The organism is Roseateles sp. (assembly GCF_039595595.1).
Taxonomy (GTDB): domain Bacteria; phylum Pseudomonadota; class Gammaproteobacteria; order Burkholderiales; family Burkholderiaceae_C; genus Roseateles.
Genome location: NZ_JBCNLG010000001.1, coordinates 57,672 through 113,581, shown reverse-complemented (window position 1 = coordinate 113,581; position 55,910 = coordinate 57,672). Strand labels below are relative to the sequence as shown.

Annotated in this window: 50 protein-coding genes and 1 riboswitch (2 of these 51 cut by a window edge); of the genes, 28 read left to right on the top strand and 22 right to left on the bottom strand. The window is 69.7% G+C overall.

What is annotated here, in order from left to right; genetic code table 11:
• The 3 genes from gyrB to dnaA all read right to left on the bottom strand — a co-directional run.
• A protein-coding gene (gyrB, locus tag ABDW61_RS00465) for a DNA topoisomerase (ATP-hydrolyzing) subunit B (RefSeq protein WP_343635093.1) crosses the window boundary here: on the bottom strand, positions 1–1,767 show its 5' portion. It extends 762 nt beyond the left edge of the window; only the first 1,767 of its 2,529 coding nucleotides appear in the window; the start codon lies at positions 1,765–1,767; the stop codon falls past the left edge of the window.
• 119 nt (positions 1,768–1,886) lie between these two features.
• Positions 1,887–3,011, bottom strand: a complete 1,125-nt coding sequence (dnaN, locus tag ABDW61_RS00460) for a DNA polymerase III subunit beta (protein ID WP_343635091.1) — start codon at positions 3,009–3,011, stop codon at positions 1,887–1,889.
• Between the two features lie 70 nt (positions 3,012–3,081).
• Positions 3,082–4,605, bottom strand: a complete 1,524-nt coding sequence (gene dnaA / locus ABDW61_RS00455; protein ID WP_343635089.1) for a chromosomal replication initiator protein DnaA — start codon at positions 4,603–4,605, stop codon at positions 3,082–3,084.
• A gap of 296 nt (positions 4,606–4,901) precedes the next feature.
• Here dnaA and rpmH point away from each other — a divergent pair, with 296 nt between their 5' ends.
• The 5 genes from rpmH (at position 4,902) to mnmE (ending at position 9,248) form a co-directional block, all read left to right on the top strand.
• Positions 4,902–5,036, top strand: coding sequence for a 50S ribosomal protein L34 (gene rpmH / locus ABDW61_RS00450; protein ID WP_067065970.1), 135 nt, complete (start codon positions 4,902–4,904; stop codon positions 5,034–5,036).
• 29 nt (positions 5,037–5,065) lie between these two features.
• Positions 5,066–5,569: a ribonuclease P protein component gene (locus ABDW61_RS00445; protein ID WP_343635087.1), complete on the top strand. Its 504-nt coding sequence runs from the start codon at positions 5,066–5,068 to the stop codon at positions 5,567–5,569.
• A 26-nt stretch (positions 5,570–5,595) separates the two neighbouring features.
• Entirely contained in the window at positions 5,596–5,925 is a 330-nt protein-coding gene (yidD, locus tag ABDW61_RS00440; RefSeq protein WP_343635085.1) for a membrane protein insertion efficiency factor YidD, read from the top strand.
• Positions 5,918–7,600: a membrane protein insertase YidC gene (gene yidC / locus ABDW61_RS00435; protein ID WP_343635083.1), complete on the top strand. Its 1,683-nt coding sequence runs from the start codon at positions 5,918–5,920 to the stop codon at positions 7,598–7,600. Before yidD ends, yidC begins: the two co-directional genes overlap by 8 nt.
• 271 nt (positions 7,601–7,871) lie before the next feature.
• Positions 7,872–9,248, top strand: a complete 1,377-nt coding sequence (gene mnmE / locus ABDW61_RS00430) for a tRNA uridine-5-carboxymethylaminomethyl(34) synthesis GTPase MnmE (protein ID WP_343635081.1) — start codon at positions 7,872–7,874, stop codon at positions 9,246–9,248.
• Positions 9,249–9,264: 16 nt separating this feature from the next.
• Here mnmE and ABDW61_RS00425 read toward each other — a convergent pair whose 3' ends face one another.
• The 4 genes from ABDW61_RS00425 to ABDW61_RS00410 all read right to left on the bottom strand — a co-directional run bounded on the left by ABDW61_RS00425 (position 9,265) and on the right by ABDW61_RS00410 (position 13,626).
• Complete coding sequence (locus ABDW61_RS00425) at positions 9,265–9,825, bottom strand: adenine phosphoribosyltransferase (RefSeq protein WP_343635079.1); 561 nt, start codon at positions 9,823–9,825, stop codon at positions 9,265–9,267.
• 59 nt (positions 9,826–9,884) lie between these two features.
• Complete coding sequence (locus tag ABDW61_RS00420) at positions 9,885–11,408, bottom strand: diguanylate cyclase (protein WP_343635077.1); 1,524 nt, start codon at positions 11,406–11,408, stop codon at positions 9,885–9,887.
• A gap of 158 nt (positions 11,409–11,566) precedes the next feature.
• A complete protein-coding gene (locus ABDW61_RS00415; protein WP_343635075.1) occupies positions 11,567–12,826 on the bottom strand; it encodes an acyl-CoA dehydrogenase family protein in 1,260 nt (419 codons plus the stop codon).
• 53 nt (positions 12,827–12,879) lie between these two features.
• On the bottom strand, positions 12,880–13,626 hold the full coding sequence (locus tag ABDW61_RS00410; protein WP_343635073.1) for a histidine phosphatase family protein: 747 nt from the start codon (positions 13,624–13,626) through the stop codon (positions 12,880–12,882).
• A gap of 120 nt (positions 13,627–13,746) precedes the next feature.
• Here ABDW61_RS00410 and ABDW61_RS00405 point away from each other — a divergent pair, with 120 nt between their 5' ends.
• Positions 13,747–15,807: an acyltransferase family protein gene (locus ABDW61_RS00405; RefSeq protein WP_343635071.1), complete on the top strand. Its 2,061-nt coding sequence runs from the start codon at positions 13,747–13,749 to the stop codon at positions 15,805–15,807.
• 7 nt (positions 15,808–15,814) lie between these two features.
• Here the strand turns inward: ABDW61_RS00405 and ABDW61_RS00400 are convergent, their stop codons facing one another.
• Positions 15,815–17,812, bottom strand: coding sequence for a cation:proton antiporter (locus ABDW61_RS00400; protein ID WP_343635068.1), 1,998 nt, complete (start codon positions 17,810–17,812; stop codon positions 15,815–15,817).
• A gap of 134 nt (positions 17,813–17,946) precedes the next feature.
• Between ABDW61_RS00400 and ABDW61_RS00395 the strand changes: the two genes are divergently transcribed.
• The 3 genes from ABDW61_RS00395 to ABDW61_RS00385 all read left to right on the top strand — a co-directional run bounded on the left by ABDW61_RS00395 (position 17,947) and on the right by ABDW61_RS00385 (position 20,746).
• Positions 17,947–18,558: a hypothetical protein gene (locus tag ABDW61_RS00395; protein ID WP_343635066.1), complete on the top strand. Its 612-nt coding sequence runs from the start codon at positions 17,947–17,949 to the stop codon at positions 18,556–18,558.
• Positions 18,559–18,604: 46 nt separating this feature from the next.
• Positions 18,605–19,189, top strand: a complete 585-nt coding sequence (locus ABDW61_RS00390) for a hypothetical protein (RefSeq protein ID WP_343635064.1) — start codon at positions 18,605–18,607, stop codon at positions 19,187–19,189.
• 285 nt (positions 19,190–19,474) lie between these two features.
• Positions 19,475–20,746 carry a Glu/Leu/Phe/Val dehydrogenase gene (locus ABDW61_RS00385; RefSeq protein ID WP_343635062.1) on the top strand — a complete coding sequence of 424 codons (1,272 nt, stop codon included), beginning with the start codon at positions 19,475–19,477 and terminating at the stop codon, positions 20,744–20,746.
• A 98-nt stretch (positions 20,747–20,844) separates the two neighbouring features.
• On the opposite strand, the gene ABDW61_RS00380 is transcribed toward ABDW61_RS00385, so the two are convergent.
• Both ABDW61_RS00380 and ABDW61_RS00375 read right to left on the bottom strand, forming a co-directional pair.
• Entirely contained in the window at positions 20,845–21,423 is a 579-nt protein-coding gene (locus tag ABDW61_RS00380; RefSeq protein ID WP_343635060.1) for a DJ-1/PfpI family protein, read from the bottom strand.
• Positions 21,424–21,493: 70 nt separating this feature from the next.
• Positions 21,494–22,255, bottom strand: coding sequence for a phosphatase PAP2 family protein (locus ABDW61_RS00375; protein WP_343635058.1), 762 nt, complete (start codon positions 22,253–22,255; stop codon positions 21,494–21,496).
• 200 nt (positions 22,256–22,455) lie between these two features.
• Here ABDW61_RS00375 and ABDW61_RS00370 point away from each other — a divergent pair, with 200 nt between their 5' ends.
• The 6 genes from ABDW61_RS00370 to ABDW61_RS00345 all read left to right on the top strand — a co-directional run bounded on the left by ABDW61_RS00370 (position 22,456) and on the right by ABDW61_RS00345 (position 27,590).
• On the top strand, positions 22,456–23,118 hold the full coding sequence (locus tag ABDW61_RS00370; RefSeq protein ID WP_343635056.1) for a response regulator transcription factor: 663 nt from the start codon (positions 22,456–22,458) through the stop codon (positions 23,116–23,118).
• On the top strand, positions 23,115–24,428 hold the full coding sequence (locus ABDW61_RS00365; protein WP_343635054.1) for an ATP-binding protein: 1,314 nt from the start codon (positions 23,115–23,117) through the stop codon (positions 24,426–24,428). Before ABDW61_RS00370 ends, ABDW61_RS00365 begins: the two co-directional genes overlap by 4 nt.
• 66 nt (positions 24,429–24,494) lie before the next feature.
• Entirely contained in the window at positions 24,495–25,484 is a 990-nt protein-coding gene (locus tag ABDW61_RS00360) for a KpsF/GutQ family sugar-phosphate isomerase (protein WP_343635052.1), read from the top strand.
• On the top strand, positions 25,484–26,104 hold the full coding sequence (locus ABDW61_RS00355) for an HAD hydrolase family protein (RefSeq protein WP_343635051.1): 621 nt from the start codon (positions 25,484–25,486) through the stop codon (positions 26,102–26,104). The genes ABDW61_RS00360 and ABDW61_RS00355 overlap by 1 nt, the downstream gene beginning before the upstream one ends.
• Positions 26,104–26,817 (top strand): LPS export ABC transporter periplasmic protein LptC, encoded by a 714-nt coding sequence (lptC, locus tag ABDW61_RS00350; RefSeq protein WP_343635049.1) that lies wholly within the window; start codon positions 26,104–26,106, stop codon positions 26,815–26,817. The genes ABDW61_RS00355 and lptC overlap by 1 nt, the downstream gene beginning before the upstream one ends.
• Positions 26,814–27,590, top strand: coding sequence for an SDR family oxidoreductase (locus ABDW61_RS00345; protein WP_343635047.1), 777 nt, complete (start codon positions 26,814–26,816; stop codon positions 27,588–27,590). Before lptC ends, ABDW61_RS00345 begins: the two co-directional genes overlap by 4 nt.
• A 164-nt stretch (positions 27,591–27,754) precedes the next feature.
• Here the strand turns inward: ABDW61_RS00345 and ABDW61_RS00340 are convergent, their stop codons facing one another.
• On the bottom strand, positions 27,755–28,246 hold the full coding sequence (locus tag ABDW61_RS00340) for an RNA-binding protein (RefSeq protein WP_343635045.1): 492 nt from the start codon (positions 28,244–28,246) through the stop codon (positions 27,755–27,757).
• 297 nt (positions 28,247–28,543) lie between these two features.
• On the opposite strand from ABDW61_RS00340, the gene ABDW61_RS00335 reads away from it, so the two are divergent.
• The 5 genes from ABDW61_RS00335 (at position 28,544) to ABDW61_RS00315 (ending at position 34,992) form a co-directional block, all read left to right on the top strand.
• Positions 28,544–29,473, top strand: a complete 930-nt coding sequence (locus ABDW61_RS00335) for a helical backbone metal receptor (RefSeq protein WP_343635958.1) — start codon at positions 28,544–28,546, stop codon at positions 29,471–29,473.
• An 8-nt stretch (positions 29,474–29,481) separates the two neighbouring features.
• Positions 29,482–30,204: a two-component system response regulator CreB gene (gene creB / locus ABDW61_RS00330; protein ID WP_343635043.1), complete on the top strand. Its 723-nt coding sequence runs from the start codon at positions 29,482–29,484 to the stop codon at positions 30,202–30,204.
• 6 nt (positions 30,205–30,210) lie between these two features.
• Positions 30,211–31,731 (top strand): two-component system sensor histidine kinase CreC, encoded by a 1,521-nt coding sequence (creC, locus tag ABDW61_RS00325; RefSeq protein ID WP_343635041.1) that lies wholly within the window; start codon positions 30,211–30,213, stop codon positions 31,729–31,731.
• Between the two features lie 62 nt (positions 31,732–31,793).
• Positions 31,794–33,218: a cell envelope integrity protein CreD gene (gene creD / locus ABDW61_RS00320; RefSeq protein WP_343635039.1), complete on the top strand. Its 1,425-nt coding sequence runs from the start codon at positions 31,794–31,796 to the stop codon at positions 33,216–33,218.
• A 70-nt stretch (positions 33,219–33,288) separates the two neighbouring features.
• On the top strand, positions 33,289–34,992 hold the full coding sequence (locus tag ABDW61_RS00315; RefSeq protein ID WP_343635956.1) for a GMC family oxidoreductase: 1,704 nt from the start codon (positions 33,289–33,291) through the stop codon (positions 34,990–34,992).
• Here the strand turns inward: ABDW61_RS00315 and ABDW61_RS00310 are convergent, their stop codons facing one another.
• Together ABDW61_RS00310 and ABDW61_RS00305 are read right to left on the bottom strand one after the other, a co-directional pair.
• Positions 34,993–36,369, bottom strand: a complete 1,377-nt coding sequence (locus ABDW61_RS00310) for a leucyl aminopeptidase family protein (RefSeq protein ID WP_343635038.1) — start codon at positions 36,367–36,369, stop codon at positions 34,993–34,995.
• A 37-nt stretch (positions 36,370–36,406) separates the two neighbouring features.
• Positions 36,407–36,817: a thioredoxin family protein gene (locus tag ABDW61_RS00305; RefSeq protein ID WP_343635036.1), complete on the bottom strand. Its 411-nt coding sequence runs from the start codon at positions 36,815–36,817 to the stop codon at positions 36,407–36,409.
• A 208-nt stretch (positions 36,818–37,025) separates the two neighbouring features.
• Here ABDW61_RS00305 and ABDW61_RS00300 point away from each other — a divergent pair, with 208 nt between their 5' ends.
• On the top strand, positions 37,026–37,190 hold the full coding sequence (locus ABDW61_RS00300) for a hypothetical protein (RefSeq protein ID WP_343635034.1): 165 nt from the start codon (positions 37,026–37,028) through the stop codon (positions 37,188–37,190).
• Positions 37,191–37,244: 54 nt separating this feature from the next.
• Here the strand turns inward: ABDW61_RS00300 and ABDW61_RS00295 are convergent, their stop codons facing one another.
• The 4 genes from ABDW61_RS00295 to ABDW61_RS00280 form a co-directional block, all read right to left on the bottom strand.
• Complete coding sequence (locus tag ABDW61_RS00295) at positions 37,245–39,578, bottom strand: DEAD/DEAH box helicase (protein ID WP_343635032.1); 2,334 nt, start codon at positions 39,576–39,578, stop codon at positions 37,245–37,247.
• 41 nt (positions 39,579–39,619) lie between these two features.
• On the bottom strand, positions 39,620–40,804 hold the full coding sequence (locus ABDW61_RS00290; RefSeq protein WP_343635030.1) for a hypothetical protein: 1,185 nt from the start codon (positions 40,802–40,804) through the stop codon (positions 39,620–39,622).
• A gap of 72 nt (positions 40,805–40,876) precedes the next feature.
• Positions 40,877–41,380: a hypothetical protein gene (locus ABDW61_RS00285; protein WP_343635028.1), complete on the bottom strand. Its 504-nt coding sequence runs from the start codon at positions 41,378–41,380 to the stop codon at positions 40,877–40,879.
• Positions 41,377–42,084 (bottom strand): sigma-70 family RNA polymerase sigma factor, encoded by a 708-nt coding sequence (locus ABDW61_RS00280; protein ID WP_343635026.1) that lies wholly within the window; start codon positions 42,082–42,084, stop codon positions 41,377–41,379. Before ABDW61_RS00280 ends, ABDW61_RS00285 begins: the two co-directional genes overlap by 4 nt.
• Before the next feature lie 573 nt (positions 42,085–42,657).
• Between ABDW61_RS00280 and ABDW61_RS00275 the strand changes: the two genes are divergently transcribed.
• Together ABDW61_RS00275 and ABDW61_RS00270 are read left to right on the top strand one after the other, a co-directional pair.
• Complete coding sequence (locus ABDW61_RS00275; protein ID WP_343635954.1) at positions 42,658–43,416, top strand: TSUP family transporter; 759 nt, start codon at positions 42,658–42,660, stop codon at positions 43,414–43,416.
• Between the two features lie 138 nt (positions 43,417–43,554).
• Complete coding sequence (locus ABDW61_RS00270) at positions 43,555–44,373, top strand: HDOD domain-containing protein (RefSeq protein ID WP_343635024.1); 819 nt, start codon at positions 43,555–43,557, stop codon at positions 44,371–44,373.
• A 9-nt stretch (positions 44,374–44,382) separates the two neighbouring features.
• Here ABDW61_RS00270 and ABDW61_RS00265 read toward each other — a convergent pair whose 3' ends face one another.
• Positions 44,383–45,681, bottom strand: a complete 1,299-nt coding sequence (locus ABDW61_RS00265) for a GGDEF domain-containing protein (protein WP_343635022.1) — start codon at positions 45,679–45,681, stop codon at positions 44,383–44,385.
• Positions 45,682–45,897: 216 nt separating this feature from the next.
• A riboswitch (FMN riboswitch) is annotated at positions 45,898–46,071 on the top strand.
• Between the two features lie 105 nt (positions 46,072–46,176).
• Between ABDW61_RS00265 and ABDW61_RS00260 the strand changes: the two genes are divergently transcribed.
• The gene (locus tag ABDW61_RS00260) at positions 46,177–46,677 is read left to right on the top strand and encodes a 6,7-dimethyl-8-ribityllumazine synthase (protein ID WP_343635020.1); all 501 of its coding nucleotides are present in this window, start codon (positions 46,177–46,179) and stop codon (positions 46,675–46,677) included.
• Between the two features lie 114 nt (positions 46,678–46,791).
• Here the strand turns inward: ABDW61_RS00260 and ABDW61_RS00255 are convergent, their stop codons facing one another.
• From ABDW61_RS00255 to ABDW61_RS00245, 3 genes are read right to left on the bottom strand one after another with little or no spacing between them, the layout of a single operon-like run.
• Positions 46,792–47,724, bottom strand: coding sequence for a pseudouridine synthase (locus ABDW61_RS00255; RefSeq protein WP_343635018.1), 933 nt, complete (start codon positions 47,722–47,724; stop codon positions 46,792–46,794).
• Between the two features lie 8 nt (positions 47,725–47,732).
• Positions 47,733–48,644: a TIGR02285 family protein gene (locus tag ABDW61_RS00250; RefSeq protein WP_343635016.1), complete on the bottom strand. Its 912-nt coding sequence runs from the start codon at positions 48,642–48,644 to the stop codon at positions 47,733–47,735.
• Positions 48,626–49,927: a UDP-N-acetylglucosamine 1-carboxyvinyltransferase gene (locus ABDW61_RS00245; protein WP_343635015.1), complete on the bottom strand. Its 1,302-nt coding sequence runs from the start codon at positions 49,925–49,927 to the stop codon at positions 48,626–48,628. The genes ABDW61_RS00250 and ABDW61_RS00245 overlap by 19 nt, the downstream gene beginning before the upstream one ends.
• A 259-nt stretch (positions 49,928–50,186) precedes the next feature.
• Between ABDW61_RS00245 and ABDW61_RS00240 the strand changes: the two genes are divergently transcribed.
• Positions 50,187–51,290 (top strand): RDD family protein, encoded by a 1,104-nt coding sequence (locus ABDW61_RS00240; RefSeq protein ID WP_343635014.1) that lies wholly within the window; start codon positions 50,187–50,189, stop codon positions 51,288–51,290.
• A 55-nt stretch (positions 51,291–51,345) separates the two neighbouring features.
• Here the strand turns inward: ABDW61_RS00240 and ABDW61_RS00235 are convergent, their stop codons facing one another.
• Entirely contained in the window at positions 51,346–52,167 is an 822-nt protein-coding gene (locus tag ABDW61_RS00235; protein WP_343635012.1) for a rhodanese-like domain-containing protein, read from the bottom strand.
• 158 nt (positions 52,168–52,325) lie between these two features.
• Between ABDW61_RS00235 and asd the strand changes: the two genes are divergently transcribed.
• The 3 genes from asd to ABDW61_RS00220 all read left to right on the top strand — a co-directional run.
• Complete coding sequence (gene asd / locus ABDW61_RS00230; protein ID WP_343635009.1) at positions 52,326–53,174, top strand: archaetidylserine decarboxylase; 849 nt, start codon at positions 52,326–52,328, stop codon at positions 53,172–53,174.
• Positions 53,175–53,294: 120 nt separating this feature from the next.
• On the top strand, positions 53,295–54,608 hold the full coding sequence (locus ABDW61_RS00225; RefSeq protein WP_343635007.1) for a tryptophan--tRNA ligase: 1,314 nt from the start codon (positions 53,295–53,297) through the stop codon (positions 54,606–54,608).
• A 153-nt stretch (positions 54,609–54,761) separates the two neighbouring features.
• Positions 54,762–55,910: the 5' portion of an AMP-binding protein gene (locus tag ABDW61_RS00220; RefSeq protein ID WP_343635005.1), read on the top strand. It continues 555 nt past the right edge of the window; the window shows 1,149 of its 1,704 coding nt (coding positions 1–1,149); its start codon is at positions 54,762–54,764; the stop codon falls past the right edge of the window.

Genomic DNA, 55,910 nt, shown 5'->3' with positions numbered 1-55,910 from the left:
CTTCAGGTACTGCTCCTGCTTGCCCACCTTCACCTTGTACAGCGGCGGCTGCGCGATGTAGATGTGCCCGCGCTCCACCAGCTCCGGCATCTGCCGGTAGAAGAAGGTCAGCAGCAGCGTCCGGATGTGCGCACCGTCCACGTCCGCGTCGGTCATGATGATGATCCGGTGGTAGCGCAGCTTCTCCGGATTGAAGTCGTCACTGCCCGCCCCGCGCCCGATGCCCGTGCCCAGCGCCGTGATCAGCGTGATGATTTCATTGCTGGTCAGCAGCTTCTCGTAGCGCGCCTTCTCCACGTTCAGGATCTTGCCCCGCAAAGGAAGGATCGCCTGGAACTTGCGATCCCGGCCCTGCTTCGCGGAGCCACCGGCGGAGTCACCCTCCACGATGTAGATCTCGCACAGCGCCGGATCCTTCTCCTGGCAGTCCGCCAGCTTGCCCGGCAAGCCCATGCCGTCCAGCACGCCCTTGCGCCGCGTCATCTCCCGCGCCTTGCGCGCCGCTTCCCGCGCGCGCGCCGCCTCGACGATCTTGCCGCAGATGATCTTGGCGTCCGCCGGGTTCTCCAGCAGCCAGTCCGTCAGCTTGCTCGCGACGATGTCCTCCACCGGGCCGCGCACCTCGCTCGACACCAGCTTGTCCTTGGTCTGCGAACTGAACTTGGGCTCCGGCACCTTCACGCTCACCACGCAGGCCAGGCCTTCGCGCATGTCGTCACCGGTGACGTCGACCTTGGCCTTCTTGGCCAGCTCGTTGTCCTCGATGTACTTGTTGATCACCCGCGTCATCGCCGCGCGCAGACCCGTCAAATGGGTGCCGCCGTCACGCTGCGGAATGTTGTTGGTGAAGCACAGGACGCTTTCGTTGAAGCCGTCGTTCCACTGCATCGACACCTCGACACCGATGTTGGTGTTCTGGTCCGACATCTTGTCGCCCTGCGCGTGGAAGATGTTCGGGTGCAGCGCCGTCTTGCCCTTGTTGATGAACTCGACGAAGCCGCGCACGCCGCCCGCGAAGGCGAAGTTGTCTTCCTTGTTGTTGCGCTCGTCGACCAGGCGGATCTTCACGCCATTGTTCAGGAACGAGAGCTCGCGCAGCCGCTTGGCCAGGATGTCGTAATGGAACTCGGAGTTCTGCGTGAAGATCTCCGTGTCCGGCAGGAAGTGCACTTCCGTGCCGCGCTTGTCGGTCTCCCCGACGATCTTCATCGGGCTGGTCTCGACACCGTCGCGCAGCTCGATCAGGCGGTCCTGCGGGATGCCCTTCCTGAACTCGAGCTGATGGACCTTGCCCTCGCGGCGCACCGTCAGGCGCAGCGTCTTGGACAGCGCGTTCACGCAGGACACGCCCACGCCGTGCAGACCGCCCGAGACCTTGTAGCTGTTCTGGTTGAACTTGCCGCCCGCGTGCAGTTCCGTCAGCGCGATCTCGGCCGCCGAGCGCTTGGGCTCGTGCTTGTCGTCCATCTTCACGCCGGTCGGAATGCCCCGGCCGTTGTCGATCACCGAGATCGAGTTGTCCGTGTGGATCGTGATGACGATGTCGTCGCAGTAGCCGGCCAGCGCCTCGTCGATCGAGTTGTCGACCACCTCGAACACCAGGTGGTGCAGGCCCGTGCCGTCCGACGTGTCGCCGATGTACATGCCCGGCCGTTTGCGCACCGCCTCCAGGCCTTCCAGGATCTGGATGCTGGACTCGCCGTACCCCGCGCCGTCGTTCTGCGGCGCGGGAGCCGGGGTGTTCTCGGGAGTGCTGTTATCGGTCATCGGAGGGGTACTCAAGGCCGCCGCGGCGGCCGCTGAAAAAACTGGCTGGAACCCCCGCTTGGCGGGGGCAGGGGGTGCGCAACGTCCCCGCTCCGAGGAGCGACGGTTGCGCAGCAACCTTAGATCCTCATCGGCATGACGACGTACTTGAAGCCGTTGTGCTCGGGGATGCTGAGCAGCGCGCTCGACGAACTGTCGTTCAGATCGACGCGCACCATGTCCTGCGACATGTTGGACAGCACGTCCATCAGATACGTCACGTTGAAGCCGGTCTCGATCTGATCGCCGCCGTAGTCGATCTCGAGCTCTTCCTTGGCCTCTTCCTGTTCGGCGTTGCTCGACGCGATCGACAGCAGACCCGGGTCGAAGGACAGCCGCACCGCCTTGAACTTCTCGCTCGTCAGGATCGCGGCGCGCTGCAGCGCGGCCAGCAGCGGCTGGCGGCCCAGGATCACGTGGAAGCGGTGGTTCTTCGGGATGACGCGGTTGTAGTCGGGGAACTTGCCCTCGACCAGCTTGGTCACGAACTCCATGCCGCTGAAGCTGAACTTGGCCTGGTTGCCGGCGAAGCGCATCTCGATCGGCGCGCTCTCGTCGTCGCCCTTGCCGCCGTCCTTGAGCAGGCGCATCAGCTCCAGCACCGTCTTGCGCGGCAGGATCACCTCCTGCTTGGGCATCTCGGTGTCGGTCTCGGCCTGGGCCAGCGCCAGGCGGTGTCCATCGGTCGCCACCAGCGTCAGCATCTTGCCTTCGGCCACGAACAGGATGCCGTTCAGGTAGTAGCGGATGTCATGCACCGCCATCGCGAAGTGGACCTGGTTGATCAGCCCCTTCAGCGTCTTCTGCGGCACGCTGAACGCGGGCCCGAAGTCGGCGGCTTCCTGCACCAGCGGGAAGTCGTCCGCCGGCAGCGTCTGCAGCGTGAAGCGGCTCTTGCCGCCCTGCAGCGTCATCTTGTTCTGGTTCGACGTCAGGCTCACCGTCTGGTCCGACGGCATCGAGCGCAGGATGTCGATCAGCTTGCGGGCGCCGATCGTGGTGGAGAAGTCGCCGTCGTCGCCGTCGAATTCGACCGTGGTGCGCACCTGGATCTCCAGGTCGCTGGTGGTCAGCTCCACCTGCCGGCCCTGCTTGCGCACCAGCACATTGGCCAGGATGGGCAGGGTGTGGCGCCGTTCCACGATGCCGGACACCGCCTGCAGCGCGGCAAGCACTTTGTCCTGGCTGTCTTTCAACACGATCATGTCAACCTCTCTCCACTGTTGGCTGTTCGGGCGAACGGGGCATTTTCGCTCAGCGCGAAGGCCTTTGGCCTCATCCCTTCAGCGTTTGCTCCAGCACATGCAACTGCTGGTTCAACTCGGTGTTCTTCTGGCGCTCGCCGCCGATCTTGCGCACCGCGTGCAGCACCGTCGTATGGTCGCGGCCGCCGAACAGCTCGCCGATCTCCGGCAGGCTCTTCTGCGTCAGTTCCTTGGCCAGGTACATCGCGATCTGGCGCGGCCGGGCGATGCTCGCCGGGCGCTTCTTCGAGTACATGTCCGCGACCTTGATCTTGTAGAAGTCGGCCACCGTCTTCTGGATGTTCTCGACCGAGATCTGCCGGTTCTGGATCGACAGCAGGTCCTTGAGCGCCTCGCGCGCCAGCTGGATGTTGATTTCCTTGTGCGAGAAGCGGCTGTAGGCCAGCACCTTGCGCAGCGCGCCTTCGAGTTCGCGCACGTTGGCCCGCACGTTCTTGGCGATGAAGAAGGCCACGTCCTCGGGCATCGGCGCGTTCTCGGCCTCCGCCTTCTTGATCAGGATCGCGACCCGCATCTCCAGCTCGGGCGGCTCGATCGCGACGGTCAGGCCGGCGTCGAAGCGGCTGGTCAGGCGCTCGTCGATGTCCACCAGGCCCTTCGGATACGTGTCCGAGGTCATGATGATGTGCGCCCGCTTGGCCAGCAGCGCCTCGAACGCGTTGAAGAACTCCTCCTGCGTCCGGTCCTTGCCGGCGAAGAACTGCACGTCGTCGATCAGCAGCAGGTCCAGCGAGTGGTACTTGGCCTTGAGCTCGTCGAAGGTCTTGCGCTGGTAGTTCTTGACCACGTCCGAGATGAACTGCTCGGCGTGCAGGTAGAGCACGCGGGCGTCGGGGCGGTCCTTCAGCAGCGCGTTGCCGACGGCGTGGATCAGGTGGGTCTTGCCCAGGCCGACACCGCCGTAGATGAACAGCGGGTTGTACATCTGGCCCGGCGCGCCGGCGACGTGCAGCGCGGCGGTGCGCGCCATCTGGTTGGCGCGGCCCGGGACCAGCGTGTCGAAGGTCAGCGAGGTGTTGATGCGATGGCGCGTGGCGCTGGGCGGCACGCTGGGCGTGGCGCCGGGCTGGATCAGGCTGGCGGCCGTCGCCGGCGCCTGGGCAGGCTGAGCGGCCGCGGGCGCGGCGGCCGGACGCGCCGCCGCCGGTGCCGGCGGACGGGCCCCCACGGAGGCGCCCAGGCCGTGTTGGCTCAGCACCTGGCCCATGGTCATGCTCGAAGGCTGCGTGCGCGGCAGCGGCGCGATCGCCTCGCGCGGCGCGAGCGACAGCTCCAGCCGCGCAGGCTTGCCGGCGAGTTCGCTCAGGATGGCCTCGATGCGGCCGGCGTACTGGCTGCGGATCCAGTCCAGCTTGAATCGGTTGGGGACGCGGAGGGACACCAGGACGGCCTCGTGGCCGTTCTCCTGCTGCTGGGCGACCTCCGCGGGGGGCAGAGGCCGGATCCAGGTGTTGAATTGCTGTTCAGGCAGTTCGGCGGCCAGGCGTTCGCAGCCGCGCTGCCACAGTGCCGCCCCGGACAAGTCGTCGCTCATTGTGGAAAACTTATTCTTCGAGCGGCCGGATTGTACTGATCCCGGGCCGCGAAGCCAGGGTTATCCACAGATTTTTTGACCCGGTCAAGTGCTGGTAATCCCCGTGCCCGCCAGCATCCGGATTGACCCTGACGCAAAACTTTGCTGTAATCGCGGGTTTTCCGGACGCCCGGACGTAGCTGCGTGGGCCTCCAGTTTTTGAGCGGCTTCCGACATCACCCCGATGTCCTTCGTCCGCCGCGCCACAGATGGCGCGAGGCGACGGGAAGCTCCGAGATATCCGAAAGAGGTTCATCATGAAACGCACTTATCAAGGCTCCAAGACCCGTCGCGCCCGCACCCATGGCTTCCTGGTCCGCATGAAGACGCGCGGCGGCAAGGCCGTCATCGCCGCTCGCCGCGCCAAGGGCCGCAAGCGCCTGGCCGTCTGAGCGACGCTCCCGACGACTCTGCAAGCACCGTGATCGGCCGCATCGTGCGATCGGCCGATTTCGAGCGCGTGCTGGGTTCCCCCAGCCGCGCACGCAGCGCGCACTTCGCCGTGCACCACCTGGCTGTCAGCCCCTCGCTGCCCAAGCGCCGTCCATCCACAGGAACGCGCGACTTGTCCACAGGTGATGCACCGATTCATCCCCAGCCTGTGGATGAAACGCCCTCCGCGAACGTGGCGCCCACCCCCGTTGAAATGGCTCCAGCCGCGCCCGACCGGGCTTGGCTGGGCTATGTCGTGCCCAAGCGGCATGCCAAGCGCGCCGTCACGCGGGCGCTGCTCAAGCGCCAGATTCGCGCGGTGTTCGGTGACTTGCCGGACCTGCCGCCCGGCCTCTGGGTGGTGAGGCTGCGCATGCCCTTCGATCGCAAGCAGTTCCCCAGCGCCTCCTCCGACGCGCTGCGCGCCGCCGCGCGCGCCGAGCTGCAACAGCTGACCCGCAAGCTCGCGCGGCCGCAGGCCGCCGCCGGCTGACGGGCCAGCGATCCGGATTCCCGACGATGAACGCCCGCCCCGGCCTGCCGACGCGCCTGCTGATGGGGTTGGTGCGCGGCTACCAGCTGCTGTTCAGCGCGTGGCTGCGGGCGGGCTGCCGCTACAGCCCCAGCTGTTCGAACTACGCCATGCAGGCGCTGCGCCAGCACGGCGCCGCCGCGGGGACCTATCTCGCGGTCGGACGGGTCCTGCGATGCAATCCTTTCTGTCTGGGCGGACACGATCCAGTGCCGGACAATCCGCCCCGCCTGTTCACCCGATGGTTCGAGCGTCCCTCCGGATGCCGCGCGGGGTCAGCCTCCTCAACCGCCAATCCAAAAGCTTCCCATGACTGATATTCGCCGCACCATCTTGTGGGTGGTGTTCACGATGTCGCTGCTCCTTCTGTGGGACGGATGGCAGCGGTACAACGGCCAGCCGTCGCTGTTCCATCCGGCGCCGGCGAAGGTCGCCAGCGCGCCCGCCGGACCGGCTTCGGCCGCTTCGGCCGCCGCGCTGCCGGCCACCGCCGCTTCCGGTGCCGCGACCGCCGCCGCGCCAGCCGCGCCCGCCGTCAAGAACGAACTCGTGACCTTCACGACGGACCTGGTCAAGGCCACCATCGACACCCGTGGCGGCAGCCTGGTGCGCGTCGAGCTGCTCAAGCAGGCGGACGACACCAACCCGAGCGGCCACGTCGTGGTGCTGGATCCGATGCGCAACTACAGCGCGCGTTCCGGTCTGCTGAACGTGCCGAACGCACCGTCGGACCAGACGGTGCTGACGCTGGTCGACGGCCCGCGCGAGATGAAGGACGGCCAGGACACGCTGGTCGTGCGCCTGGAGGGCGAGCAAGGCGGCGTGAAGCTGGCCAAGACCTACACCTTCAAGCGGGGCGACTACGCCATCGGCGTGAGCCACGAGGTCACGAACACCGGCGCCGCGCCGGTCACGCCGCAGCTGTATCTGCAGCTGGTGCGCGATGGCCACATCGACCACACCGGCCCGTCGTTCGCGCCGACCTCGTTCTCGGGTCCCGCGCTGTACACGGACAAGGCGAAGTACCACAAGCTCTCTTTCGACGACCTGAAGAAGGGCAAGGCCGAGTACGAGAAGAACGCCGACGACGGCTGGGTCGCGATGGTCCAGCATTACTTCGTCAGCGCCTGGATCCGCACTGAAGCCGGTCCGCGCGAGTTCAACGTCCGCCCACTCAACGAGAACCTGTACACCGCCGGCATGGTGATGAACTTCGCCGCGGTGGCGCCGGGCGCGACGTCCAAGCTGGACAACGTGCTGTACGTCGGTCCGCAGGAGGAGAAGAAGCTGGAAGTGCTGGCCCCCGGCCTGGAGCTGGTGAAGGACTACGGCATCTTCAAGGTGCTGTCCAAGCCGCTGTTCTGGCTGCTGGACGTGCTGCACTCGCTGCTGGGCAACTGGGGCTGGGCGATCATCCTGCTGGTGGTGCTGCTGAAGGTCGCGTTCTACGGCCTGAACGCCAGCGCGTACCGCAGCATGGCCAAGATGAAGGCGGTGAACCCGCGCATCCAGGAGCTGCGCGAGCGCTACAAGGACAAGCCGCAGCAGATGCAGCAGGAGATGATGCGGATCTACAAGGAAGAGAAGATCAATCCGCTGGGCAGCTGCCTGCCGATCTTCCTGCAGATGCCGTTCTTCATCGCGCTGTACTGGGTGCTGCTGTCCAGCGTCGAGATGCGCGGCGCGCCGTGGGTGATGTGGATCCACGACCTGTCCAAGCCGGACAGCCTGTTCGGCCACCTGTTCGGTGCGCCGATCGGCCCGTTGCCGCTGCTGATGACGGCCTCCAGCCTGCTGCAGGTCTGGCTGAACCCGCAGCCCGCCGACCCGGTGCAGGCCAAGATGATGTGGATCATGCCGCTGGCCTTCAGCGTGATGTTCTTCTTCTTCCCGTCGGGCCTGGTGCTGTACTGGCTGGTGAACAACATCCTGTCGATCGCCCAGCAATGGATGATCAACAAGCAGATCGGCGCGACGCCCGCGAAGAAGTGATCCACGGCGACGGAGGAATCGCCAATTCCTCACGCGCCTGACAGGAGCCCCCGTACCCCGGGGGCTTTTTTTCGTCCGCGCGCGGGCGCTTAATCGAGTCCATGCGGGGATCGCTCTTCCACCCGACTCGGGACGGTGGTGGACCGGAGGCTCCGAGGGACCGGCTCACGAGAACCGGTCCCCCGGCCTACCCCGCGCCATCCACGACAGCGGCGATGCGTCCATGGGCGCATCGCCGCTTTTCCTTGGGGCCTGCGAGACAATCGCGCCCATGCTGTCGCGACACCAGGATCCCATCGCCGCCATTGCCACCGCGCCCGGACGCGGCGCGGTGGGCATCGTGCGGGTCTCCGCGCCACAAGACCTGACCCCGCTGGTCATGGCGATCTGCGGCCGCGCGCTGAAGCCGCGCGAAGCGACCTACCTGCCCTTGCGCAGCGCGCAAGGCGAGGCGATCGATCACGGGCTGGCACTGCTGTTCCCGGCGCCGCATTCCTACACCGGCGAGCATGTGCTGGAGCTGCAGGCCCACGGCGGGCCGGTGATCCTGCAGTTGCTGCTGGCGCGCTGCCTCGAGGCGGATCCCGCGCTGCGGATGCGTCTGGCGGAGCCGGGCGAGTTCACGCGCCGAGCCTTCCTGAACGGCAAGCTGGACCTGGCGCAGGCGGAGGCCGTGGCCGACCTGATCGACGCCAGCACCGAGGCCGCGGCCCGCAGCGCCGGCCGCGCGCTGGCGGGCGCGCTGAGCGGCGAGGTGGGCGGCTTGCGCGATGGCCTGATCCAGCTGCGGATGCTGGTCGAGGCGACGCTCGACTTCCCCGAGGAGGAGATCGATTTCCTGGAGCAGGCGGACGCGCTGGGCAAGCTGCGCCGATTGCTGGAACGGGTGGCAGCGTTGCTGGACCGCAGCCGCCAGGGTGCGATCCTGCGCGAGGGCATCAAGGTGGTGCTGGCGGGTCAGCCGAACGTGGGCAAGAGTTCGCTGCTGAATGCGCTCGCGGGCGCGGAACTGGCGATCGTGACGCCGATCCCGGGCACGACGCGGGACAAGCTGAGCCAGACCATCCAGATCGAGGGGGTGCCGCTGCACATCAGCGACACGGCGGGTTTGCGCGACACCGAGGACGAGGTCGAGCGCATCGGCGTGGCGCGCAGCTGGGATGCAATCGCGGATGCGGACGTGGTGCTGTTCCTGCACGACCTGACGCGCGTGGGCCACGCCGACTACGAGGCCGAAGACGCCGAGATCCGCGGCCGCCTGGCGAGCGTCGATCCGGCGCGGATCCTGCAGATCTACAACAAGGCGGACGCGCATGCGCCGGCGGGCTTGCCGATGGACGCGCTGACCTTGTCGGCGAGGACCGGCGAAGGCCTGGATGCGCTGCGGCGGCGGCTGCTGGAGCAGGTCGGCTGGCATGCGGTGCCGGAGGGCCTGTTCATCGCGCGCGAGCGGCATGTGCAGGCGCTGCGCCGCACGCGCGAGCACATCGAGCTGGCGCTGCTCCAGGCCGAGGGGCAGCCGCCGGCGCTGGACCTGATGGCCGAGGAGCTGCGTCTGGCGAACGACGCGCTCGGCGAGATCACCGGCGCGTTCACCGCGGACGACCTGCTGGGGGAGATCTTCAGCAGGTTCTGTATCGGGAAGTGATCGTTAGCGGCGGGTGTCAATGCCCCTCAAACGCCACCAGCGAGAACACTTTCAACCCGCCATCGCGCAGCCGCTTCGACCCGCCGAGCTCGGGCAGATCCACGATCGCCGCGCCTTCGATGACCTCGGCGCCGAGCCGCTCCAGCAGCCGCTTGCCGGCCATCATCGTGCCGCCGGTGGCGATCAGGTCGTCGATCAGCAGCACGCGGTCCCCCGCCTTCACCGCGTCGGTGTGCATCTCCACGGTCGCGCTGCCGTACTCGAGCTCGTAGGTCTCCTGCACCGTCGTGAAGGGCAGCTTGCCCTTCTTGCGGATCGGGACGAAGCCGACGTTGAGCTCATACGCCAGCACCGAGCCGATGATGAATCCCCGCGCATCCAAGCCCGCGATCGCATCCGGCCGCACGTCGAAGTAGCGATGCACGAACTGGTCGATCAGCACGCGGAAGGCGCGCGGATTCGACAGCAGCGGTGTGATGTCGCGGAACTGCACCCCCGGCTCCGGCCAGTCCGGCACGGTGCGGATCTGCTGCTTCAGGAATGCGATCGGGTCTTCGGCGTGAACGGCGTTCGGCATGCGCGGGATTGTCGCGCCGATGCGTCGCGGCGGCGCGTCCGGTTCTCCGGCGACGCGTCTCAGGCCGTCTGTTGCTGGCAGATCAGCCGCGCGCGTCCTGCCTGCTTGGCCTCGTAGAGCGCCGCGTCCGCGACCTGGATCAGCCGCTGCGCCGGCTCGCCGCTGCGCGGCACGAACGACGCCACGCCAATCGACAGGCTCACCGAGCGCCGCACCGGCGAGCCCACGTGCTCGATCGCCGCCAGGCGCACGCTGTCGAGGCAGCGCTGGGCCACGACCTGCGCGCCGGCCAGATCCGTGTCGATCAGCAACATCGCGAATTCTTCGCCGCCGTAGCGGCACACCGACTCGCCGCTTCGTCCCGCGCAACTGCGCAGCAGCGTCGCGATGCGTCTCAGGCAGTCATCGCCCGCGACGTGGCCGTAGCTGTCGTTGTATTGCTTGAAGTGGTCGATATCGACCATCAGCAACGCCAGCGGCCGGCCCGATCGCGCGGCGCGTTGCCACTCCGTCTGCAGCAACTGGTCGAACAGGCGCCGGTTGCCGACACCGGTCAGCCCGTCCGTCGTCGACTGCCGCGCGAGCAACTCGTTGGCGCGGCGCAGACGCTCCTCCTGACGCTTGCGCTCGGTCAGGTCGGTGACGATGCACACGTACAGATGGATGGTGTCGGTGCGCACCTCGGCGATCGCCAGTTGCAGGTGCAGCGCCTCGCCGCTGCGGTGGCGCGCGGTGAACTCGCGCGGTTGCCCCAGCAGCGAGCGCGGGTCCAGCGGCGCGTCCGGCGCGCCCAGCGGCTCGGGACCCTGCGCGCCGCCGCTGCCGGCCGCGCCCAGCAGCATGCCGAGGTGGATACCCTGCAGCTCCGCCGCCGTGAAGCCGAACAGCAACTCGCAGCTCGGATTCGCTTCGAGCACGTGGCCGCCTGAATCCAGCGTCAGGATGCCGTTCGCGGCCGATTCGATCGTGGCCCGCAGCTGCGCGCGGCTCGCGGCCAGCCGCTGCTGCTCGTGGATCAGGTCGGTGACGTCCATCCGCACGCCGACGATGCCGCCCGACGGCGTGCGCGATTCGTAGATCCGCAGCCACATGTCGTCGTGCACCCGCTGCAGCAGCGGCGCGGGCTGCTTGCCGCGCGCCTGCTTGCGCTCCTCGAGCCATTCCGGCTCGCGCCCCCGGGCCTCCGGCACGCCGCCGCGCGCGAGCGACTCCCGCACCAGGTCCTCGAAGGTGCACTTGCGCTGGAAGTGCCGCAGCATGTGCGGATAGATCTCGACCAGCCGCCGGTTGTAGGCGATCAAGCGATCCTCGGCATCGAAGATCTCGACGCTGGCGGGCAGCGCGTCGATCGCCTCCTCCATCGTCCGCTGCGCCAGCCTGGCGCGGGCCTGGGCCCGCGACAGCGTGGACACCACCGTCACCGCCAGCAGCACCGTCAGCGCCAGCGAGGCCACGCCCACCCACGCCAGCCAGTCCTCCACCGGCGATCCGCCCAGGCTGACCGTCAGCACGATCGCCTGCAGGCCCACCAGCAGCGCGAACGCGAGCAGCGGCCAGGTCCGGACTTCGGCGAAACGGTTCATCACGGGCGAGGCGCCGCGATGGCGCCAGGAAAAACGGGTGGCTGATCCTAGCCACCCGGGTCGCGGATGAACACCGCTCCACGGGGGGAGAAGCGGGTTCCGGCGACGTCCCCCCGTTGGTGGGTTGCCACGCTCTGGGGGCGACGGCCGACCGGCGGTCAGCCGCCGCGCGTGACCGGCATCTGGCCCGCGTCCGGCAGGCTCATGTGGCGTGCGAGCTCCAGCTTCGCCAGCGAGTTGCGATGCACCTCGTCCGGGCCGTCGGCGAAGCGCAGCGTGCGCTGCCCCGCCCACATGTAGGCCAGTGGCGTGTCGTCGCTGACGCCCATGGCGCCGTGCACCTGCATCGCCCAGTCGATGACCTTCAGCGCCATGCTCGGTGCGACGATCTTGATCATCGCGATCTCCGCCTTGGCCACCTTGTTGCCAACGGTGTCCATCATGTAGGCCGCCTTGAGCGTCAGCAGGCGGGCCTGCTCGATGCTGCAGCGCGCCTCGGCGATGCGCTCCTGCGTCACGGTCTGCTGCGCGATCGTCTTGCCGAAGGCCACGCGTGAGATCGCGCGCTTGCACATCAGCTCGAGCGCCCGCTCCGCCGCGCCGATCGAGCGCATGCAGTGATGGATGCGGCCCGGGCCCAGGCGTCCCTGCGCGATCTCGAAGCCGCGGCCCTCGCCCAGCAGGATGTTCTCGACCGGGACGCGCACGTTCTTCAGTTCGATCTCCATGTGGCCGTGCGGCGCGTCGTCGTAGCCGAACACGCTGAGATGGCGCTTGACCGTGATGCCTGGCGTGTTGGCCGGCACCAGCACCATCGATTGCTGCTCATGGCGGCCCGCATCCGGATTGGTCTTGCCCATCACGATGTAGAGCGCGCAGCGCGGATCGCCGGCGCCCGACGACCACCACTTCGTCCCGTTGATGACGTATTCGTCGCCGTCACGCTCGATGCGGCACTGGATGTTGGTGGCGTCCGACGAGGCCACGTCCGGCTCCGTCATCAGGAAGGCGGAGCGGATCTCGCCGCGCAGCAGCGGCTCCAGCCAGCGATCCTTGTGGGCCTCGGTGCCGTAGCGCTCGATGGTCTCCATGTTGCCGGTGTCCGGCGCCGAGCAGTTGAAGACCTCCGGCGCCCAGTAGACGCGGCCCATGATCTCGCACAGCGGCGCGTACTCGAGGTTGGACAGCCCTTCCGGCGCGCGCGCCGAGCGTGGCAGGAACAGGTTCCACAGCCCGGCGGCGCGCGCCTTGGGCTTGAGCTCCTCGATCACCCGCGTCGGGAGCCAGGCGTTGCCGGCGCGGCGGTTGGCCTCGATCTCGGCGTGGTAGCGGTGCTCGCTCGGATAGATGTGCTCGTCGAAGAACGCCAGCAGGCGTTCGCGCAGCTGATCAACCTTGGGGCTGTAGTCGAAGTTCATCTGGAAGTCTCCCGGTGGCGTCGTGAGGCCGATTGGCGCGGCGCGGCCGCGGGTCAGTCGCGCTGGCTGCGGTGGCGGAGGTACTGCGCATACAGCGCCTCCATCGTGGTGGACCGTTCATCCGCGTGCAGCGGATGCGTCGGGGCGTAATTGCTGACGCGCAGCAGCCAGTCGCCCGGCTGGTCACCGCGAGGCGGCGCGACGTCGAGGACGTTGATGCAGGCCGGCGACTGCACCCAGCTGCCCAGCATCAGGCGCTGGCCGCCGCTGACCGCGTGCGACAGGATGGCCGCGTTGACGACGCCATGCAGCACCAGCAGCGCGCAGTCCCAATCGGGATCGGCCTGCAGCCGCGCGACGCCGCCCAGCACGCGATCGAGCAACTCGCCGATGCGCTCGCCGTTGAGGAAGCGCTGCGACTCCGCCACCGGGCTGCGCTGCAGGCCGGTGAAGGCGTTCGCGAGTTGGTCCTTGGGGATGTCGCCCAGGCGGCCGCCGCGGATCTCCTGCCATTCGGACCAGACCTGCGGCGCGAGTTCCGGCTGGCCCGCGTGGCGCAGCACCAGATCCGCGGTCTCGACGGTGCGGGGCAGGCCCGAGACGATGGCGCGATCGAAGCGCACGCCCGCGGCGCGGAAGGCCTCGCCGGCGGCGCGCGCCTGCGCGATGCCGGCGTCGTTGAGCCGCACCTGCTCGGGCAGCACCGGCCGGCCGGTCGCGCCATCGAAGTAGGTCACCGCGCCATGCCGCATCAGGTAGACGCGGCGGCGGTGCGGGATGCGGGGCTGGGTGTCCAACATGGGCGGCAGTGTGGCGCAAGGCCAGGGGCCGCACTGTCACGCAGGCGGCAGGCCTGCGGACCGGGCCACAATTCGCGCGCCGCAAGTCGGTCCCTTTTCCGTTCCCGCGTTGACGCCTTCGTGACAAGCCCCTCCCCGACGTCCCTCCATCGCCCGCCGGTCACCCCTGGCCCGCACGGCGCGAGCGAACTCCCCCTTCGCGACGACATCCAGGCGCTGCGCGCCATCGCCGTGCTGTGGGTGCTGCTGTATCACGCGCAGATTCCCGGCGCCTCGGGCGGCTATCTGGGCGTGGACATCTTCTTCGTCATCTCCGGCTACCTGATCACCGGCCTGATCCAGCGCGCGCTGCTGCGCGGCGACTTCTCGCTGCGCGCCTTCTACGGCCGGCGTGCGCGGCGCCTGCTGCCGGCGGCGTACGTGGTGCTCGGCGCGACGCTGCTGGCGGTGCCCTGGGCGCTCAACCGCAAGGAGCAGATCGACTTCGCTGGCCAGTTGCTCGGCGCGCTGGGTTTCGCCAGCAATGTCGTGCTGTGGAAGCAGACCGGCTACTTCCAGGGCGCGTCCGAGCTCAAACCGCTGCTGCACTTCTGGTCGCTGGCGCTGGAGGAGCAGTACTACCTCGTCCTGCCGGTGCTGCTCGTGTTCAGCGCGGCGCGGCTTCGCGTCGCTGTGGCGATCACGGTGACGGCCGCGAGTCTCGCGCTGCTCGCGTGGTGGCAGCCGATCGATGCCAGCGGCGCGTTCTTCCTGCTGCCGACGCGCGCGTGGGAACTGGGGCTCGGCTCGATCGGCGCGCTCATGGGTGCGTGGATGGGCAGGCGATGGACGGGAGCCGGTGCGCAGCGCGTCCTGCGCGGGATCGCCTGGCCGGCGTGGGCGCTGCTGCTGCTCGTGCCGGCGGTGCCGCGGTGGTTCGGCGCGTCGCATCCGGGACCGGCGGCGCTGGTCGTCGGGCTCGCGACGCTCGCGCTGCTGCTGCGCGAGCCGGCCCGGCTTCCCCGTGCGGCCGCGCCGTTGATCCGCATCGGCGACTGGTCCTACGCGCTGTACCTCGTGCACTGGCCGCTGCTGGCGATCCTGCACAACGCCTGGGTGGGGTTGAAGGCCGATCCGCAGGCGCTGATGGCGTGGCGCGTGGGCACGGTGCTGCTGGCGTTCCCGCTGGCGTGGGCCTTGCATCGCGCGGTCGAGCGGCCGGCGAAGGCGCTGCTCACCGGACCGCGCGGCGCCTGGGTGCTGGGCAGTGGCACGGTGCTGCTGGCGGCGGGGAGCGTGGCGCTCGCGCTGCACAAGCCGCCGCCGGGCGCGATCGACTTCGTTGAATTGCGCAAGCCCAACTACGGCCTGTCGGCGAACTGCGATGCCGAGGAGCCCTTCGAGGGCCGGGAGGAGTGCCGGACGCGGCCCGGCGCGCGCTGGCTGGTGTGGGGCGATTCCTACGCGATGCACCTGGTGCCCGGCTTGGTGCGCGTGGCCAGTGACCAGGGGCTAGTCCAGGCGACGAAGTCGTCCTGCGGCCCCTTCCCCGGACTGACGCCGGTGCGGCCGGAGCTGGGTCCGGGCAACAGCTTCGCGCCGCCGTGGATCGAGCAGTGCCAGGCGTTCAACGCGTCGGTGCTGCGCTGGCTGGCGCGGCATCCGGAGATCGAGACGGTGGTGCTGTCGAGTTTGCTGACGCAATACCTCGACGACACGAAGTACGAGCTCCAGCGCACGGCGGGCGGCGAGCGCCTGCGGGGCGAGGCGGCGATGCGCGCGGCGCTGCTCGACGATCTCCTGGCGACCGTGAAGCGGCTGCGCGCGATGGGCAAGCGCGTGATGGTGGTGGCGCCGCCGCCGTCGGCGCCCTTCGATATCGCGGGATGCCTGGAGCGGCGGCAGGCGCATCGATGGACGATCGGCGCCACGCCGGGCTGTGTGATCGATGTGAAGGATGACGAGCAGCGGCGCGCTCCCGAGCATGCGTTCATCGAGGCGCTTGCGGCATCGGATGCCCGGCTGCCCGTGCTGCGCTTCGAGCCGCTGCTGTGCGGCGCGACGACCTGCCAGGTCGAGCGCGACGGTGTGCCGCTGTACCGCGATCAGGGCCACCTCAGCCACGAGGGCTCGCGGTTGTTGATGCCCGCGGTGATGTCCGAGGCCGTGGGCGAACGTCAGCTCGCCTTGCTCGCGCGCTGATGCGGCGTCAGCCGACCAGCAGCCCGTGCTCGGCGCGCGCGAGCGCCTCGGGCGTGCCGGAAATCACCAGCGTGTCGCCGCCCTGCAGCACGAGGTCGTCGCTCGCGTCCTTCACCGCGCCGCTCGGCCGGCGCACCGAGAGCACGCTCACGCCCCAACCCGGCAGTCCCAGCTCCCCGAGCGTGCGGCCTTCCAGGGCGCTCGCCATCGGCAGGCTGATCGACTGCAGCCGCGCCTGGTCGCGCTCCTCCGAGGTGTCGTCGTCGGCGCCGTGGAAGTACCCGCGCAGCAGCCCGTAGCGCCGGTCGCGCGCATCCCGCGCGATGCGCAGCACGCGCCGCATCGGCACGCCCACCAGCGCCAGCGCGTGGCTCGCGAGCATCAGCGAGCCCTCGATCGCCTCGGGCACCACCTCGGTGGCGCCGGCGGCGCGCAGCTTCTCCAGGTCGGTGTCGTCGATGGTCCGCACCACCACCGGCACATGCGGCGCGTGGCTGCGCACCTCATGCAGCACCTTCAGCGCCGACGGCGTGTCGTGGTACGAGATCACCACCGCGCTGGCCCGCGTCAGACCGGCCGCGATCAGGCTGGGCAGCCGCGCCGCGTCGCCGAACACCACGCTCTTGCCCGCCGCCGCGGCCTGCCGCACGCGGTCCGGGTCCAGATCCAGCGCCATGTAGGGGATGTGCTCCGCCTCCAGCAGCGTCGCCAGGTTCTGCCCGCTGCGGCCGTAGCCGCAGATGATCACGTGGGCGTCGGTCTTGATCGCCTTCTTCGCGATCGTCGTCAACTGCACCGACTGCAGCAGCCAGTCGCTGGCCGACAGCTTCATCACGATGCGGTTGCTGTGTTCGATGATCAGCGGGGTCATCAGCATGGACAGCACCATCGCCGCCAGCACCGGGCTGACCCACTGCGCCGCGATCAGGTTCTGCTGCGCGCCCAGCGTCAGCAGCACGAAGCCGAACTCCCCCGCCTGCGCCAGATAAAGGCCGGTGCGCAGCGCCACGCCGGTCGGCGCGCGGAACACCTTGGCCAGGCCCGCGACCAGCACGAACTTGGCCATCGTCGGCACCAGCGTCAGCACGATCACCAGCGGCCACTGGAACACCAGCGTCTGCCAGTCCAGCCGCATGCCGATCGTGATGAAGAACAGCCCCAGCAGCACGTCATGGAAGGGCCGGATGTCGAGTTCCACCTGATGCTTGTATTCGGTCTCCGCGATCAGCATGCCGGCCACGAACGCGCCCAGCGCCAGCGACAGGCCCGCGTGCTCGGTCAGCCAGGCCAGGCCCAGCGTCACCAGCAGCAGGTTCAGCATGAACAGCTCCTGGCTCTTGCGCCGCGCCACCAGCGTCAGCCAGCGCCGCATCAGGTGCTGGCCGCCGGTCAACAGCAGCGCCAGCAGCAGCGCGGCCTTCAGCCCCGCCCAGCCGAGCGACTGCAGCATCGCGCTGCCGCTGCCGCCCAGCGCCGGGATCAGCACCAGCAGCGGCACCACCGCCAGGTCCTGGAACAGCAGCACGCCGACCACGCGCCGGCCGTGCTCGCTTTCGAGTTCCAGGCGCTCGGCCATCAGCTTGATGACGATGGCGGTGGAGCTCATCGCCATCGCCGCGCCGAGCACCAGCGCCCCCTGCCAGCCCAGATCCCAGGGCCAGCCCATCACGCCGCAGAGCCAGCGCAGGAAGACATTGCCCGCCATCGTCCCGCCGATGGTGATCACCACCTGCAGCAGGCCCAGGCCGAACACCATCGAGCGCATGCTGTGCAGCTTGGGGAGGTTGAACTCCAGGCCGATGGCGAACATCAGGAACACCACGCCGAACTCGGCCAGGTGCTGCACGCCGGGCACGTCACTGGCGAGCGCCAGCGCGTTGGGGCCGATCAGCACGCCCACGACCAGATAGCCCAGGATCGGCGGCAGCTTCAGCGATCGGCAGACCACCACGCCCAGGACGGCGGCGATCAGGTAGACGAGGGTCAGGTCCAGCGCGGTGAGCATGGCGGCGATCGTAATGGCCCCCTCACTCCGGGTGGGCCCCAATGCGGCAAGAACCGGCGTCGATATAGTCCGCAGCCTCAGGTCCGTCGCATTCCATAGACAGAACGGACCGGTTTCACGAGGGAGATCCACGCATGTATGCCATCGTCCGCCGCGCCAGCCTGGCGCGCGCGTTGTGTACCGTCGCGCTCGCGATGGGGCTGACCGGGTGTGTCAGCGTCTATGTCGATAACAAGCTGCCGGAAGTCCCGGCCAGCCAGTTCGCCAAGCCGGCCCAGCCGCAGCCGGTCCAGCTGTTCTTCGAGTTCCAGACCAAGGGCGTGCAGAACCAGCGCGGCACGGCCATGCTGAAGGACCGGATCGCCGAGCAGGTCCGTTCCAGCGGTGTGTTCGCCAGCGTCTCGGACGGTCCCGTGGACGGTGGCGCGACGCTCAGCATCGTCATGGACAACGTGCCGACCTCGGACGACGCGTTCCGCAAGGGCTTCGTGACGGGGCTCACTTTCGGTCTGGCGGGTTCGCAAGTGGGCGACGGCTACCTCTGCACCGCGACCTATCGGCCAGCAGGCGCAGCCGAACCGATCGTGAAGAAGGCGCGCAACGTCCTGTGGAGCACGGTCGGTGCCGCGGCGACACCGCCGGGCGCCGTCAAGGCGGAGAGCATCGATGCCGCGATGACGGCGATCAGCCGTCAGGTCGTCAGCAACGTCCTCAACGACGTCACGCACGACCCGGCCTTCCGCTGAGCCGCTTCACGACAACAACAGAGCAAGAGAGCAACGGATGACATCCATGAACCAGACCCTGATCCGCACCGCCCGCCTGATCGCCATGGCCGGCGCCACCGCCGCGCTGACCGCCTGCGTCAGCGTGAAGATGCCCGCTCCGGCTGCGAGCGCCGCCAACGTCGAGAAGCTGCGCGCGGCCAAGGCCGCGCCCTCGCAGGTGGGCACGTTCAAGCTGGCGGCCGGCAAGCCCGCGGACATGGACACCACGCTTGGCGGCCTGCGCGGCTCGTCGGTGCAGCCCACCGCGGGAACCTTCTCCGCGCAACTGCGTGACGAACTGTCCGCCGAGTTGAAGGCGGCCGGCCTGCTCGACGCGGCCAGCCCAATCGTCATCGAGGGCGAACTGACGGACAGCCGCGTCGATGCCGCCATCGGCACCGGCACTGGCCGTCTGGCGGCGCGCTTCGTCGTCAAGCGCGGCGGCCAGAAGGTCTTCGACAAGGAGCTGGCGGCCGAGTCCAGCTGGGAGTCCAGCTTCGTCGGAGCCACTGCCATTCCGGCGGCGATCAACCAGTACGGCGCGCTCTACAAGTCGCTGATCGGCAAGCTGCTGGACGACGGCGAGTTCCGAGCCGCGATCAAGGGCTGAGCGGCGCGACGCGCGTCCCTGGCCAGCGAGCCAACCACCGTTTGACGGGCCCTTCGGGGCCCGTTTTTCATGGCGCGCCTCGAGCCAGGTCCCGCCCGGGTCCAGCCAATCGGGGGTCAGGAGGGACCGCCTCGGGGGGACTTGGCTTAGGTCATGCCGCGGGCGCAAACTAGCCGCCTTATGCATCGGGCGCATGCCCGCATGTGCACTCGGCTTTGCCGGACGTGGCGGACGCGCAGGGCTTCGGGGTACCGTTCGCGCCACCGAAAAGTTACGGAGCATTTCATGCCCAACCTGTCTTTCGTCTCCCCCACGCGCAACAGTCCCTGGGGCACCTACCTGTCCCAGATCGACGCCGTCGAGCCCTACCTGGGCAAGCTGGCCCGCTGGGTGGAAACGCTGCGCCGCCCCAAGCGCGCGCTGATCGTGGACATCCCCATCGAACTGGACAACGGCACCATCGCCCACTACGAGGGCTATCGCGTGCAGCACTCGCTGACCCGCGGCCCCGGCAAGGGCGGCGTGCGCTACCACCCGGACGTCACGCTGGAAGAAGTGATGGCGCTGTCGGCCTGGATGACGGTCAAGAACGCCGCCGTGAACCTGCCCTACGGCGGCGCCAAGGGCGGCATCCGCCTGGACCCCAAGACGCTGTCGCTGAAGGAGCTGGAGAAGGTCACCCGCCGCTACACCAGCGAGATCGGCATCATCATCGGCCCGACCCAGGACATCCCCGCGCCTGACGTCAACACCAACGGCCAGATCATGGCCTGGATGATGGACACCTACTCGATGAACGTCGGCGCGACCGCCACCGGCGTCGTCACCGGCAAGCCGATCCCGCTGGGCGGCTCGCTGGGCCGCGTGGCCGCCACCGGCCGCGGCGTGTTCGTCGTCGGCCGCGAGGCGATGCGCCGTCTCAACGTCAGCATGGAAGGCGCCCGCATCGCGGTGCAGGGCTTCGGCAACGTGGGCTCGGTGGCCGCGAAGATGTTCGCCGCCAATGGCGCCATCGTCGTGGCCGTGCAGGACCACACCGGCACGATCCTGAACGACAAGGGCATGGACATGGCCTCGCTGCTGGACCACGTCGCCCGCACCGGCGGCGTCGCCGGCTTCTCCGGCGCCGACCGCATCGACAACGAGAACTTCTGGGACGTGAAGTCCGACGTGCTGATCCCGGCCGCGCTGGAAGGCCAGATCACCGGCGAGCGCGCCAAGCGCGTGCAGACCCGCGTGGTGCTGGAAGGCGCCAACGGCCCGACCACGCCCGACGGCGACGCCGTGCTGGCGGACCGCGGCATCATCGTCGTCCCCGACGTGATCGCCAACGCGGGCGGCGTGACGGTCTCCTACTTCGAGTGGGTGCAGGACTTCTCGTCGTTCTTCTGGACCGAGGACGAGATCAACGTCCGCCTGGACAAGATCCTGGTCGGCGCGTTCAAGGGCATCTGGGACACGGCCGAGCAGCACAAGATCCCGCTGCGCACGGCGGCGTTCACCGTGGCCTGCACGCGCGTGCTGCAGGCCCGTGAAGAGCGCGGCCTCTATCCCTGATCGATCCTGATCCCCCCGGATCGGCCAGCCGCGGGTTTCTCGCGGTTACCGCGAAACAACGGGCCCCTCGGGGCCCGTTTTTCATGCCGGCGCGGCGCTCAGTGGGTGATCTTCGTGCCCAGCACGGCCAGGAACTGCGCGATCCAGGCCGGGTGCGCGGGCCAGGCCGGCGCGGTGACCAGCTTGCCGTCGGTCACCGCCTGGTCGACCGGGATGTCCGCATAGCTGGCGCCGGCGAGCTCCACCTCCGCCGCGCAGGCCGGATAGGCCGACACCCTCCGGCCGCGGATGATCCCCGCCGCCGCCAGCAGCTGCGCGCCGTGGCAGATGGCCGCGATCGGCTTGTCGGCCTGCGAGAAATGCTGCACCAGCGGCAGCACGCCCGGCATCGTGCGCAGGTACTCCGGCGCGCGTCCGCCAGGAATCACCAGCGCGTCGTAGTCCTGCGGCTTCACCGCATCGAAGCTCGCGTTCAGCGCGAAGCGGTGGCCCGGCTTCTCCGAATAGGTCTGCGCGCCTTCGAAATCATGGATGGCCGTCAGGACGAAGTCGCCGGCCTTCTTGCCGGGACACACGGCGTCGACGCGGTGTCCCACCGCCTGCAGTGCCTGGAAGGGCACCATCAACTCGTAGTCCTCGACGTAGTCGCCGGCCAGCAGCAGCAGCTTCTTGCCCATCGCTTCTCTCCAGAGTCGGGTTGCGGAGCGCCGATTCTGGGAGGCCGGGGACCTCAGGTCGATGAATCCGTTATGTACCCGCGTCGGCGTCGCGGGCTCGCAGCGCGGGCGCGGCGATGACGGCGAGCGTCCAGCAGATCCAGGCGGTCCACATCGTGTGGCTGGGGTAATGCGCGCCGCGCGCCAGCTGCGCCATGCCGTAGAGCGTGCCCAGCGCCAGCACGGTGATCAGCGCGGCCCGCGCCTGCACGGGATAGGCGCGGCGGAGCATGAAGAAGAGGCTGAAGAACGCGAAGGCGGAACTCGCGTGCCCGGAGGGGAAGCAGTGCCCCGGGCCTCCGTCCAGCACGCCGAAACGCCAGTGCGACACATAGCGGGCGACGCCGCCGAACTCGGCGAGGTCCCAAGGGCAACTCGTCGTGCTGCCCTGCTTGAGCAAGGGGATCAGGATCAGGCTGATGGCGGTGAGCGCCACCGCGCCCCAGCGCTCGCGGCGCGTCAGGCCAGGCCAGAGCGGGCGCACCGCGTTGACCAGCATCATCACGGCCAGGCCAGTCGTGAGCCAGCGCCCGCCCTGATGCAGCAGGCCGGCGGTGACCCAGTGGTCGCGCAACGGGAAGCCGCGCGCGTCCGCGAAGAGCCGCACGACGGCCAGATCCCATCCGGCCAGGTCCCACAGCAGCAGCGCGGCCAGGCTCACGAGGGCGATCAGCAGACCACGCCGCAGCCCGGGCAGTCTCAGCGCGCCCGCAGGGCTCAGGCCAGGCAGCGCGGTGGAACCGGCCGCGTCGAGCGACACGGCGGCGAGGGGAGGCAGGGGATGGGGCTTCACGGCCTGCGAGTGGGCCCGGATGCCCTGAAGTTCGGCTGAAGTTAAGCTGAAGCCTGGCTGAAGCCGCCTCGATCGCGCTTCTCCGGCTCCCTCCGCGTGACGGACGCCGCAAAGCGGCGCGCTTGCCGGTCCGGCTACGATCCGGTCCGGCCCGGCGGGGTCCCATCACAGAGCCCTGACGATTTCCTACCGCGACGCCCATGCGACTGCTGCTGCTCGAAGACGACGAACTGCTTGGCGAAGCCCTGCGCGACTTCCTGCGCCACGAGGGCCACACGGTCACCTGGGCCCGGCGGCTGTCCGAGCTGCTGCCGCGCCAGCACGAGGAGTTCGACGCGCTGCTGGTCGACTGGCAGCTGCCGGATGGTTCGGGCCTGGACTGGCTGCGCCACCTGCGCCAGCGTGGCGTGTCCACGCCAGCGCTGATGCTGACGGCGCGCGACCTGCTCGCCGACCGCCTCCAGGGCCTGGACAGCGGCGCCGACGACTACCTGGTCAAGCCCTTCGCCCCCGAGGAACTGGCGGCGCGCCTGCGCGCGGTCAGCCGCCGCCACGTCGGCGCGAGCAGTTCGCAGCGGCGCCATGGCGACGTGGTGCTTGATCTGGCCGCCAAGCGCGCGATGCGAGAGGGCCATCCGGTCGAGCTCACCGCCCGCGAATGGGCGGTGCTGGAGGCGCTGGCGCAGCGCGCCGGCCGGCTGTATCCAAAGCGCGAACTTGAATTGCAGGTCCTGGGCGACGACGCCGAGGTGCAGAGCAACGCGCTCGAGGTCCACGTGTCCAGCCTGCGCCGCAAGCTCGGCCGCGAGCTGATCGAGACGGTCCGCGGCCTGGGCTACCGGCTCGGCCCCGAGGCGCCGTGAGCGCCGCCACCGGCCCGCGCCGGCCGACGATCGCCGGGCGGCTGGCCCGGCAGCTGCTGATGATCTCGGCGTTCTGGGCGCTGCTGGCCGGTGTCAGCGTGTGGCTGGTGGTGCAGGAGGAGGTCGACGAGCTGCTCGACGAGACGCTGCAGGCCTCCTCCCAGGTGCTGGGCCAGCTGCTGCGCCAGAGCCAGGCGATGCCTGGGGAGATCGCCGACAGCGACGACCTCAGCACCCATTTCGCCTGGCAGCTCGTGGGGCCGGATGGCCGGCTGCTGCACCGCTCGCCGCTGGCGCCGGTGAAGGCTTGGAAGCTGCCCGCCGGCTTCAGCGACTGGAAGGATGACGGCAGCGATGGCGACGATTGGCGCGTGCACGTGCGCCCCTTGCCGACAGTGGCCGGTCCCGGCTGGCTGATGGTCGCGCAGACGAGTGCCGAGCGGACCGAAGTTCGCAGCCGGGTGGGACTGGCCAGCGCGTTCTCGGCGCTGCTGGTCGGCGGCTTGTGCATGCTCTGGATGAACCGCCGCGCCAGGGCCGAGCTGGCGCCGCTGGCACAGCTGACCGGTGCGCTCGCCGGGTACGACCCGCTCGACACCCGCCAGTTGCTGCCCGAGCAGCATCGGCGTGAGTTGGCGGAGATCCGCGCCGCGGTGCTGGACCTCGGCCAGCGCCTGGCGCAGCGCGTGGCCAACGAGCGCGCCTTTTCCGCCCACGCGGCCCATGCGCTGAGAACGCCGCTCGCCGGCATGGACGCGCAGCTGGCGATGGCGCTGCGCGAGGCGCCGCCGGAGTCGCGCGCGCGGCTGCAGCGCACCCGCGAGGCCGCCGACCGGCTGCGCCGCGTCGTGACCGCGCTGCTGACGCTGTTCCGCACCGGCATGAGCCTGCGCTGGCAGCGTATCGACCTGATCGAGCTGATGGCCCTGCTGCCGCTGCCCGATGGCCTGGCACTGGACCTGCCCGAGGGCGAGGGCGGCATCGATGCCGATCCGGACCTGCTCTCGGCGGGCTTGATCAACCTGCTCGACAACGCGTGGCGGCATGGCGCGTCGCGCGCGCTGCTGAGGCTGCATCGTCTGCCTGACGGCGGCCTGGTGCTGCACCTCAGCGACAACGGCGAAGGCGTGGCCGACTGGCAGCGCGTGGACCTGAACGACGCGCTCGAGCGCCAGCAATATGAAGGGCGCATGGGGCTGGGCCTGATGATGGCCGACCTGGTCGCGCGCGCGCACGGCGGCGACCTGCGGCTGCCGGTCGTGAGCGAGGGCTTTGCCGTCGCGCTGCGTCTCGGTCCGCGGCCCGATTGAACGGGCTCCGGCGCCCGCCTGCCGCGCCGGTGCCGCCGAGAGCCCGCGGCTACACTTTCGCCCTGTATGACGACCCACGCTGCCCTCACCCATTCCCGCGCGCTCGATGTCGCGCGCCAGGCCCTGCAGGTCGAGGCCGATGCGCTGCTCGCGCTCGCGCCCCGGCTCGGCGACGCCTTCGAGCAGGTGGTCCGCAAGATCCTGGACAGCTCCGGCCGCGTCGTCGTGATGGGCATGGGCAAGAGCGGCCATGTCGGCCGCAAGATCGCTGCCACGCTCGCATCGACCGGCACGCCGGCGTTCTTCGTCCATCCCGGCGAGGCCAGCCATGGCGACCTGGGCATGGTCACGCCCATCGACATCGTGCTGGCACTCTCCAACTCCGGCGAGAGCGACGAGCTCAACGCCATCATCCCGGTGCTCAAGCGCCAAGGCGTGCCGCTGATCGCGATGACGGGCGGCCTGTCCTCGTCGCTGGCGCGGCATGCGGACTTCGTGCTGGACTCGCGCGTCGAGCAGGAGGCCTGTCCGCTGAACCTGGCGCCCACCGCCAGCACGACCGCGCAGATCGCGCTGGGCGACGCGCTGGCCGTCGCGCTGCTCGATGCCCGGGGCTTCCGCGCCGAGGACTTCGCCCGCTCGCACCCGGGCGGCTCGCTCGGCCGCAAGCTGCTGACCCATGTGCGCGACCTGATGCGCAGCGGCGAGGCGCTGCCGCGTGTCGACGCCGCGATGCCGCTGCTCGACATGATGCGGGTGATGTCCGACAAGGGCCTGGGCTGCGCGATCCTCACCGGCGAGGATGGCCGGGTCGGCGGCATCTTCACCGACGGCGACCTGCGCCGCCTGATCGAACGCGGCAGTGACCTGCGCGGCCTGACCGCCGCCCAGGTGATGCATGCGAACCCGCGCACGGTGTCCGCCGACGCGCTCGCCGTCGACGCGGCCGATCTGATGGAGGCGGCCCGCATCACGCTGGTCCTGGCCGTGGACGACGATCAGCGCCTGGTCGGCGCGATCAGCATCAACGACCTGATGCGCGCGAAGGTGATCTGATGAGCGCTTCCTCGAACTCGACGCAGCCCGTCATCCGTGAACTCCAGCCCGCGTTGTCCTTCCCGCCCGAACTGCTGCTGAAGGCGCAGGGGCCGGGGCTCGGCCTCAAGGCGGCGATCTTCGACGTCGACGGCGTGCTCACCGATGGCCGCATCTACATCGGCGCGCAGGGCGAGGACTTCAAGGCCTTCGCGACGCTGGACGGCCATGGCATGAAGCTGCTGGCGCAGGGCGGGATCGTGCCGATCGTGATCACCGGGCGCGATTCGCCGGCGGTGCGCCGCCGCATCGCCGACCTGGGCCTGCCGCATGCGGTCTATGGCGCGAAGAACAAGCTCGCGGCGGCGCAGCCGCTGCTCGACCAGCTCGGCCTGGATTGGGCGCAGGTCGCGGCGATCGGCGACGACTGGCCGGACCTGCCGCTGATGATCCGCGCCGGTTTCGCCTGCGCCCCGGCTCAGGCGCATGCCGAGGTCAAGGCGGTCGCGCATCACGTCACCGCGGCCGCGGGCGGTCATGGTGCCGCGCGCGAGTTCTGCGACCTGCTGCTGATGGCCGCCGGCCAGTACGCCCGGCTGCTGCACGGCCATCTGGAAACGCTGGACGGGAGCGGCCACTGATGGCGGCGCTCGCTCCGCCGCCGGCCGCGCCACGGCGCCGCGCCCAGCCGCTGCTGTGGCGCCTGCAATCGGTGCTGGCGAACTACGTGCCGCTGCTGCTGATGGCGATGCTGGCCGGCTTCACCTGGTGGCTGATCAAGAACACGCCGCAGCTCGAAGCCCCGCGCGAACGCGCCGTGCCCAAGCATGAGCCCGACTACCGCATGAATGGCTTCGAGGTCGAGCGATTCAGCAGCGATGGCCGCCTCACCGGCCGCGTGATCGGCACCGAAATGCGCCACTACCCCGACAACGACACGCTGGAGATCGACTCCCCGCAGCTGCGCGCCTACGGCAAGCAGGGCGAACTGCTGGTCGCTGACGCGCAGCGCGGGCTGTCCAATGGCGATGGCAGCGAGGTCCAGCTGCTCGGCGACGTGAAGGTCAAGCGCTACCCCGGCGGCGATCCGGCCGAGGCGCCTGACCTGGAGCTCTACGGCGAGTTCCTGCATGCCTTCGTGCTGCAGCAGCAGATCCGGTCGCATCTGCCGGCGCGCGTCGTCGGCATGGGCGGCGAGATCCAGGTCAAGAGCTTCGTCTACGACCAGGTCTCGGGCCGTCTGAACTTCAGCGGCGGCGGCCGCGCGACCTTCTCCGCGCGGCCGGGCGTCAAGCCGCCGGTGGCAACCAGACCCGCTGCCGCGGCCGCTTCCGCGCCTTCCCGCAAGCCATGAATCGACTCGTCTACATCACCGGTGCCTCGAGCGGCATCGGCCAGGCGCTCGCGCTGCAGTATTACCGCGAGGGCTGGAATCTCGCGCTCGTGGCGCGCCGCGTTGAGGACCTCAGCGCCTGGGCCGAGTCGCAGGCGCTGGCGCCTTCACGCTGGCGCGTCTATCGAGCCGACGTCAGCGACATCGAGGCCATCGCGGCCACCGGCCGGCGCTGCATCGCGGAGCAGGGGCTGCCCGATGTCGTCATCGCCAACGCCGGCATCAGCATCGGCATGGACACGGCGATCTTCGAGGACCTCGCCGTGATGCAGCGGCTGTACGCCACCAACAACATCGGCCTGGCGGCGACCTTCCACCCCTTCGTCGCGCCGATGCGCGAGCGCCGTCACGGGACGCTGGTGGGCATCGCCAGCGTCGCCGGCATCCGCGGGCTGCCGGGACATGGCGCGTACTGCTCGAGCAAGGCTGCGGTGTTCAGCTACTGCGAGAGCCTGCGCGGCGAATGCCGGCCCGATGGCGTGAAGGTCGTGACCATCGCGCCGGGTTACGTCGACACGCCGCTGACGCGCGAGAACCGCTACAGCATGCCTTTCCTGATGCAGCCGGATGACTTCGCCCGCAAGGCCTATGAGGCGATCGAGGCGGGGGCGCGGGTGCGCTTCATTCCCTGGCAGATGGGCGTCGTGGCGCGTGCCATGCGGCTGCTGCCGGGCGCGGTCTTCGACCGCCTGCTGGCGGGCCGGCCTCGCAAGCATCGCGAAGGCGAGCATTGAGCACCCGCTTCGACCGGACCGTCGATTCACCAAAAGAGGTCGACAAGAAGGGTCGATAAGAAGGGTCGACAAGAAGGGGCGGCCGAAAGGGCTCGGCCAAAAGCAAAGGGCGCTCCAAGGAGCGCCCTTCTTCATCGCGAAGCGGGGATCAACCCCGCTGTGGCTCAGTAGCCGCCGCGACCGCCGCCGTAGCTGCCGCCGCCGCCACCACCGTAGCCGCCGCCGCCGTAGCCGCCACGGCTGCCGCCGCCACCGCCGTAGCCGCCGCGGCCACCGCCGCCGCCACCACCACCGTAGCCGCCGCCACCACCGCCGCCGCCGTAGCCGCCACGGCTGCCGCCGCCGCCACCGTAGCCGCCGCGGCCACCGCCGCCGCCGCCGAAGCCACCACCGCCGCCCGGACGGTCTTCACGCGGACGAGCCACGTTGACCACGATCGCGCGGCCTTCGAGGGCCTGACCGTTCATGCCGTTGATGGCGGATTGCGCTTCGTCGTCGGTCGACATTTCCACGAAGCCGAAGCCCTTGGAACGGCCGGTCTCGCGGTCCATCATGACCTTGGCGGAGATGACGGTGCCGAATTGCGAGAATGCCTCCTGGAGCGACTCATCTCGCACGCTGTAAGCGAGGTTGCCCACGTATAGCTTGTTTCCCATGGGGGAAGCCCTTTCAAAACCAAATAACCCAATGTGCTGCTTCAACCCATCGTGAACCACTCATACGAAGGCGCTGCATTCAGGCGATCCGATTATGTGTGACAGGATTGGCGGTTCGCAACGCGTCAAGCTGGTTGTTGTTTTTCAGCTTCTGCGCACAAACCCCGAGCAGTGCCAGAAGCGTTCAACAACCGTCGCCTCCGGCGCCATTCGCATGGCAAAACAGGCTCCCGATCCCACCCGCCGCTCCTCGGTGTTTTCCACTATCCGGAGGAACCCGCGCTGAAATCGCACAACCTGGCGGAGAACGCCCCCCACAGTGCTCCGGCAGCGCCAAGTGCGCTGCGCATCGTGTCGCTGGTCCCTTCGGTGACGGAGTTGCTTTTCGCACTCGGCTTGGGTCCGTGGATGGTCGGACGCACCGGTTTTTGCATTCACCCCCGCCCGGAGGTGTCAGCGATATCAAAGATCGGTGGCACCAAGCAGGTGAATCTCAACAAGCTGAAGTCGCTCGCGCCCACCCATGTGGTGGTGAACGTCGACGAGAACCGCCTCGAGACCGTCGAAGACTTGCGCGAATTCGTGCCCAACGTGGTGGTGACTCACCCCTGTGGCCCGGAAGACAACCTGACCTTGGTCACCCAGATGGTGGAGATGGTGGAGGTTTTTGCCGCCGAACTGGGGGTCAGGTCTGAACCGCTTGGAAGAAATGTCCGGGGTCCGGACAAACCCCAGCCGCCGCTTCCTGCGTTGCCGGATGTCCCTGATCTGCGTGACCGCGCCGCGCGGCTGGCCACCGAATTGAGGTTCGAGCTCGACGCCTGCCGCGACTTCCGGCTCGCAGCCGCCGCCGGCCACCCGCACGCCGGTTCGCGCGTGCTCTATCTGATCTGGCGCGATCCCTGGATGACAGTGGCGCGCGACACCTACATCGCCCGCATGCTCGCCGAAGTCGGGTGGCTCACCTGGCCGCCGGTGGAGGGCGGCGTGTCGGGCGCGGCGCGCTATCCGGCACTGACGGGCGCCGAGCCCTGGCTCCCGGGCGTCGAGGAACTGCTGCTCAGCTCCGAGCCCTACCGCTTCGGGCCCGAGCACATCGCGCAGGCGCAGGCGCTCTGCCCGAACGCCCGGGTGCGGCTGGTCGACGGTGAATTGATCAGCTGGTACGGACCCCGCGCCGCGCAAGGGCTACGCTACCTGCGCGAACTGGCTCAAGCTCCGCGATGATCGCGCCCATGATGACGACCGCCGCCGCGAACGCCACTTCCACCCTCCCTGCCGCCGGACAGGTCCTTCTCCTGGAGGACGACCCCGCGATCGCCCAGACCGTCTGCTTCGTGCTCGAGCGCGAGGGCTACCGCGTGCGCGCCTGCGGCTGGCTGCACGAGGCCCGCGCCGCGCTGGCCGCCGCGCCGCCGGACCTGGCGATCCTCGACGTCGGCCTGCCGGACGGCAATGGCCTGGATCTCTGCCGCGAACTGCGCCAGGGGCCGCTGGCCCGGCTGCCGGTGCTCGTGCTGAGCGCCCGCAGCGAGGAGGGCGACAAGGTGTTGGGCCTGGAGCTTGGCGCCGACGACTACCTGGCCAAGCCGTTCAGCAATCGTGAGCTGGTCGCGCGCGTGCGGGCGCTGCTGCGGCGCGCGCAGGCACCCGCGGCGCCGGCCGCCGCGCCGGTGGCGGGCTTCCTGGTCGAGGCCGAGGGCTCGCGCGTGCGCTTCCACGGCGAGCTGCTGCCGCTGACGCGCCGCGAACTCGGCCTGCTGCTGCGCCTGCTGAAGGCGCCGGGCCGCATCCACAGCCGCGAGAGCCTGCTCGACGCCGTCTGGGGCCTGGACGCCGACAGCGGCGACCGCACCGTCGACACCCACATCAAGACGCTGCGCGCCAAGCTGCGCCAGGTGCGGCCGGAGTTGGACCCCATCCGCACGCATCGCGGCATGGGCTACTCGCTGGAGTGACGGCGGATGCGCCTGGGCCTGCGGCTGTTCCTCGGCTTCTTCCTGGTGGCCGGGCTGAGCGCCTTCATCCTGCTGCGCGTCGTGCTGGGCGAGTTCAAGCCCAGCGTGCGCGAGGTGATGGAGGACATGATGGTCGACACCGCCAACCTGGTGGCCGAACTGGCGCGCGACGAGCTCGCCGCGATGCCGCCTGGAGGCGACCTGACCGGCACCCGTTTCGCGCAGCGGGTGCAGGACTACAGCGAGCGGCCGATCGACGCGCGCATCCTCAGCGCCCGCAAGCGCACGCTGGACTTCCGCATCTACGTGACCGACGCGGCCGGGCGGGTGGTGCTGGACACCGGCCCGGCGCCGGCGGTCGGGCAGGACTACTCGGGCTGGAACGATGTGGCCCGCACGCTGCGCGGCCAGTACGGCGCGCGCTCGACGCTGGAGCCGCTCAATCCCTACGGCAATGCCGGCGACCTGGGCAACGGCAAGGACGCCAAGGGCAGTCCCGTCATGTACGTGGCGGCGCCGGTGCGCTCCGGCGGCCGCACGATCGGCGTGGTGACCGTGGCGAAACCGGCGGCCGCCGTGCAGCAGATCATCTCGCGCGCCGAGCGCCGCATCTGGATCGCCGGGCTCTCGCTGCTGGCGGTGTCGCTGGCGGTCGGCGTGGCGGTGACGGTGTGGATGATCCTCACGGTGCGGCGGCTGCGGCGCTACGCGCAGGAAGTGCAACTGGGCCAGCGCCAGGCGCCGCCCAAGGTGCCGGGCGAACTGGGCGACCTCGCGTCGGCGATGGACGCGATGCGCGAGCGCCTCGATGGCCGGGAGCGTCTGGAGCACATGGCCCGGGCGCTCACGCATGAGCTCAAGAGCCCGCTGGCCGCGCTGCGCGGCGCCGGCGAGCTGTTGCAGGACGAGCTCCCGGCGGCGGACCGGCAGCGCTTCGCCGCGCAGGTGGTGTCGCAGAGCGAGCGCATGACCGAACTGGTCGAGCGGCTGCTGGCGCTGTCGACGCTGGAACTGCGGCGCGGGCCCGAGCATCCGCGGCCGGTGGCCCTCGCCGAAACCGTGGACGAGGTGCTCGCCCAGCTGGACGACCGGTTGCAGCAGCAGGCGTTGACGGTGCGCTGGCAGCGGCGCGATCCGGTGCGTCTGCAGGCCGATGCCGAGATGCTGATGCTGGCGATCAGCAACCTGCTGACCAATGCGGCGGACTTCGCGCCGGCCGGCTCGGCGCTGGAGCTGCAGGTCGGCGTCGACGCGCCGTCCGGGTCGCAGGGGCGGTCTCGCGCCTTCTTCGAGCTGCGCGACCACGGCCCTGGCGTGCCGCCATCGGCCTTCGCGCAGTTGGGCGAGCGCTTCTTCTCGACGGCCCGGCCGGGCAGCCTGCGCAAGGGCTCGGGCCTGGGGCTGGCGATCGTGCGCCAGATCGCGGAGCTGCATCGCGGCGAGCTGCGCTTCGAGCCCGCGGCGCCGGGCCTGCGCGTGCGGCTGGAATTCCCCGACTTCACCGGCGCCTCACAAACTTCGTCCTGATCTCACCGCCGCTCCCGAGACTGCCGCCTTCGCTGAACTGCCGAAGGGCAAGGAGAGGAAGGATGCAAGTCAAGGCGCTGTGGTGGAAGCTGGTGATCCTGGGCGGCGTGACGCTGCTGCTGTTGATGGCGCTGATGCGGATCGGCTGGCTGGTCGACGAGCGCCAGCAGCGCCAGCGCGCGGCGGAGGCCGGTGTCGCGGCCGCGCAGGCGGGGCCGCAGGTGCTGCTCGGACCGGTGCTGCAGCGCAGCTGCTCGGAGGAATGGGAGAACGTGAGCGGCACCGGCAAGGACCTCACGCGCACGGCCGAACGGCGCGACTTCGTGCTGTCGGCCGTGCCCACCGAGCTCAGGGTCGACGGCACGCTGGACCAGGAGCAGCGCGAGCGCGGCCTGTTCAAGGTGAACGGCTACGGCGGCGAGGTCGCGCTGAAGGCAAGGTGGGCGTCGCTGGCCGCACTGACGCCGATCGCGGAGCACAAGGGCAAGCTGAGCTGTGAAGATCCGCGCGTCATGCTTGCCGTCAGCGATGCCCGGGGGCTGCGCGCGGTCACGCTCAAGCGCGGCGCCCAGACGCTCGCGGTCGAGCCTGGCACGCGCCACGAGAGCTATGCGCACGGTTTCCACGCGGCGCTGCCGGACCAGGCGCTGGATCAGCCCTTGTCCCTCGACATCGCGATCAATCTGATCGGCATGACGGACTTCGGCGTGGTCCCCGCCGCATCCGCGACGCAGGTGCGGCTGCGCTCGAACTGGCCGCATCCGAGCTTCGGCGGACGCTTCCTGCCCATGTCCAAGCGCATCGATGAAAACGGCTTCGAGGCGCAATGGCAGGTCACGGAACTCGCGACCACGGCGCCCCGCGACGTGCTCGCCGGGTTCGCGCTGCCAGGCATCGAGCGTGAGCCGCTCGACGGTCCGACCTATGCGCCGAACCCGGCGCCCGGCCGGGAGGGCAAGTCCGGCACCGTCGCCGACACGCTGGCCTTCTCGATGATCAACCCCGTGAACCCCTACGTGATGAGCGACCGCGCCATCAAGTACGGCCTGATGTTCATCGTGCTGACCTTCGTCAGCGTCGGCCTGCTGGAGCTGCTGTCCGGCCGCCGCGTCCATCCGGTGCAGTACCTGCTGGTCGGCCTGGCGATGACGCTGTTCTTCCTGCTGCTGCTGAGCCTGTCCGAGCACCTGAGCTTCGCGCTGTCCTATGGGTTGGCGGCCGGCGCGGCGATCGCGCTGCTGAGTTTCTACGGCAGCTCGATGCTGGGCTCCGCGCGCCGGGGACTGGGCTTCGGCGCGCTGGTGGCGGTGCTCTACGCGGCGCTGTTCGTGCTGCTCAACCTCGAGAAGGCCGCCTTGCTGGTTGGCGCGGTGCTGCTCTTCGCGGTGCTGGCGGCGGTGATGGCGCTGACGCGGCGGATCGACTGGTACGCGCCGATGGGGCGCACTGCGGATCTGCCGCAGCCGGAGCTCGCCGGCACTCGGTGACAACGCGGTTGCCGGGCGTGCGGGGCTCGGTCAGCATGGGTCTCCAATGACCCATCACGGACCGAGCAACATGGGCGGAGACCACCCCGGCGGCCATCCCAAGGACCCTCGCGAAGCGGCCGCTGGCCGCTTCGACTACATCATCGTGGGCGCCGGCACCGCTGGCTGCCTGCTGGCCAACCGGCTGAGCGCCGATCCGGCGCGGCGGGTGCTGCTGCTCGAGGCCGGCGGACGCGACGACTACCACTGGATCCACATTCCCGTCGGCTACCTGTATTGCATCGGGAATCCGCGCACCGATTGGCTGTTCAAGACCGAGCCCGACGCGGGCCTGAACGGGCGCAGCCTGCGCTACCCGCGCGGCAAGGTGCTGGGCGGCTGTTCCAGCATCAACGGAATGATCTACATGCGCGGCCAGTCCCGCGACTACGACGGCTGGGCCGCCGCCACCGGCGACGAGGCCTGGCGCTGGGACGCGGTGCTGCCCTTCTTCCGTGAGCACGAGGACCATTGGCGCCTGGACGGCCAGGCCGAGCGACCGCCCGGCTTCGATCCGGCGCTGCACGGGCATGGCGGGGAATGGCGCGTCGAGAAGCAGCGGCTGCGCTGGGCGGTGCTGGACGCGTTCGCGTCGGCCGCGCAGGAGGCCGGCATCCCGGCGACGCCCGACTTCAATCGCGGCAACAACGAAGGGGTCGGCTACTTCGAGGTCAACCAGCGCGCCGGCTGGCGCTGGAACACCGCCAAGGCCTTCCTGCGGCCGGTCTGCTACCGCCGCCCCAACTTCGAGATGTGGACCGGCGCCCAGGCGCAGCGCCTGCTGCTGGACGAGTCCGGCGGCGAGACGCGCTGCGCCGGGGTGCTCGTGCGGACGCCGCAAGGGCTGGAGGAAGTCCGCGTGAACGAGGGGGGCCAGGTCCTGCTGGCGGCGGGCGCGATCGGGTCGCCGCAGCTGCTGCAGCTGTCGGGCCTCGGTCCGGCGCCGCTGCTCCAGCATCACGGGATTCCCGTCGTGAAGGACCTGCCGGGCGTCGGCGCCAATCTGCAGGACCATTTGCAGATCCGCGCGGTGTTCCAGGTCGAGGGCGTCAGCACGCTCAATACGCTCGCGTCGAGCTGGTTCGGCAAGGCGCGCATCGGGCTTGAATACGCGTTGCGCCGCAGCGGGCCCATGAGCATGGCGCCATCGCAATTGGGCGCGTTCGCGCGCAGCGGTCCGGACAAGGTCTGGCCCGATCTGCAGTACCACGTGCAGCCGCTGTCACTGGAGGCCTTCGGCGAGCCGCTGCATGCCTTCAACGCCTTCACCGCGAGCGTCTGCAATCTGAACCCGACCAGCCGGGGCACGGTCGCGATCCGCAGCGCCGACGCAGCCGATGCGCCGCGGATCGCGCCCAACTACCTCAGCACCGCCGAGGACCGCGAGATCGCCGCTCGCAGCCTGCGGCTGACCCGCCGCATCGTCGAGCAGCCTGCGCTGGCCCGCTACAGGCCTCGCGAATACAAGCCGGGCGTGCAGTTCCAGACCGATGAGGAACTCGCCCGGCTGGCGGGCGACATCGCCACGACCATCTTCCATCCCGTGGGCACCTGCCGCATGGGACGCGCGGACGATGGCGATGCCGTCGTCGACAGCCGGCTGCGGGTGCGCGGCGTCCGCGGCCTGCGTGTCATCGATGCGAGCGTGATGCCGTCGATCACCAGCGGCAACACCAACTCCCCGACGCTGATGATCGCCGAGCGCGCCGCCGCCTGGCTGCGCGCCGGCGAATGATCAGGCGCCGAAACGCTCTTCGAGATAGGCCAGCAGCGTGCGGATGGTCTGGGCTTCGCCGCCGACCGGACGGCCCGGCCGCGCGATGTCGTTCCACGCGAACAGGTCGATGTGCAGCCAGTCCTGCTCCGCCGGGATGAAGGCCTCCAGGAACAGCGCGGCGTTGATCGCGCCGGCCAGCGCGCTGCGGCCGGTGTTCACGATGTCGGCCAGGCTCGAGGCGATGCCCTCCTTGTAGGGCGCCCACAGCGGCATGTGCCACATCGGGTCGTCCATCTTCAGGCCCAGATCGACCAGGTCGCGCGCCGTGTCCATGTGCTTGGCGAACAGCGCTGGCAACTGCGCGCCCAGCGCGATGCGCGCGGCGCCGGTCAGCGTGGCCAGGTCGATGATCAACTCGGGCTTGGACTCGGTGGCATAGGCCAGCGCGTCGCACAGGATCACGCGGCCTTCGGCGTCGGTGTTGCCGATCTCGATGTGCAGGCCCGCGCGCGTCTTGATGACGTCGCCCGGCCGGTAGGCGTTGCCGCTGATCGCGTTCTCCACCGCCGGGATCAGCACCTGCAGGCGCACCGGCAGCTTGAGCGCCATGATCAGCGTCGCCAGGCCCAGCGCATTGGCGGCGCCGCCCATGTCCTTCTTCATCTGGCGCATGCCATCCGCCGGCTTGATGTCCAGGCCGCCGGTGTCGAAGCACACGCCCTTGCCGACCAGCGTCAGGCGCGGATGCTTGTCGCTGCCCCAGTTCAGCTCGACCAGGCGCGGGGCGCGGTCGCTGGCGCGGCCGACCGCGTGGATCGCCGGGAAGTTCTTCTTCAGCAGGTCGTCGCCGACGATCTCCTTGAACTTGGCGCCATGCTGCTTGGCGACGACGGCGGCCGCCTTGGACAGCTCCGCCGGCCCCATGTGCTCGGCCGGCGTGTTCACCAGATCACGCACGGCCGTCATCGCGGTGGCGATCGCCAGGCCGCGCTGGCAGTCTGCGCTGTTCCTGAGCAGCAACTGGGCCGGCTGGCGCTTGCGCGGCTTGTAGAGATCAAACTGGTAGCAGCCCAGTTCCCACGACAGCGCGGCGGCTTCGTCCTGCAGGGGCAGACCTTCGGGGGAGAGGGTGTAGTCCCCCTCGGGGAGGGCTTGCGGCAGCGCCGACAGCGCGAACGGGTGGGCCGCGTTGGCCACGCCGGCGAAGACCTGGGCCAGCTTGCCGTCCTCGCCGGGCACCAGCGCGAAACTGTCCGGCGCGCCCGAGAAGCCCAGCGTCGCGAGCCACTGCTGCGTGCGCTTGGGCAGCTTGGGGGCGAGGGCCTGATAGGCGGCGCGGTCGAGCGCCAGGATGGGCGTGGCGCGAGCCACCGAGTTCTTGAATTGGACGTTCATCGAAGGAGCCGTCAAAGGCGGCGGTGAAAGAAAAAGTTCAGCAGGACTGCCGCAGACGCGACAGCAGCGCTTGAGCGGCCGCCGTGGTCCCTGCGGGGGCGGTCGGGCTGGCCGCGGACATCGCGGGATTTTCCTCGGCGGCCTGGATCAGGCGCTGCGCCGCGGCCGGGCCCGGCAGCACCGGGCCGACGAAGCAAAGCCGCTCGCCGCGGCCGATCAGGAGCGTCGGGAAGGTCTCGACCTCCAGGTCGTCGACCAACTCCGAATCGTCCTCGATGTCGACCCACAGGAAACGCGCCTCGGGATGCGACTGGCGCAGCGCCGCGAAGTCATCGCGATAGGTATCGCAGGTCCGGCACCAGGCGGCGCACAAGCAGGCGACCAGCAGGTCGGAAGCACCCGTCTTCGCGGGGGCCGGCTCCGTCGGCGAGGGGGAAGTGGCGGACATGGGGCAGGAGCTTAGCTGACTTGGATTTGCCGCGATGGCGTTCGCAACACGTCCAATGCACCAGGCTGGTGCGGCATGCGTGACGATGGCGCGAGCTTTGTTCAGATTTGTGAGGAGGCTGTCAACGCAGCGCCAACGGCCTGCGTTAGCTGGCACAAAGCGGTCATCCCCCGCTTCACGCCCCTGACAGGCAAGAAGGTCCCCGACCATGATGAAGTTCCAAACCCGTACCGAATCCCAGCCGCGCCGCCTCCCGATGCCGGAGATGGCGAATCACGACAAGGGTCGCAAGCACGAAGCCTTCGAGGTCGCCAGCCTGGGCTGCGACCGCCGCAGCGTCGCCCGCGCCCTGCGCTTCGACCGCAAGCGCTGATCCGCGACGCGGGCCCGCCCCGGCCAGGGACGGGGCCCGCCGCCGCGGCCGCCCTCAGTCCTCGTCGTCCTCGGGGGACTGAAGCGGCGCGAGCAGCCGCTCGATCTCGGCGGCGCTGAACTTCTCCAGGCGCTCCCCGCCGTCCCGGCCCAGCAGGCCATCGGCCAGCGCCCGTTTCCGGGCCTGCAGTTCGAGCATCCGTTCCTCGATCGAGCCCTCGATGGCCAGTTGGTGCACGAACACCGGCCGCGTCTGCCCGATCCGATGCGCCCGCGCATGGGCCTGGGCGTCCACCGCCGGGTTCCACCAGGGATCGACCTGGATCACGGTGTCGGCGGCCGTGAGCGTCAGGCCGACGCCCCCCGCCTTCAGACTGACCAGCATCAAGGGGGCCTCCCCCGCCTGGAAGCGCCGGACCACCTCCCCCCGCCGTCCTTCAGGGGTCTCGCCGGTGAGCTTCATCAGCGGGACCTTGGCCTGCGTCATCGCCTCCTCGATCAGATCCAGCATGCCGGTGAACTGGGAGAACACCAGGATCGTCCGCCCCTGGGCGATCAGCTCCGGCACTTTCTCGCGGATCCAGTCGAGCTTGGCGGCCTCCATGCCGGCAGGGATGTCGACACCCGGCACCAGCCGCGGGTCGCAACAGACCTGGCGCAGCTTGAGCATGGCGTCCAGCACCGACATCAGTCCGGAGCCAAAGATCTCCGACTCCTTCAGCAGACGGCGCACCAGGTGATCAGCACCGATGCGGACGCTTTCGTACAGCTGACGCTGCCGCCCTTGCAGCGCGATGCGCTGGGTCAGCACCGTCATCGGGGGCAGGTCCTTGGCGACCTCCTCCTTGAGCCGGCGCAGGATGAAGGGCCGGACCCGCATCGCCAGTTCGCGGGCGCGGCGGGCGTCGCCGGTCTGCTCGATCGGCTTGCGCCAGTGCCGCGCGAACGAGCGCGACTCGCCCAGGTAACCCGGCATCAGGAAGTCGAACTGTGTCCAGAGTTCCCCCAGGTGGTTCTCCAGCGGCGTTCCGGTGAGCACGAGCCGCTGGTCCGCCTGAAAACGGCGCAAGGCCCGCGCGGCGCGCGAGCGCGGGTTCTTCACCGCCTGCGCCTCGTCGAGCACCAGCACCGAGAACTTCGCTTTGGCCAGCGCGCGCGTCTCCCGCCACGCGAGACCGTAGCTGCACAGCAGCAGGTCGATCTGGCCGAGGCGCTTGAGCACGTCCGCGCGCTCGGAGGGATCGGACAAGGTCGCCACCCGCAGTCCGGGCGCGACCCGTGCCGCTTCGTTCGTCCAATTGAAGATCAGCGAGGTCGGCGCCACCACGAGCGCGGGCGCGGTGAGCCGCCCGGCCTGCTTCTCCACCCACAGATGAGCCAGTGCCTGCGCGGTCTTGCCCAGTCCCATGTCGTCAGCCAGGATGCCGCCGAGCTGCTGACGAGCGAGGTATTGCAGCCAGGCCAGGCCCTGCAATTGATAGGGTCGCAGGACGATGCCCAGGCCCTGCGGCGGCTCGAACACGGGAGGCGGGCCGGCATCGCGCAGGCGCTCCCACATCGTCCGCAGCTCGTCGGCGCCATAGACCTGCCAACGGCTGTCGGGCACGTCGAGCGCGGCCAATCGCGCGGCCTCCCAGGACGTCAGCTTCACCGGGCCGCGACGCGAGCGCTGGGCGACCAGCACGTCCAGCAGATTGAGCATCAACCGCTTCAACGGGGCGGCCGTCGAATGCAGCCGGCGGCCGCCCGGCGCCTTGAGGCTGACGATGGCGTCGTCGTCAATGTTCGAGATCGCATCGGCATAGAGCCAGCGGCGATCCTTGCGCAGCAGGTCCCAGATCATCGGCGCGAGGTCCACGCGCTGCCCTTGCACCGTGACGCCTAGGCTCAGCATCCACGAGCCCTTGCGGCGCGACAGCCCCAGCGTCGGCAAGCGGTCGCCCTGACCCGGTGCGATCGCCGCCTGAACGTCGTAGGGCGTGTCGTCCTCGGGCTGCATCTCCAGCGACCAGGCGTCGATGGCCACGCTGTGGTGCGCGAATCCGGGCAGGACCTCGACCTCCCAGCCGAGCTGGCGCAGCCGCGGCACCTCGTCGGCGGCGAAGTCGGCGAACAGATCCTCCTGTTCCAGGGTCCAGCACGGCGTCAGGCCGCGGCCGAATGAGGCGTCGCGCCACTGCATCATGTCGGCGTCCACCGCGTGCAAGGGCAAGGTCTGCCACTGCTCGAGCGCCGCCGGCGAGGCCGGCCAGCGTTCGAGCCGCAGCAGCGACACGCGGTCGCCGCGCGGCCCGAGCTTCCCGTGCGGCCGCATGCCCAGTAGCCCGTCACCGCGCGTCAGCGTCTGCAGGATCAGCTTGGGGGGCGGGGAAGACGGCGGCGCGCTCATGGGCGGTCATTGTCGTCGCCCGCCACAGGGCGGCATTCCGCTCAACCTTCCTTGGCTTCCTTGCCTTCCTTGCCCTCCTTCGGCGCGCGCGGCTTGGGAAGGCCGGTCTTCGAGAAGTCCGCCGGCACCCGCATCAGCGCGGCATCCGGCTCGCCGCGCCGGATGTTGCGCAGTTGATAGTTCTGCTCGCCGCTGCGTGGATCCTTGTTCTGGACGCTCACGGTGACCTTCAGCTCGGGCGAGGCCCAGACCTCGCGCGACACGAGGATCGGTCTTTCATTGCCGATCTTGCCGGCAGGAATCGTCGCGGTGGTGCGCGTGCCCGTGAGCTTCAGTCCGTCGACCTCACGGGGCGGCAAGGTCTCGCTCTGGGCGCGCTCACCCGACACCGAGAGCGGATCCATCCGCATCGCCACCGCCGCTGGGATGGGCGGCATCGGGGCCAAGTCGCCGACCGGCGCTTCCACCCGGATCACTCGCACGCCCTGACCGGCTTCGCCCGGCGCGATCACCACGGCGGCCGGCGCCTGGGGCGCGGCTGGCGGCGCGGGAGGCTTCGGGGCTTCCACCTTGGGCGCGGGCTCCCCGCCGTTGAAGGCTTCCTTCACGCGCTCGCCATGCTCGCGCGCCCACTCGCGCATCTTGCTGGCGTACTCGCGGACGCGGCCGTTGTACTCGCGCATCTTCTCGTTGTAGTCGCGCATGCGCTCGCCGTACTCGCGCTGGGCCTCGGCGCCAGCGCGGCCGCCGCCCAGAAAGCGCGCGGACTTGCGTTCGGGATCGAGCAGCCAGTTCTCGCCGCTCACCGGGTCCCGGAGATAGACAAGCCGCTGGCCTTGGCGTTCCACCTCCTGCCGCGTGCGCCCTTCGCCGTCGCGGCACATCTGGCCGCTCTGCTGGTGAACGATGCGGTTGCCGTCGGCCAGCGGCTGGACGGTTTCGTGCACCGCCTGCGCGCAGTAGGGGGCGCCCTTGACGACCCGCTCGGACATCAGCAGGTGGGTGGCGACGCCCGATTCCGCGATCAGCGCCGAGATGTCGGGCACGGGCGGCACGGGCGGCGTGGGCGGCACGGGCGGGACGAACGAGGGTGGTGCCAGAGGCGCCGGCTGGGGCGAGTGCTTCGGCTGCGGCGCCGGCCGCGGATCCGGATCCGGCGAGGCGGGCAGGGCGTGGACCGAGGCGGCGGCCAGCGCCAGAGTGACGGCGGTGAGTGAGGTCTTCATGGCGGTCTCCAGGGAAGAGGCGGGAGGCAATGCGAATGAGAGGAAGCGGGTGGATCGGGGCAGTGAGGTCGATCAAGGGATCACGCGCATCGCGAGCACGTCACCCGAGGCATGCACGAGCAGCTCCGCCCGCACCGGCGCGGCGGCGTCCGCGGGGTCGTAGGGGAGACCGAGCAGCGCCAGCCTTTCGCGCGAGACTTCCGCCGGCACCAGCCAGGCAGTGCCGGCGCCCGCCTTCTCATAGGCGGCCCAGCGTTCGGCCGGCACCAGCACGATGAAACTGCTGCCGGTGTTGCCGAGCACCGTCGCGCCAGACTCGCCCGGGGGCGCCGAGCCCAGCAGCCACACGCACGCGACCAGCACCGAGGCGCAGAGCGCCGGCCCTGCGAGCGCCCAGCGCCAGCGGCTCGACGATCGGCCGCGCTGCGCCACGGCGAATTGCCGTCTCATCGCGGCCAGCGCCGCGTCATCGCGCTCCGGCGACGGTGAGCGCTGCCGCAAGTCCTGAGCCACGGCCCACAGCCAGTCGGCCAGGCGCGCGGTGCGGGGCGGGGATGCGTCGGAGGTCTTCATCATGCGGACTTCGAAGAACGTTCAAGAGCGGCGCCGGCCGGTGCGGACGGACGCTCGCCGTCCTGCAGCGAGGCCAGCAGGCGAGCGCGGCCGCGATGCAGGCGCGTGCGCAAGGTGTTGAGCTCGATGCCGGCGATGCGCGCGGCTTCGGCGTAAGCGCGCTCCTGCAGGTCGACCAGCACCACGGCTTCACGAAAGGTCCAGGGCAGTGCCTGAAGCGCCGTCCACACACGTGCTTGGTCCTGCGCGCGCACGAGTTGCTGCTCAGGGGCTTCGGCATGCTCGCCGTGGAGGCCTTCGCCGGAGTCGTCGTCCTCATGCGCCACCGGCAGATCGCGCCAGCGCGCCAGCAAGTGGTGACGTGCCATGCCGGCCAGGTAAGCCCCGAGCGCTCCTCGCCCGGCGTCCCAGCCCTCCGGCTTTCCAGCGAACTGGACAAAGGCTTCCTGCATCGCGTCCGCCGCCCAGTCGGGCTGACCGCACAGCGCCAGCGCGTAGCGGAAGACACCGGGTGATTCGCTGCGGTACAGCGGCTCCAGCGCGCTCGCATCCCCGTCGCGCAGCCGCCGGACCAGCGCTTGGCTCGCCGCGGCTGCCTCGGCAGGCGATCCGGCAGCGCCCTCGGACGTGTCTTCGCGAGCGCTCCTGGGCGCCGAAGGCGAGGAGAGCGAGCGGGCACGGCCGGCCAGTCGGTTCCAGAAGCTCATGGCGCGATCGATGGAGTCGTGGGGCGCAGCATGACCGTATTGCGCCGGGGGCGCCGAAAGTTCCCGGTTTCCATCGAAGAATTCGTCCAGCGGTTCGAAGCCGGCCCCGCGAAGCTGGCGATCCTGCCCCTTGTTTCAGGGAGATGACACCTCCACGCCACACCGGGCGGGCTGCGCGCGATGACCGGAACCGTGCAGCGTGCGATGTGCGCAAATCGTTTTCGACGGGGGTTTATTGCGCAAGTGAGGGCCGGCTAACCGATCCATGTTGGTGCATGCGCCGGGTGAAAACCCCAAGTGCGTGCATGGGAACCGGGTCCTAGCATCCCCCCCACTCGACGCGACGCTCATCCCGCTCCGGTCCCAAGCCGGCGAAATGGGGGTTGCCTACGGGGGCTGAGGAGACAAACAGATCAAACCAACACCAACGAATCTCGGTGACACTGTCACAATTCGCGGGCACCTGATTCAGGTGCCCGTTTTGTTTTCGCGGCCCCGATCGATGAGCTCCCGGCGAGCATGCGCGGCCCGTGTCTGCGGCCGGAATGCCGCTCCTGCGAGTCGTTGCTGATGATCGAGTTGTTGACCGCGGCCGTGGCGTCGCTGCTGGCCGGGTTCGTGGATGCCGTCGTCGGCGGCGGCGGGCTGATCCTGGTGCCGGCGCTGTTCAGCGTCTATCCGAACGCGGCGCCGGCCACCCTCTTCGGCACCAACAAGGGGGCCGCCATCTGGGGGACGGCCTGGGCCACCCATCAATACGCCAAGCGCGTGACCCTGCCCTGGCTCGCCCTGATGCCGGCCGCCGCGGCGGCGCTGGCCGGCAGTTTCGCGGGCGCCTGGGCCGTCACGCAGGTGGACCCGAGCGGCCTGCGCAAGGCCCTGCCGGCCATCCTGCTGGGCGTGCTGCTCTACACGCTGGCGAAGAAGGACCTCGGCCGCCATCACGCGCCGCGCCACGAGCCCGCGACCCAGACGCTGATCGCCAGCGCGATCGGCCTGACCATCGGCTTCTACGACGGCTTCTTCGGCCCGGGCACCGGCAGCTTCTTCGTCTTCCTGTTCGTGCGGCTGCTGGGTTTCGATTTCCTGCATGCCTCGGCCACCGCCAAGCTGCTGAACACCGCGACCAACTTCGCCGCGCTGGTGCTGTTCGCGGCCAAGGGTCATGTGTGGTGGCACGTCGCGGCCGTCATGGCCGTGGCGAACGTGGCCGGCAGCCTGGTCGGCACCCGCATGGCGCTGGCCAAGGGCGCCGGCTTCGTGCGCGGCATGTTCGTCGCGGTGGTGTCGCTGCTCATCCTGAAGACCGGCTACGACGCCTTCCTGCGCTGAGGCGGCGCCTGCCCGGCCGTCGCCCCCCGGGCACGCCAAACGCCCGCGGAACATCTCGTCACCCGCTGTCCGCCAAAGGCGGGATGCCGGTGCGCCATCGCCCGGGCTACCATCCGACAAACTCAATCGTTGCTCACCATGCCTGTCGATCCTCAACTGCGTGCGCTGGATATCGAGATCCCCACCCAGCCCGAAGTGCTGGTCAAGCTCTCGCTGCTGATGGCGGACGAGGACATCGACCTGCAAGCCGTCTCGGCGCTGGTGGAGACGGACATGGCGCTGGCCGCGGCCGTGCTGAAGGCGGTCAACTCGTCGCTGTACGGCCTGCGCGGCCGCGTGCAGACGGTGCACCAGGCGCTGACCTACCTGGGCATGCGCGAGGTCGCCGCCATCACGTTCGAAATGGGCCTGCGCGCCGCCTTCCCGCCCGCCGCGGAGCTCGAGCCCGTCTGGTCACGCGCCGCCAAGCGCGGCCTGCTGATGGGCCGCATGGGCCAGATGCTGGGCGTGGACCCTTGGGCGTCGCATTCGGCGGGCCTGTTCGAGGAATGCGGCAAGGCGGTGCTCTACCGCCACGCGCCTGGCCACTACCCGGCCATGCTGCGCGCCGCCGGCAGCGACAAGGAACTGGTCCAGCTGGAGCACACCGCCTTCGGCGTCAGCCATGACGCGCTGGGGGCCGCGCTGTGCGAGAGCTGGGGCCTGGCGCCCGCGGCCGTCGCGAGCGTCAGATTCCATGTGCAGGTCCAGCACGAGCTGCTGATGCCGGAGGCCATGCAGCGCCGCGGGGTGGGTGCGATCTCGCTGGTGGCGTGGACGCTGATGAACAAGCCCGAAGCGGTCGACGAGACGGTGATGGCGATCGCTCCCCAGGCGCAGCTGGACGAAACGCTGATGCTGCGCGCCGCCCGCCGCGTCGAGGAACAGCTGCAGCAGGCCGAATCGCGCGGCCGCTGAGCGCCGCGCTCAGGACGCGAGGCAGAGGCGGTCGCGTCCCATGTGCTTGGCCAGGTAGAGCGCCTCATCCGCGGCCTGCATCAAGGCTTGCGGGCTCAGATACGGATGACCGGGCTGCGTGGCCGCCAGCCCCGCGCTGATCGTCACGATCCCCTCCCCCGAAGCGTGATCCGGCAGGGCGCCGTGCGGCACCGCGAAGGCGCGCCAGGCCTCGTTCAGCGCCTCCATCAAGCCTTGGGCCGACTCGGCGTCGAAGCCGGGCAGCAGCACGGCGAACTCCTCCCCACCCAGCCGCGCGACCATGTCGGTGTCGCGCTGGAAATGCTCGGCCAGCAGCCGGGAGAGCCGGCGCAGCACCTCGTCGCCCGCGGCGCGACCGTGGCGCTCGTTGAACGGCTTCAAGTGGTCCAGATCGAGGATCGCGAGCGCCAGCCGCCCCTGATCCCGCTGCGCGCGCTTGAATTCCCGGCGCAGCGCGGCATCGAACTCCCTCCGATTGGCAATGCCCGTCAAGGCGTCGCGACGCTCCATCGACGCGAGCTCGCGCCGCTTCGCGTCCAGCGAGCGCTCCGCCTGCTGCAGCGCGCGATGCTGGCGGGCGACCTCCTCGCGCAACTCGCGGCCGCGCGACTGCTCGCGATGCAACTCGTCGCCGAGCGAGGTGCGGACATGATCGAGCGCCTGCTCCAGCTGCAGCAGCTCGCGCGGCCGCGGCTCGTCGTCGTCGAGCCAGGTCGGGACGCGCGGCGGCAGGGTCGGATCGAAGCGGCTCGCCTGCTCCGACAGGCGCCGCATCTGCCGCAGCAGCCAGCGGTCGAGCACGAGCGCGGCGAGCAGGCCCAGCGCCGTTGCCAGCACCAGATGAATCAGCGTCGAGCGCAGCAGCGGATCGCGCCGCAGCAGCTCGCCCATCGAGGCGGCGGTCGCCTGCACGATCAGCTCGCCGGTGTCGGCGAGCGAGAACTCAGCGCTCTGGCCGGGCTCGCTGTCGTCGTCGGAGAGCGCGCGGAACTGCTCGCCTTCCGGCGTGCGCAGCTCGACGCGGCGCAGATGATGGTGCGTGAGGATGTGATGCAGCAGCCCATGCAGCGCCTCGGGCTGCTGAGGCCGCTGCCGCAGGCTGTAGGCCAGCGGCCCGGCATACAGCAGGGGGATGGCGCTCAGTTCCGCGTCAGCTTCGGCGGAGCGGCGCTGCGAGGTCTCGCGCAGATCCCAGCCGGTCGACAGCGCGACCAGCAGCAGTCCCGACGCGAACAGCGCCAGCAGCGAGCGGGCGCCGACCGAGATGCGGAGGGCCTTTGGCGTCATGGGTGGATGTCGGAGGTTGCGAGCGCGGTCGCGGGAAACACCATCGAATCACCTGCGGACCATTGTGCCGAGCCGCGCCCGGCCGTTTCCCCGGGGAAACTCCAAGCGGGGAAAACACCTGCCGGCGCCAAAGGGGGATGCCATCCCCGCCCTGCAGCCGCCATGGCGATTCCCTAGAATCCGCCCCGCCCTGCGCGTTCCTCCGAATGCGCCGGGCAGCGTTCTCAGGGCGGGGTGAAAGTCCCCACCGGCGGTATCCGGGGCACGGTCGACAGACCGCCGACCCCGGGAGCCCGCGAGCGCCCGGCACCCGCCCCTGCGGCGCCGGGGTCAGCAGACCTGGTGAGAAGCCAGGGCCGACGGTCACAGTCCGGATGAAAGAGATCGCGTTCATCGTCGGCCTCGCGCCGGCGCATGCGCTCGCGCACGCGCCGTCACGCGGCCGCGCTGTGCGTGCGCGCCCTGATTCATCGTTCCACCTTGCAAAGGGTCCACATGAATCAGACCAACCTCCACTCCCCCTCCGCCAACCCCGCGGCCAAACGAACCACGCCCCGCGTGGCCATCGTCTCCGCCAGCTGGCATGCCGACCTCGTCGGACGATGCCGCGAGGCCGCCATCCAGGAACTCGAAGCAACCGGACCCGTCCAGGTCGACGCCTTCGACGTGCCCGGAGCATTCGAAATCCCGCTCCACGCGATGAAGCTCGCGCAGAGCGGACAGTTCGACGCCGTGCTCGCCTGCGCGCTGGTCGTCGACGGCGGCATCTATCGCCACGACTTCGTCGCACACGCCGTCATCGACGGACTCATGCGAGTTCAGCTCGACACCGGGGTGCCGGTGTTCTCGGCAGTGCTGACACCGCTCGCGTTCCATGAACATGCGACCCATCACGGGTTCTTTCATGAACACCTGGCGGTCAAAGGGAAGGAGTTGGCGTCAGCGTGCCGGGCGACGCTCGCGGCACTGCGCAAACTCGAAGCTTTGAGCGGCTGAGGGAGGGCACGCTCCGACTTCGGGAGGCCCAGGCGCGGCCCATCACAGGGCATGGGGCCTCCCGTCCGGGAACCCCACGCCCTGTTCCGGGCCCACATCCGCTCGCTGCCAGCCCTACAAGGGCGCAGTGGCATCGGACAGACGCAGCGAGGTCACGAACCTCCTCGGCTGACCAGACAGCGGATCGGTGAAGGCAATCTCTCGGGCCAGCAATTGCAGCGGACGAGTGAAGTCCACCTCGCGCTCGACCGGCTCCAGCACCGGATAAATCCGGTCGTTCACGATGGGCAGCGCCAAGGCACACAGCTGCGCCCGCAACTGGTGCTTCACACCGGTGTGCGGGCGCAGCTCATAGCGCGCGCGACCATCCGCCATGCGCTCGATCAGCGCGATGCGAGTGAACGCGTTGGGCTCGCCCTCGACGGTGCGCATCTGCATGAAATCGATCGGGTGCTCCTCGAGACGGCTCGCGTATTCGAACGGCAGGCGCTTGCCGACGTCTTCCCGCCAAGGGGCGATCGCCTCGTACACCTTCTCGACATCGCGATCACGGAAGAGACGCTGGTAGGCGTCGCGCGTCGCGGGCTGCACCGAGAACAAGGTCAATCCGGCCGTCTCGCGGTCCAGCCGATGGATCGGACTCAGATCGGCCAGTCCCGTCTCCTGGCGCAGCCGCGTCAGCAGCGTTTGCCGCACATAACGGCCCTTGGGCGTCACCGGCAGGAAATGCGGCTTGTCAGCCACCAGCAGGTGCTCGTCCAGATGCACGATGCGCGCGGCGAAAGGCACCTCCGGCTCGTCGTCCAGCCAGCGCCAGTAATAGATCCTGCATTGCGCGCGATAGGGCGCGACCGGCGCGAGCGGGACGCCCGCGTCGTCGAGCACATCGCCCCGCGCCATGCGCGCGGCCCAATCGCCCCGCGCGACCAGCGGCAAGCGCTCGGCCAGATAGTCCAGCACGAGGAGCCAGGGGCCCGGCGGGCAGGCCAGCGCACTGGCGGCGACGCCATCACGCAGCGGCAGCGCGAGCTTCGGCGGGCGAGCCATGCGCGCGGCTACTCGATCTGCGCCGGAGCGCGGGCGCGTTCGTCGAGGAAGCGGTTCAGGCGCTGCAGGTCCTCGGCGTCGATCGGCAGGCCCTTGCGCCAGGCCTTGATCCAGGCGTCGCGCTGGGGATCGGCGGCGAGCTGGCGCACCGCCTGGTCCATCGCCTCGATGGCGTGGCGTCCCTCCGGAGAGCGGGTGCAGCCGGCGGTGGCCACCAGCGTGCTGCGGCCCTCGGCCAGCGGCAGTTTGGCGAGCTCCGGCGGGCCCGGATGGCTGGCGCTGAAGTCGTCGACCGCCATCGGGTACTCGAGCGTGTAGTCCATGCGCCGCGCGCGCAGCATCGGCAGCAGGTGACCGCCGCGGCCAGCGACGATGGCGCGAGGGGCTCGATCCGGATCCGCCGCGAGCAGCTTGTCGATGCGCGGCCCGAAGCTGCGGTCGCGCGGCAGCAGGCCCACGAGGTCGGTGCGCCGCAGCAGGTCCGCGAGCTGCAGCGGCTGGCCATTGGATTCGAAGCGCGCCAGGTCCTCGCGCCGCACGATGACGTGGATCTGGCGCGAGAGCATCGGCGGGTACAGCGTGGTGAAGTACAGCCACTGCAGGCGCTCGGGCGTGCGCACATGCAGCACGGAGCAGAGCGTCTCGCCCTGGCGCGCCTGCTGCTCGAAGCGCGGCAGGCTGAGCTCGACGAATTCGTGGCGGAACTGCGGCATGCGCTCGATGAGCAGGCGCAGGAAGCCGTCGACCTCGCCCTGGCCGAGCTCCTCGGCGCGTTGCGGCGGCTTGCCGCCGCGATAGCTGAAATGCGGTGGCATGTCCTGCACCAGCCAGCGCAGGACGGGCCGGGCGGGCTGCGCGGCGGCCGCGCCGGCCGCCAGCAGGAGCGCCGCGAGGGCTGCGCTCAGTCGCCCTCGACCCATTCCACCTTGGCGCCGAGGCGGGTGATGTTCTCGGCGAATTGCGGATGGGCGCGGCGGACCGGGGCGGCGTTGCGGATGACCGACTTGCCGGGAATGCTGGCGGCGACCATCAACAGCGCGATCGCGACGCGGATGATGTAGGGGCTCTCGACCTCGGCGGGGCTGAGCGGCTTGCCGCCGAAGGTCACCATGCGATGCGGGTCCGAGAGGAAGGCGTGCGCGCCGAACTTGGACAGCTCGGTGGTCCAGCCCATGGCGCCGTCGTAGACCTTGTTCCAGAACATCACGCTGCCCTCGGCCTTGACGCCGAGCGCGACGAAGATCGGCAGCAGGTCCACCGGCAGGTAGGGCCAGGGCGCCGCCTCGACCTTCTGCAGGATGTTGCGGGTGAAGGGCTCCTTGACCTTGAGCTTGCCGTCGACGACCGCGTGCGACCAGCCGTCCTCGTGGACGATCTGCACGCCGAACTTGGCGAAGGTGCGATCGATCAGCGGGAACTGTTCCGGATGGGAGTTCTTGACCCGCACGTCGCCGCCGGTGATGGCGCCCAGGGCGAGGAAGGTGACGATTTCGTGGAAGTCCTCGGCGAAGGTGAATTCGCCGCCGCCGAGTTCCTTGACCCCGTGGATGGTCAGGCGCGAGGTGCCCAGGCCCTCCAGGCGCGCGCCCAGCATCTGCATGAACTGGCAGAACTCCTGGACATGGGGTTCGCTGGCGGCGTTCATCAGCGTCGATGTGCCGTGGGCGAGCGCGGCGCAGAGGACGAAGTTTTCGGTGGTGGTGACGGAGGCGTAGTCGGTCCAGTGGTCGTTGGCCTGGAGCTGGCCGTCGATCTGGACGAGCAGGCCGTCGGCGGCGCGGTCGACGCGGGCGCCGAAGCGCTCGAAGACCTCGACGTGGGGGTCGATCTCGCGGGCGCCGAGGGTGCAGCCCTTGACGTCGTCCTCGATGCGGGCGGCGCCGAAGCGGGCCATCAGGCCGGGGACCAGCATGATGGAGGAGCGCATCTCCTCGGGGAGGTGGTCCTTGGCGGGGTCGAAGTGGGTGTCCTGGTGGTGGAGGTCGAGGACGCCGGTCTTGAAGTCCACGGCGACGCGGCTGCCGAGCTTGCGGAAGACCTCGAGGATCTTCTTGACGTCGGTGATCTCGGGGACGCCGTTGAGGCGGACGGGCTCGCGGGTGAGCAGCGTCGCGCAGAGGATGGGCAGGACGGCGTTCTTGTTGGCCGAGGGGACGATGCGGCCCTTCAGGGGCGAGCCGCCGTGGACGATGAGATTGGACATGGCCTTGCGCGAGGCGCCGGTGGGATTCGGTGGACGAGCGCGAATTATCGGGGGTGGTGCGATGGCCCGGTGCTCGAACGGGACATGGGGCGCATCTTGCAACGCCGCGCCGGCCCCGGCCAGCGCGGGAGTGCTCCGGGGACGGAAGGAATCTTCCGGGGCCCGGGGCGGCAGGCAGCGTCTGGAGGAATGGACCCCACCGAGTGCTAGGGAAGTCATGGGCGCTCAGCCGATGCCGCCCTGGCCACAATCGCGGCCCATGAGCACGCCTGTCGATCCGTCCACGCCCCCACCCCCTCCGCCGCCATCGGTCGTGCCGTCGGAACCCGCGCCGTTCACCAAGGTGCGCGAGCTCCTGGCGAAGCACGCCCCGGCCTCACGCTCCTCCACCGGCGAGGCCGCCGAAGATCCGCGCGACTGGATCACGCCCGAGGACCTCAACGTCGCCCCGTCGCTGCTGGGCCTGCCGCTGGCCTCGCCCTGGCAGCGCGCCAAGGCCATGGCCGTCGACGTGACGCTGGTGACGCTGCTTTCCAACTTCGGCAACACGCCGCTGCTCGCCGGCTGTTGCTGGGTCGCCTGGCGCCGCTACAAGATGCTGCGCGCCTCGCGCGGCGAGGTCAGCAAGGAGCCCGGCTGGCTCGGCTGGGCGCCCGCGCTGTGTCTGGTGGCGTTCGGTCTGTACTCCAGCACGATGGAGAGCGTCGACGCCCCGACGAAGAAGGCGCGCCGCGAGGCCGTGGCCGCTGCGTCCCCCAACAAGGCGGACCGCGACACGCGCGATACGCGTGATACGCGCGATACGCAGGACGACGACGATGCCGACATGACCGAGGACGCCAAGGACCTGGTGAAGACCGCCGTCGCCTCCGCGGCTTCCTCCGCGAGCGCGGGCGGCTTCGACCTGCAGAAGCTCGAACAGCTCCAGCACGATCGCGACGTCGAACGCAAGGCGCAAGCCATGCAGATCAAGGCGCTCAAGAGCGAGGTGCGCAAGCTCAAGGAGGAAGCCAAGCGCACGCCGATCGAGAAACTCCGCCATTGGTGGGAGCTGGTGGGCCTGAACCTCGCCTGGGCCTTCGCCTACTTCGTGGCCTTCCCGCTGATCTGGCCCGGCCAGACGCCGGGCAAGCGGCTGATGGGACTGCGCATCGTCGAGCTCACCGGCAAGCCGCTCAAGCCGATGCTGTGCGTGCGCCGCTATGGCGGCTACGCGGCCGGCGCGACGACCGGCGGCATGGGCTTCCTGCAGATCCTGTGGGACGCCAACCGCCAGGGCCTGCACGACAAGGCCGCGCACACCGCGGTCATCGACACGCGCAACCCGCGCCGGCTGCGCCTGACCGAAGACCTCACGGGCTGATCGGTCCGGGTGATCGGTCGTGCTGATCGAGCCGGCTGATCGGGCCGCCGTCGGCTCAGCCGGCCGGGTCCAGCCGCTTCGCCCGCGCGAGCCGCCAAGCCTCGGCCGGGTCGTCCCCGTAGACCTGCTCGGCCGTGGTCGCCGTCTCGCGTCGCCGCGTGTCGATCGCGATCCGCTTGTCGAAGACGAAGCACTCGCCGCGCCAATCGGCGTCGGCATCGGGCATCTGCTCGAAGTAGTTGAGGATGCCGCCGTCGAGCTGCCGCACCGTCAGGCCACGCTCGGTCATCCAGCCGGACATCTTTTCGCAGCGGATGCCGCCGGTGCAGTACATCGCCACGGTCTTGCCCTCGCGGCGCCAGGCCTCGGCGTGCGCCTCGACGTAGGCGGGGAAGTCGCGGAAGTGCCGCACGCCGGGATCGATGGCGCCCTCGAAGTGGCCCAGTTCGAACTCGAAATGGTTGCGGTTGTCCAGCACCACGACGTCGTCGCGCTGGATCAAGGCCCGCCATTCACGCGGCGAGACATGCGTGTCGCGCGCGTCGGCCAGGCCCGTCACGCCGTCCAGGCCGAAGGCCACCAGCTCCGGCTTCTCATGGACCTTGAGCAGCGTGAACGGCCGCGTGACGCAGAAGCTGCGCTTGAAATGAAGATCGGCGAAGGGCGGCTCCGCGCGCAGCGCCGCCTCGTAGGCGTCGAGCGCCTCGACCGGCCCGCCCAGCGCGCCGGTGATGCCTTCCGGCGCCAGCAGCAGGTTGCCGCCGACCCGGTGTCCCAGCGCCGCGTTGAGGTCCCGCAAGCGCTGCGCCAGCGCCGAGGTCTCGTCCAGCCGGACGAACTTGTAGAACGAGCTGTGCTGATGCTCGGAGGACGACATGAGGGGGACCACTGAAGAGGGGATGCCGCGCAGGCGGAGGAAAGCCAGCCGCGATGGTACCGGCGGCCCTCCCCCCGCCGGGGGCAACCCGGGTACGGGACCCGTACTTGCCCGCCTAGAATCCGCCACCCTTTTTTGCGCCGTCCTGGCCCACCGCCGTGTCCGATCGACTTGCCGTCCTGCCCCAATACCTGATGCCCAAGCTGGCGCTGACGCGGCTGGCCGGCCGGCTGGCGGGGGCGGAACTCGGCGGATTCACGACCTGGACGATCAAGCGATTCATCGACCGCTACGGCGTGAACATGGCCGAGGCCGCCGAGTCCGATCCCGCCGCCTACGCGACCTTCAACGAGTTCTTCACCCGCGCGCTCAAGCCCGGCGCGCGCCCGCTGGCCGACGCGCCGCTGATCTGCCCGGTCGACGGCGCCATCAGCCAGTTCGGCCCGATCCGCGCGGACCAGCTCTTCCAGGCCAAGGGCCACCAGTACTCGACCGCCGCGCTGCTGGGCGGTGACCAGCACCTGGCCGCGCAGTTCCGCGACGGCCACTTCGCGACGATCTACCTCAGCCCGCGCGACTACCACCGCATCCACATGCCCTGTGGCGGCCGCCTCGTGCGCATGGTCCACGTGCCGGGCGACCTGTTCTCGGTGAACCCGGTCACGGCGCGTGGCGTGCCGGGCCTGTTCGCGCGCAACGAGCGCGTCGTCTGCCTGTTCGAGGGCGAGCATGGCCCCTGGGCGCTGGTGCTGGTCGGCGCGACCATCGTCGGCTCGATGGCCACCGTCTGGCATGGCGTCGTCAATCCGCCGCGTCCGGGCCGCCCGCGCACCTGGCATTACGAGAACGAGCATTTCAGCTACGAGCGCGGCGCCGAGATGGGCCGCTTCCTGCTGGGCTCGACCGTCGTGATGCTGTTCCCGAAGGACCTGCCGATGCGGTTCAACGCGCATTGGCAGCCCGGCGGCGCGGTGCGCCTGGGCGAGCCCATGGCGACGCTGGGCTGACGCGCCTCCCCCGCGCTTCCCCCGCGCCTGACCTCACGCCCCGCCATCGGGGGGCACGCCGGCACGTCGGCGCCTTTGCGGGACAATCGCCGTTTTGCGAAACGACGGCGACGAGCTCCCATGACCCTGCGTGTCCTGACCGGCATCACGACCACCGGCACCCTGCACCTCGGCAACTATGTCGGCGCGGTGCGCCGCGCCATCGCGGCCAGCCGCGAGCCCGGCGCCGAGAGCTTCTTCTTCATGGCCGACTACCACGCGCTGATCAAGTGCGACGAGCCGGCCCGCATCGAGGCTTCGCGCCTGCAGATCGCCGCGACCTGGCTGGCCGCCGGCCTGGACACGAGCCGGGTCGTCTTCTACCGCCAGAGCGACATCCCCGAGATCCCTGAACTGACCTGGCTGCTGACCTGCGTCACCTCCAAGGGCCAGATGAACCGCGCCCATGCGTACAAGGCCTCGGTGGACGCCAACGTCGCCGCGGGCGAGGACCCGGACGCCGGCATCACGATGGGCCTGTACAGCTATCCGATCCTGATGGCCGCGGACATCCTGATGTTCAACGCCCATCGCGTGCCGGTCGGCAAGGATCAGGCGCAGCACATCGAGATGGCGCGCGACGTCGCGCAGCGCTTCAACCACACCTTCAAGACCGAGCTGTTCGTGCTGCCCGAGGCCAGCATCGACGAGGAGATGGAGCTGCTGCCCGGCCTGGACGGCCGCAAGATGTCCAAGAGCTACGACAACGTGATCCCGCTGTTCGAAGGCGGCGCGAAGGCGCTGCGCGAGGCGATCTCCAAGATCGTGACCGACTCGCGGCTGCCTGGCGAGCCCAAGGAGACCGAGGGCTCGCACCTGGTCCAGATCTACGACGCGTTCGCCACGCCGGCGCAGCGCCAGGCCTTCCGCGCCGCGCTGCACGGCGGCCTGTCGTGGGGCGAGGCCAAGGACCAGTTGTTCGCGCTGATCGACGCCGAGATCGGCCCGATGCGCGAGCGCTATGACGCGCTGATGGCCAACCCCGAGAAGATCGAGACCATCCTGATGGAAGGCGCCGCCAAGGCCCGCGCCATCGCCGCGCCGCTGCTGGCCCGCGCCCGCGAGGCCGTCGGCCTGCGCCGCTTCCAGCCGCTGGCCGCGCCGGCCGCGCCGGCGGTCAAGGCCAGGTCGACGGTGCCCGCGTTCAAGCAGTACCGCGAGTCCGACGGCCTCTTCTACTTCAAGCTCCTCGCGGCGGACGGCACCCTGCTGCTGCAGAGCGCCGGCCTGCCGCAGGGCAAGGAAGCCGGTCAGTGGGTCGCGAAGCTCAAGCGCGAAGGCGCCGCGGCGCTGGCCGGCGCACCGGTGTCCAGAGCCGTGCCCGACGAGGTCCTGCTGCCGGCGCTCGAGGCGCTGGTCGCGGCGGAGCTCGACGCGGCGGCGGCCAAGGGCTGAGCCCTTGCGGCCACCGTGTCGAAAGGAAACCCTGGTTTAGGGTGCCAAGTCGATCACGATCATCGAAGAAACCCGCTCGTTCCTGACGGGGAGCGGGCGTAGTCTCCAACGCTGATTCCGTCCCGTTTCAGCATCACAACAAGGAGACCTTCGATGTCCATGACCCGTTTGCCGGCCGATTCCCTGGCGTTGCAGCGCCTGTATGCCTGGGAGCTCGATGCGCCGAACCGGGTCACGCTGCGCCAGCCGATGGGCGGCGGCGCCGTCAAGGACTTCACCTGGAAGCAGGTCGCCGATCAGGCGCGGCGCATGGCCGCCCATCTGAAGACGCTGGGCCTGGAGCAGGGCTGGGAACCGGGCGCCCGCGTCGCCATCCTGTCGAAGAACTGCGCCTGGTGGCTGATGAGCGACCTCGCGATCTGGATGGCCGGCTACGTCAGCGTGCCGCTGTATCCGACGCTCGCCCCCGAGACCATCCATCAGATCATCAGCCACAGCGAGTCCAGGCTGCTGTTCGTCGGCAAGCTCGACGGCTGGGAAGGCATGCGGCCCGGCGTGCCGCTGGGGCTGCCGTGCATCTCCTATCCGGTCTCGCCCGAGGACGCGCAGGACGCCTACGACCACTGGGACGCGATCTGCGCCGAGACCGAACCGCTCAAGGGCCGCCCCACCCGCGCCGCCGACGAGCTCGCCACCATCATCTACACCTCCGGCACGACGGGTGCCCCCAAGGGGGTGATGCACTCGTTCGGCAATTTCGCCTGGGCGATCGGCTCGGGCCTGAAGCGCATCCCGCTCACCGAGGAGGACCGCATGCTGTCCTACCTGCCGCTGGCGCACGTGGTCGAGCGCGCGCTGGTCGAGCACGGCTGGCTGCACACCGGCATGACGGTCTACTTCGCCGAAAGCCTGGACACCTTCGCCGCCGACCTGCAGCGTGCGCGGCCGACGGTGTTCTTCTCGGTGCCGCGGCTGTGGACCAAGTTCCAGCAGGGCGTGCAGGCCAAGCTCCCGCAGCCGCGCCTGGACCTGCTGCTGGGGCTGCCGGTCATCGGCAAGCTGGTGCGCAGGAAGATCCTCAAGGCGCTGGGCCTGAACGAGTGCAAGTTCGCCGCCGGCGGCGCCGCGCCGATGCCGGTGGCGCTGCTGAAGTGGTACCGCACGCTGGGCCTGCCGATCAACGAGGGCTACGGCATGACCGAGAACCTGGCGCTGTCGCACATCACCGTGCCGGGCCACGACCAGACCGGCAGCGTCGGTCCCGCCTACGACGGCGTGCAGGTGCGCCTGGACCCGATCACC

Excerpts from the sequence above, each read along its gene's own strand:
- ABDW61_RS00300 (WP_343635034.1), top strand. The coding sequence starts at position 37,026 with ATGATGAAGTTCCAAACCCGTACCGAATCCCAGCCGCGCCGCCTCCCG.
- ABDW61_RS00260 (WP_343635020.1), top strand. The coding sequence starts at position 46,177 with ATGAATCAGACCAACCTCCACTCCCCCTCCGCCAACCCCGCGGCCAAA.
- ABDW61_RS00270 (WP_343635024.1), top strand. The coding sequence starts at position 43,555 with ATGCCTGTCGATCCTCAACTGCGTGCGCTGGATATCGAGATCCCCACC.
- ABDW61_RS00340 (WP_343635045.1), bottom strand. The coding sequence starts at position 28,246 with ATGGGAAACAAGCTATACGTGGGCAACCTCGCTTACAGCGTGCGAGAT.
- ABDW61_RS00420 (WP_343635077.1), bottom strand. The coding sequence starts at position 11,408 with ATGAACCGTTTCGCCGAAGTCCGGACCTGGCCGCTGCTCGCGTTCGCG.
- dnaA (WP_343635089.1), bottom strand. The coding sequence starts at position 4,605 with ATGAGCGACGACTTGTCCGGGGCGGCACTGTGGCAGCGCGGCTGCGAA.
- ABDW61_RS00310 (WP_343635038.1), bottom strand. The coding sequence starts at position 36,369 with ATGAACGTCCAATTCAAGAACTCGGTGGCTCGCGCCACGCCCATCCTG.
- ABDW61_RS00395 (WP_343635066.1), top strand. The coding sequence starts at position 17,947 with ATGTATGCCATCGTCCGCCGCGCCAGCCTGGCGCGCGCGTTGTGTACC.
- ABDW61_RS00415 (WP_343635075.1), bottom strand. The coding sequence starts at position 12,826 with ATGAACTTCGACTACAGCCCCAAGGTTGATCAGCTGCGCGAACGCCTG.
- ABDW61_RS00290 (WP_343635030.1), bottom strand. The coding sequence starts at position 40,804 with ATGAAGACCTCACTCACCGCCGTCACTCTGGCGCTGGCCGCCGCCTCG.
- ABDW61_RS00305 (WP_343635036.1), bottom strand. The coding sequence starts at position 36,817 with ATGTCCGCCACTTCCCCCTCGCCGACGGAGCCGGCCCCCGCGAAGACG.
- mnmE (WP_343635081.1), top strand. The coding sequence starts at position 7,872 with ATGCTGTCGCGACACCAGGATCCCATCGCCGCCATTGCCACCGCGCCC.
- ABDW61_RS00370 (WP_343635056.1), top strand. The coding sequence starts at position 22,456 with ATGCGACTGCTGCTGCTCGAAGACGACGAACTGCTTGGCGAAGCCCTG.
- ABDW61_RS00255 (WP_343635018.1), bottom strand. The coding sequence starts at position 47,724 with ATGGCTCGCCCGCCGAAGCTCGCGCTGCCGCTGCGTGATGGCGTCGCC.
- ABDW61_RS00225 (WP_343635007.1), top strand. The coding sequence starts at position 53,295 with ATGACCCTGCGTGTCCTGACCGGCATCACGACCACCGGCACCCTGCAC.
- creB (WP_343635043.1), top strand. The coding sequence starts at position 29,482 with ATGATGACGACCGCCGCCGCGAACGCCACTTCCACCCTCCCTGCCGCC.
- ABDW61_RS00235 (WP_343635012.1), bottom strand. The coding sequence starts at position 52,167 with ATGTCGTCCTCCGAGCATCAGCACAGCTCGTTCTACAAGTTCGTCCGG.
- ABDW61_RS00410 (WP_343635073.1), bottom strand. The coding sequence starts at position 13,626 with ATGTTGGACACCCAGCCCCGCATCCCGCACCGCCGCCGCGTCTACCTG.
- ABDW61_RS00355 (WP_343635051.1), top strand. The coding sequence starts at position 25,484 with ATGAGCGCTTCCTCGAACTCGACGCAGCCCGTCATCCGTGAACTCCAG.
- ABDW61_RS00280 (WP_343635026.1), bottom strand. The coding sequence starts at position 42,084 with ATGAGCTTCTGGAACCGACTGGCCGGCCGTGCCCGCTCGCTCTCCTCG.
- ABDW61_RS00245 (WP_343635015.1), bottom strand. The coding sequence starts at position 49,927 with ATGTCCAATCTCATCGTCCACGGCGGCTCGCCCCTGAAGGGCCGCATC.
- dnaN (WP_343635091.1), bottom strand. The coding sequence starts at position 3,011 with ATGATCGTGTTGAAAGACAGCCAGGACAAAGTGCTTGCCGCGCTGCAG.
- lptC (WP_343635049.1), top strand. The coding sequence starts at position 26,104 with ATGGCGGCGCTCGCTCCGCCGCCGGCCGCGCCACGGCGCCGCGCCCAG.
- yidD (WP_343635085.1), top strand. The coding sequence starts at position 5,596 with ATGAACGCCCGCCCCGGCCTGCCGACGCGCCTGCTGATGGGGTTGGTG.
- rpmH (WP_067065970.1), top strand. The coding sequence starts at position 4,902 with ATGAAACGCACTTATCAAGGCTCCAAGACCCGTCGCGCCCGCACCCAT.
- ABDW61_RS00380 (WP_343635060.1), bottom strand. The coding sequence starts at position 21,423 with ATGGGCAAGAAGCTGCTGCTGCTGGCCGGCGACTACGTCGAGGACTAC.
- ABDW61_RS00240 (WP_343635014.1), top strand. The coding sequence starts at position 50,187 with ATGAGCACGCCTGTCGATCCGTCCACGCCCCCACCCCCTCCGCCGCCA.
- ABDW61_RS00265 (WP_343635022.1), bottom strand. The coding sequence starts at position 45,681 with ATGACGCCAAAGGCCCTCCGCATCTCGGTCGGCGCCCGCTCGCTGCTG.
- ABDW61_RS00425 (WP_343635079.1), bottom strand. The coding sequence starts at position 9,825 with ATGCCGAACGCCGTTCACGCCGAAGACCCGATCGCATTCCTGAAGCAG.
- ABDW61_RS00250 (WP_343635016.1), bottom strand. The coding sequence starts at position 48,644 with ATGGGTCGAGGGCGACTGAGCGCAGCCCTCGCGGCGCTCCTGCTGGCG.
- ABDW61_RS00285 (WP_343635028.1), bottom strand. The coding sequence starts at position 41,380 with ATGATGAAGACCTCCGACGCATCCCCGCCCCGCACCGCGCGCCTGGCC.
- ABDW61_RS00345 (WP_343635047.1), top strand. The coding sequence starts at position 26,814 with ATGAATCGACTCGTCTACATCACCGGTGCCTCGAGCGGCATCGGCCAG.
- creD (WP_343635039.1), top strand. The coding sequence starts at position 31,794 with ATGCAAGTCAAGGCGCTGTGGTGGAAGCTGGTGATCCTGGGCGGCGTG.
- ABDW61_RS00360 (WP_343635052.1), top strand. The coding sequence starts at position 24,495 with ATGACGACCCACGCTGCCCTCACCCATTCCCGCGCGCTCGATGTCGCG.
- creC (WP_343635041.1), top strand. The coding sequence starts at position 30,211 with ATGCGCCTGGGCCTGCGGCTGTTCCTCGGCTTCTTCCTGGTGGCCGGG.
- ABDW61_RS00390 (WP_343635064.1), top strand. The coding sequence starts at position 18,605 with ATGAACCAGACCCTGATCCGCACCGCCCGCCTGATCGCCATGGCCGGC.
- ABDW61_RS00385 (WP_343635062.1), top strand. The coding sequence starts at position 19,475 with ATGCCCAACCTGTCTTTCGTCTCCCCCACGCGCAACAGTCCCTGGGGC.
- ABDW61_RS00400 (WP_343635068.1), bottom strand. The coding sequence starts at position 17,812 with ATGCTCACCGCGCTGGACCTGACCCTCGTCTACCTGATCGCCGCCGTC.
- ABDW61_RS00295 (WP_343635032.1), bottom strand. The coding sequence starts at position 39,578 with ATGAGCGCGCCGCCGTCTTCCCCGCCCCCCAAGCTGATCCTGCAGACG.
- yidC (WP_343635083.1), top strand. The coding sequence starts at position 5,918 with ATGACTGATATTCGCCGCACCATCTTGTGGGTGGTGTTCACGATGTCG.
- ABDW61_RS00315 (WP_343635956.1), top strand. The coding sequence starts at position 33,289 with ATGGGCGGAGACCACCCCGGCGGCCATCCCAAGGACCCTCGCGAAGCG.